46 protein-coding genes (2 of these 46 only partly in view) are annotated in these 57,671 nt (G+C 70.2%); 25 read left to right on the forward strand and 21 right to left on the reverse strand.

Translation table 11 applies throughout. The annotated features are described in order from the left end of the window. From JIG36_RS45920 to JIG36_RS45930, 3 genes are all read left to right on the forward strand, one after another. Window positions 1-171, forward strand: partial view of a hypothetical protein gene (locus JIG36_RS45920; RefSeq protein WP_203383219.1) — the 3' end only. The gene continues 1,095 nt to the left of window position 1, outside the view; 171 of the gene's 1,266 nt are visible here — the last part of the coding sequence; its start codon lies off the left edge, out of view; its stop codon occupies window positions 169-171. A 124-nt stretch (window positions 172-295) separates the two neighbouring features. Continuing rightward, on the forward strand, window positions 296-1,933 hold the full coding sequence (locus JIG36_RS45925; RefSeq protein ID WP_236049663.1) for a beta-1,3-glucanase family protein: 1,638 nt from the start codon (window positions 296-298) through the stop codon (window positions 1,931-1,933). Between the two features lie 44 nt (window positions 1,934-1,977). After that, window positions 1,978-2,706 carry a hypothetical protein gene (locus JIG36_RS45930; RefSeq protein ID WP_203383221.1) on the forward strand — a complete coding sequence of 243 codons (729 nt, stop codon included), beginning with the start codon at window positions 1,978-1,980 and terminating at the stop codon, window positions 2,704-2,706. Here the strand turns inward: JIG36_RS45930 and JIG36_RS45935 are convergent. The 3 genes from JIG36_RS45935 to JIG36_RS45945 form a co-directional block, all read right to left on the reverse strand. Further along, window positions 2,667-4,469, reverse strand: a complete 1,803-nt coding sequence (locus tag JIG36_RS45935; RefSeq protein ID WP_203383222.1) for a S9 family peptidase — start codon at window positions 4,467-4,469, stop codon at window positions 2,667-2,669. The genes JIG36_RS45930 and JIG36_RS45935 overlap by 40 nt on opposite strands. Before the next feature lie 19 nt (window positions 4,470-4,488). Then, window positions 4,489-6,261: an N-acetylglutaminylglutamine amidotransferase gene (locus JIG36_RS45940; protein ID WP_203383223.1), complete on the reverse strand. Its 1,773-nt coding sequence runs from the start codon at window positions 6,259-6,261 to the stop codon at window positions 4,489-4,491. A gap of 111 nt (window positions 6,262-6,372) precedes the next feature. After that, on the reverse strand, window positions 6,373-8,949 hold the full coding sequence (locus tag JIG36_RS45945) for a carboxylate--amine ligase/circularly permuted type 2 ATP-grasp protein (RefSeq protein ID WP_203383224.1): 2,577 nt from the start codon (window positions 8,947-8,949) through the stop codon (window positions 6,373-6,375). Between the two features lie 184 nt (window positions 8,950-9,133). Between JIG36_RS45945 and JIG36_RS45950 the strand changes: the two genes are divergently transcribed. Next, window positions 9,134-10,204, forward strand: a complete 1,071-nt coding sequence (locus tag JIG36_RS45950) for an NAD-dependent epimerase/dehydratase family protein (RefSeq protein ID WP_203383225.1) — start codon at window positions 9,134-9,136, stop codon at window positions 10,202-10,204. An 88-nt stretch (window positions 10,205-10,292) separates the two neighbouring features. On the opposite strand, the gene JIG36_RS52895 is transcribed toward JIG36_RS45950, so the two are convergent. Beyond that, on the reverse strand, window positions 10,293-11,849 hold the full coding sequence (locus JIG36_RS52895; RefSeq protein ID WP_236049664.1) for a pentapeptide repeat-containing protein: 1,557 nt from the start codon (window positions 11,847-11,849) through the stop codon (window positions 10,293-10,295). 197 nt (window positions 11,850-12,046) lie between these two features. Here JIG36_RS52895 and JIG36_RS45970 point away from each other — a divergent pair, with 197 nt between their 5' ends. Then, the gene (locus JIG36_RS45970) at window positions 12,047-14,170 is read left to right on the forward strand and encodes a SulP family inorganic anion transporter (RefSeq protein ID WP_203383226.1); all 2,124 of its coding nucleotides are present in this window, start codon (window positions 12,047-12,049) and stop codon (window positions 14,168-14,170) included. 61 nt (window positions 14,171-14,231) lie between these two features. Here the strand turns inward: JIG36_RS45970 and JIG36_RS45975 are convergent, their stop codons facing one another. After that, window positions 14,232-15,065, reverse strand: coding sequence for an SDR family oxidoreductase (locus JIG36_RS45975; protein WP_203383227.1), 834 nt, complete (start codon window positions 15,063-15,065; stop codon window positions 14,232-14,234). Between the two features lie 444 nt (window positions 15,066-15,509). Between JIG36_RS45975 and JIG36_RS45980 the strand changes: the two genes are divergently transcribed. Continuing rightward, window positions 15,510-16,166 carry an Rv1352/Rv1906c domain-containing protein gene (locus JIG36_RS45980; RefSeq protein ID WP_203383228.1) on the forward strand — a complete coding sequence of 219 codons (657 nt, stop codon included), beginning with the start codon at window positions 15,510-15,512 and terminating at the stop codon, window positions 16,164-16,166. A gap of 179 nt (window positions 16,167-16,345) precedes the next feature. On the opposite strand, the gene JIG36_RS45985 is transcribed toward JIG36_RS45980, so the two are convergent. The 3 genes from JIG36_RS45985 to JIG36_RS45995 form a co-directional block, all read right to left on the reverse strand. Continuing rightward, entirely contained in the window at window positions 16,346-16,990 is a 645-nt protein-coding gene (locus JIG36_RS45985) for a response regulator transcription factor (protein WP_203383229.1), read from the reverse strand. Window positions 16,991-16,996: 6 nt separating this feature from the next. Next, complete coding sequence (locus JIG36_RS45990) at window positions 16,997-18,247, reverse strand: sensor histidine kinase (protein ID WP_307873185.1); 1,251 nt, start codon at window positions 18,245-18,247, stop codon at window positions 16,997-16,999. Between the two features lie 142 nt (window positions 18,248-18,389). Further along, window positions 18,390-19,028 (reverse strand): DedA family protein, encoded by a 639-nt coding sequence (locus tag JIG36_RS45995; protein ID WP_203383230.1) that lies wholly within the window; start codon window positions 19,026-19,028, stop codon window positions 18,390-18,392. Window positions 19,029-19,238: 210 nt separating this feature from the next. On the opposite strand from JIG36_RS45995, the gene JIG36_RS54505 reads away from it, so the two are divergent. Next, complete coding sequence (locus JIG36_RS54505; RefSeq protein ID WP_203383231.1) at window positions 19,239-19,814, forward strand: QsdR family transcriptional regulator; 576 nt, start codon at window positions 19,239-19,241, stop codon at window positions 19,812-19,814. Here JIG36_RS54505 and JIG36_RS54510 read toward each other — a convergent pair. Both JIG36_RS54510 and JIG36_RS46010 read right to left on the reverse strand, forming a co-directional pair. After that, window positions 19,803-20,663, reverse strand: coding sequence for a tryptophan 2,3-dioxygenase (locus JIG36_RS54510; RefSeq protein WP_203383232.1), 861 nt, complete (start codon window positions 20,661-20,663; stop codon window positions 19,803-19,805). The two genes, JIG36_RS54505 and JIG36_RS54510, sit on opposite strands and share 12 nt — an antisense overlap. Before the next feature lie 42 nt (window positions 20,664-20,705). Then, window positions 20,706-21,113, reverse strand: a complete 408-nt coding sequence (locus JIG36_RS46010; RefSeq protein WP_203383233.1) for a YchJ family protein — start codon at window positions 21,111-21,113, stop codon at window positions 20,706-20,708. 293 nt (window positions 21,114-21,406) lie between these two features. Between JIG36_RS46010 and JIG36_RS46015 the strand changes: the two genes are divergently transcribed. The 8 genes from JIG36_RS46015 (at window position 21,407) to JIG36_RS46050 (ending at window position 34,508) form a co-directional block, all read left to right on the forward strand. Beyond that, window positions 21,407-22,405 (forward strand): LacI family DNA-binding transcriptional regulator, encoded by a 999-nt coding sequence (locus JIG36_RS46015; protein ID WP_203383234.1) that lies wholly within the window; start codon window positions 21,407-21,409, stop codon window positions 22,403-22,405. Between the two features lie 240 nt (window positions 22,406-22,645). Continuing rightward, window positions 22,646-24,028 carry an ABC transporter substrate-binding protein gene (locus JIG36_RS46020; RefSeq protein ID WP_203383235.1) on the forward strand — a complete coding sequence of 461 codons (1,383 nt, stop codon included), beginning with the start codon at window positions 22,646-22,648 and terminating at the stop codon, window positions 24,026-24,028. 55 nt (window positions 24,029-24,083) lie between these two features. Next, entirely contained in the window at window positions 24,084-25,028 is a 945-nt protein-coding gene (locus JIG36_RS46025) for a carbohydrate ABC transporter permease (RefSeq protein ID WP_307873186.1), read from the forward strand. Between the two features lie 67 nt (window positions 25,029-25,095). Beyond that, complete coding sequence (locus tag JIG36_RS46030; RefSeq protein ID WP_203383236.1) at window positions 25,096-25,980, forward strand: carbohydrate ABC transporter permease; 885 nt, start codon at window positions 25,096-25,098, stop codon at window positions 25,978-25,980. A 119-nt stretch (window positions 25,981-26,099) separates the two neighbouring features. Further along, the gene (locus JIG36_RS46035) at window positions 26,100-27,677 is read left to right on the forward strand and encodes a glycoside hydrolase family 13 protein (protein WP_203383237.1); all 1,578 of its coding nucleotides are present in this window, start codon (window positions 26,100-26,102) and stop codon (window positions 27,675-27,677) included. 36 nt (window positions 27,678-27,713) lie between these two features. Beyond that, entirely contained in the window at window positions 27,714-29,981 is a 2,268-nt protein-coding gene (locus JIG36_RS46040; protein WP_203383238.1) for a discoidin domain-containing protein, read from the forward strand. A gap of 41 nt (window positions 29,982-30,022) precedes the next feature. Continuing rightward, the gene (locus tag JIG36_RS46045; protein WP_203383239.1) at window positions 30,023-33,565 is read left to right on the forward strand and encodes a discoidin domain-containing protein; all 3,543 of its coding nucleotides are present in this window, start codon (window positions 30,023-30,025) and stop codon (window positions 33,563-33,565) included. A 70-nt stretch (window positions 33,566-33,635) separates the two neighbouring features. Further along, window positions 33,636-34,508, forward strand: coding sequence for an alpha/beta fold hydrolase (locus tag JIG36_RS46050; RefSeq protein ID WP_203383240.1), 873 nt, complete (start codon window positions 33,636-33,638; stop codon window positions 34,506-34,508). On the opposite strand, the gene JIG36_RS46055 is transcribed toward JIG36_RS46050, so the two are convergent. Next, entirely contained in the window at window positions 34,485-35,561 is a 1,077-nt protein-coding gene (locus JIG36_RS46055) for a Gfo/Idh/MocA family protein (RefSeq protein WP_203383241.1), read from the reverse strand. The genes JIG36_RS46050 and JIG36_RS46055 overlap by 24 nt on opposite strands. 108 nt (window positions 35,562-35,669) lie before the next feature. On the opposite strand from JIG36_RS46055, the gene JIG36_RS46060 reads away from it, so the two are divergent. Then, window positions 35,670-36,533 (forward strand): helix-turn-helix transcriptional regulator, encoded by an 864-nt coding sequence (locus JIG36_RS46060; RefSeq protein WP_203383242.1) that lies wholly within the window; start codon window positions 35,670-35,672, stop codon window positions 36,531-36,533. On the opposite strand, the gene JIG36_RS46065 is transcribed toward JIG36_RS46060, so the two are convergent. Then, window positions 36,492-37,925, reverse strand: a complete 1,434-nt coding sequence (locus JIG36_RS46065) for an MFS transporter (RefSeq protein ID WP_203383243.1) — start codon at window positions 37,923-37,925, stop codon at window positions 36,492-36,494. The genes JIG36_RS46060 and JIG36_RS46065 overlap by 42 nt on opposite strands. Window positions 37,926-37,977: 52 nt before the next feature. Here JIG36_RS46065 and JIG36_RS46070 point away from each other — a divergent pair, with 52 nt between their 5' ends. Beyond that, complete coding sequence (locus JIG36_RS46070; protein WP_203383244.1) at window positions 37,978-38,529, forward strand: TetR/AcrR family transcriptional regulator; 552 nt, start codon at window positions 37,978-37,980, stop codon at window positions 38,527-38,529. A 108-nt stretch (window positions 38,530-38,637) separates the two neighbouring features. On the opposite strand, the gene JIG36_RS46075 is transcribed toward JIG36_RS46070, so the two are convergent. Further along, window positions 38,638-39,660 carry a Gfo/Idh/MocA family protein gene (locus JIG36_RS46075; protein ID WP_203383245.1) on the reverse strand — a complete coding sequence of 341 codons (1,023 nt, stop codon included), beginning with the start codon at window positions 39,658-39,660 and terminating at the stop codon, window positions 38,638-38,640. Between the two features lie 239 nt (window positions 39,661-39,899). Between JIG36_RS46075 and JIG36_RS46080 the strand changes: the two genes are divergently transcribed. From JIG36_RS46080 to JIG36_RS46090, 3 genes are all read left to right on the forward strand, one after another. Then, complete coding sequence (locus JIG36_RS46080; protein WP_203383246.1) at window positions 39,900-40,433, forward strand: RNA polymerase sigma factor; 534 nt, start codon at window positions 39,900-39,902, stop codon at window positions 40,431-40,433. Further along, window positions 40,430-41,188, forward strand: coding sequence for a hypothetical protein (locus JIG36_RS46085; RefSeq protein WP_203383247.1), 759 nt, complete (start codon window positions 40,430-40,432; stop codon window positions 41,186-41,188). Before JIG36_RS46080 ends, JIG36_RS46085 begins: the two co-directional genes overlap by 4 nt. 158 nt (window positions 41,189-41,346) lie before the next feature. Beyond that, window positions 41,347-42,171 carry a methyltransferase domain-containing protein gene (locus JIG36_RS46090; RefSeq protein ID WP_203383248.1) on the forward strand — a complete coding sequence of 275 codons (825 nt, stop codon included), beginning with the start codon at window positions 41,347-41,349 and terminating at the stop codon, window positions 42,169-42,171. Here the strand turns inward: JIG36_RS46090 and JIG36_RS46095 are convergent. Further along, window positions 42,168-42,821: a YqeB family protein gene (locus JIG36_RS46095; RefSeq protein ID WP_203383249.1), complete on the reverse strand. Its 654-nt coding sequence runs from the start codon at window positions 42,819-42,821 to the stop codon at window positions 42,168-42,170. The two genes, JIG36_RS46090 and JIG36_RS46095, sit on opposite strands and share 4 nt — an antisense overlap. A gap of 109 nt (window positions 42,822-42,930) precedes the next feature. Here JIG36_RS46095 and JIG36_RS46100 point away from each other — a divergent pair, with 109 nt between their 5' ends. Continuing rightward, entirely contained in the window at window positions 42,931-44,037 is a 1,107-nt protein-coding gene (locus JIG36_RS46100; RefSeq protein ID WP_203383250.1) for a sensor histidine kinase, read from the forward strand. Continuing rightward, window positions 44,025-44,675: a response regulator transcription factor gene (locus tag JIG36_RS46105; RefSeq protein WP_203383251.1), complete on the forward strand. Its 651-nt coding sequence runs from the start codon at window positions 44,025-44,027 to the stop codon at window positions 44,673-44,675. Before JIG36_RS46100 ends, JIG36_RS46105 begins: the two co-directional genes overlap by 13 nt. Here JIG36_RS46105 and JIG36_RS46110 read toward each other — a convergent pair. The 4 genes from JIG36_RS46110 to JIG36_RS46125 form a co-directional block, all read right to left on the reverse strand. Then, entirely contained in the window at window positions 44,614-46,155 is a 1,542-nt protein-coding gene (locus JIG36_RS46110; RefSeq protein ID WP_203383252.1) for a glycoside hydrolase family 130 protein, read from the reverse strand. The genes JIG36_RS46105 and JIG36_RS46110 overlap by 62 nt on opposite strands. An 8-nt stretch (window positions 46,156-46,163) precedes the next feature. Continuing rightward, window positions 46,164-47,264, reverse strand: a complete 1,101-nt coding sequence (locus tag JIG36_RS46115) for a glycosyltransferase (RefSeq protein WP_203383253.1) — start codon at window positions 47,262-47,264, stop codon at window positions 46,164-46,166. Next, window positions 47,261-48,409 carry a glycosyltransferase gene (locus JIG36_RS46120; RefSeq protein ID WP_203383254.1) on the reverse strand — a complete coding sequence of 383 codons (1,149 nt, stop codon included), beginning with the start codon at window positions 48,407-48,409 and terminating at the stop codon, window positions 47,261-47,263. Before JIG36_RS46120 ends, JIG36_RS46115 begins: the two co-directional genes overlap by 4 nt. Before the next feature lie 158 nt (window positions 48,410-48,567). After that, window positions 48,568-49,569 carry a glycosyltransferase family 4 protein gene (locus tag JIG36_RS46125; protein WP_203383255.1) on the reverse strand — a complete coding sequence of 334 codons (1,002 nt, stop codon included), beginning with the start codon at window positions 49,567-49,569 and terminating at the stop codon, window positions 48,568-48,570. A gap of 82 nt (window positions 49,570-49,651) precedes the next feature. On the opposite strand from JIG36_RS46125, the gene JIG36_RS46130 reads away from it, so the two are divergent. Continuing rightward, window positions 49,652-51,343: a glycoside hydrolase family 13 protein gene (locus tag JIG36_RS46130; protein ID WP_203383256.1), complete on the forward strand. Its 1,692-nt coding sequence runs from the start codon at window positions 49,652-49,654 to the stop codon at window positions 51,341-51,343. On the opposite strand, the gene JIG36_RS46135 is transcribed toward JIG36_RS46130, so the two are convergent. Further along, window positions 51,333-52,889: a CocE/NonD family hydrolase gene (locus JIG36_RS46135; protein WP_203383257.1), complete on the reverse strand. Its 1,557-nt coding sequence runs from the start codon at window positions 52,887-52,889 to the stop codon at window positions 51,333-51,335. The two genes, JIG36_RS46130 and JIG36_RS46135, sit on opposite strands and share 11 nt — an antisense overlap. 54 nt (window positions 52,890-52,943) lie before the next feature. On the opposite strand from JIG36_RS46135, the gene JIG36_RS46140 reads away from it, so the two are divergent. Beyond that, window positions 52,944-53,576, forward strand: a complete 633-nt coding sequence (locus tag JIG36_RS46140; protein WP_203383258.1) for a TetR/AcrR family transcriptional regulator — start codon at window positions 52,944-52,946, stop codon at window positions 53,574-53,576. On the opposite strand, the gene JIG36_RS46145 is transcribed toward JIG36_RS46140, so the two are convergent. Both JIG36_RS46145 and JIG36_RS46150 read right to left on the reverse strand, forming a co-directional pair. Continuing rightward, on the reverse strand, window positions 53,565-53,930 hold the full coding sequence (locus tag JIG36_RS46145) for a VOC family protein (protein ID WP_203383259.1): 366 nt from the start codon (window positions 53,928-53,930) through the stop codon (window positions 53,565-53,567). The two genes, JIG36_RS46140 and JIG36_RS46145, sit on opposite strands and share 12 nt — an antisense overlap. A gap of 79 nt (window positions 53,931-54,009) precedes the next feature. Continuing rightward, window positions 54,010-56,193: an N-acetylmuramoyl-L-alanine amidase gene (locus JIG36_RS46150; RefSeq protein WP_307873187.1), complete on the reverse strand. Its 2,184-nt coding sequence runs from the start codon at window positions 56,191-56,193 to the stop codon at window positions 54,010-54,012. A gap of 175 nt (window positions 56,194-56,368) precedes the next feature. On the opposite strand from JIG36_RS46150, the gene JIG36_RS46155 reads away from it, so the two are divergent. Next, window positions 56,369-57,671 carry the 5' portion of a putative bifunctional diguanylate cyclase/phosphodiesterase gene (locus JIG36_RS46155; protein ID WP_307873188.1) on the forward strand. 986 nt of this gene lie beyond the right edge of the window, so only the first 1,303 of its 2,289 coding nucleotides appear in the window; it begins with the start codon at window positions 56,369-56,371; its stop codon lies beyond the right edge, outside the window.

Raw genomic sequence — 57,671 nt, forward strand, 5'->3', positions numbered from 1 at the left:
AGTCAGGGCCGAGAGAGCCGATCAGGGCCACCCAGCCAAGGCCGACAAGGCAGAGAAGGCCGTCTCGTCCCTTCGGCTGTTGCATTCATCGCCGGGACCGCGGTGACTGCTGTGGCCTGGACCGTCGGGCGTCGGCGGCAGGAACGGCGGGGCAGGGGACGTGGGCGTTAAAGGGCAGGGCGTCTCGAACTAAGGCCGAGCTTGTTGATCTTTAAGGTCGTTTTAAGGGCGAGCTTCCGAGGATGGGCGGGTCCGCTACTACGGAGGCTCTTGCACGATGCGCCACAAACGAACGATGCGTCACAAGCGAACGCTCGTCCTGTCCACCGTCGCCGCGGCGGTGGTGGGGGTCACCACCTGGATCGCGCTGCCGGCTTCGGCTGCGGCTCCGACCGCCACGCTGCGTACGGTCTCGGACTGGGGATCGGGATGGCAGAGCGAGGTGACGATCAAGAACACCGGCGCCGAGGACATGAAGTCGTGGAAGCTCGAGTTCGACCTGCCCGCGGGCGGTTCGATCGGCAGCTACTGGGACACCGACCTGGCCGTTGCGGGCAGCCACCTGACCTTCACCAACCGGTCGTGGAACGCGACCATCGCCGTCGGGTCCAGCCTCACCTTCGGCTTTGTGGGTGCGGGCGGCAAACCGGCCAACTGCAAGCTCAACGGCATGCCGTGCGCGGGCAACGGTGACGTGATCACCACGACGCCGCCGACCGTGGCTCCGACGACCAGGGTGCCGACCGCGGCCCCGACCACTCAGCCGCCGACCAGCGCGCCCACCGCCACGACGCCGCCGCCGGCGCCTAAACCGGACGAGTCGGTCAGCGTGCCGCCGAAGAGCGACATCCTGCCGGTCAAGGTCACCAACGACTCGGGGCGCGGCGAGAACGTCTTCCTCTACATGCTGGGCACCAACCTGAACACGGGCAAGCTCGGCTACGTCAACGCGGACGGTGTGTTCACCAACTGGACCGGTGGCGGCTCGGTGCCCGTACCGGCTCCGGACGTTGCGATCCCCGGCCCGGCCAACGGGTCGAGCGTCACCGTCAAGATGCCGAAGAACCTCTCCGGCCGCCTCTACATGTCGTTCGGGCAGAAGCTCGACTTCCGGCTCACCAACGACGGGCTCGTGCAGCCGGCGCCGTGGGCGGGGGCCGACCCCAACCGGGACATCCTGTTCGACTGGAGCGAGTTCACGCTCAACGACGGTGGCCTGTTCATCAACAGCTCGCAGGTCGACATGTTCGCGGTGCCGCACGCCATCACGGTGACCGGCGGCGACGGCAAGACGCTGAAGACCGGTGAGCTCAAGCCCAACGGGCGGCAGCGGGTCATCGACGCGATCAAGGCCTCGCCCGACTTCGCCAAGAGCGTGGTCACCCGGGGCGACGGCACGGTCCTGCGGGTGCTGGCGCCGGGCAAGGCGGCCGACGCGGGGCTGATGAACCCGACCTACCTGGACGGTTACATCACCAGCGCCTGGAACGCGTACGCGTCGAAGAACCTCACGGTGGTCCCGTTCAGCGACCAGCCGAACAACAAGTTCATCGGCCGTACGGCGGGCAACGTCATGAACTTCACCGACACCACCGGCAAGACGGTCGCGTCGTTCACCAAGCCCTCGACGGCCAACGTGTGGGGCTGCGACGGTGCCCTGGGCGCCCCGAACGACCTGGTCGTGGGTCCGATCGCCCGCACCCTGTGCGCGGCCCTGACCCGCGGCACGCTGGGCACGCTCGACACCCAGCCGAGCGGCACGGCGGCCGACTTCTACAAGGGCTCGGCGCCCAACGTGTACGGCAAGGTCGTCCACGAGAACATGGTCGACGGCCGGGCCTACGCGTTCGCCTTCGACGACGTGCAGGCGCAGGAGTCGCTGGTGCACTCGGGTGACCCGCGGATCGCCGGGATCACGCTGACGAGGTTCTAAAAGGAAAGACGTCCGTCACTGAAATCCATTGATACAGTGCGCGGATGCCTGGGACGGGAGCGCCGGCCGAGCCGCAGCGGGAGGGGACCGCGCGAAGGCCGGCGCTTCCTGCCGTCCTGGAGAAGATCGAGACCGTTCCCCGGTGGGCGCTCTTCGGCGGGCTGGCGGTGCTGCTGATCGCCTGCCTCGGCACGGCGGCGCTGCAGGTGACCGGGGGTGGTTCCGAGTCTCCGCTGGGCGCCTTCGCCACGGTCACGCCGAGTGCGCCGGCCAGACCCCAGAAGCCAAAGGCCAGTCCGGTTCCCGTACGGGCTTCGGACGACCTCGGCCGTGTGTGCGAGGGCTGGTACTACCCGGATTCACCCCGCTACGACGGTCGCGGCCCGCACCGGATCGCCATCGGCGTAGCCGGCACCGACCGCCTCTACCGCGTCAAGGCGGCGCTCGACGTACCCCACACGCTGAAACGATCCGTACGGGAAGCCTGGATGCCCTCCGACCCCGCCCAGTCGGAGCTGGTCGCGTGTGTCACGCTGGCCCGGACCGGGTCCCGGCTGACCACCTGCGAGAAGGTCGCCCTGAAGCGCGGCGTCCACGTGCTCGCGCTGTACGAGGTCGCCACCGGCCGCAAACTGCTGCAGCGCGAGGTCAACGGCGACGTGACCCGGTGCCCGAACGTCATTCCGCTGGGCACCGGAGACACGATCGCCACGACCGTCTCGGACGGCTATCTCTACTCGGTGCTCGACAGGTACGTCACCGGCCGCAGATAGGTCGTCAGCCAGTCGACCGTCTCCTGCATGTACTCGGCCCGCGACGAGCGGTGCAGCAGCTCGTGGCCCTCACCCGGGAACAGCAGATAGCGGTGCGGGACACCACGCTCGGCCAGCGCCTCGACCACCTGCGCGGCCTCGATCACCGGGACGTTGCTGTCGTTCTCGCCGTGCACGACCATCAGCGGCGTCCGCAGCCGGTCGATCCGGGTCATCGGGGAGAGGTCGGCCAGCAGGTCGCGGTCGGTCACCGGGTCGCCGTACTTGGAGACCGCGGCGGCCGCGATCCACGGCTCGGTGTGCTCGTAGAACGTCGCGAAGTCGGACATGCCGCAGACGTCGATACCGACCGCGAACATGTCGGGGAACGTGGTCAGGGCGGCCAGGGTGAGATAACCGCCGTACGACCGGCCCATGATCCCGATGCGGGACCCGTCCGCGATGCCGGACCGGGTGAGGAACTCGACGCAGGACCGGACGTCCTCGATCGCGGCGTAGCGCCGACCCAGGTTGTCGGCGTTCATGAAGCTGCGGCCGAACCCCGAGGACCCGCGCACGTTGGGGGCGAGGACGGCGATGCCCCGGTCGACCAGCGACTGGAAGAGCGGCCCGTGCCCGGGCCGTTCCTGAGCCTCGGGCCCGCCGTGGAACCACAGCACGGTGGGGAACGGGCCCTCGCCGGCCGGGCGGAACAGCCAGCCGGTCAGGGTCAGCCCGTCGTGGGCCGGGAACGACTCGAGGGTGGGGTGCACGGCGTTCGGTGCCGGCGGGTCGGCCGAGATCGGGGCGACCCCGTCCTCCGACCACACCCAGGTGCCGTGCGGGCAGCCCGGGCCCTCGGCCGTGAAGGCCAGCGTCGAGCCGTCGAAACACCAGGACAGGCCGCTGATCACGGCGCCCGGCAGCGGCTCCAGCGGGCGCCGGTCACCCGACTCGAGGTCGATCAGCGTCACCTGGGACTCGCCGCCGTGCACGTTCCACAGCACCGCGGCCGTACGCCCGTCGGCCGTGACGGTGAACGTCTCGACCTCGTCGCGGTCCGACCAGGCGAGCAGCTCCAAGTCGCCCTTGACCAGCCGGATCAGCTGGGGCAGCTCGTCGCTCTCGCTGCGGGCGTAGACGGTCGTGCCGTCCGGGCCGAACACCGCCTGCTCGCCACGGGTGACGAACTCTTCGGCGCCGGTGTGCAGGTCACGGACGACCACCCACCGGTCGCCGCGCGGCCCGAACCGCAGCAGGGCGCGGTCGCCGCCGGGCGCGACGTCGAGCAGCGAGACGAGCTCGCCCTCGGCCACCACCGTGCGATCGCCGGTGACCGGGTCGATCAGCAGGGCCGTGGTCAGGTTCTCGGTCAGCGCCAGCAGCGAGCGGCCGGGCAGCCAGCGCATGTTGTCGGCCGTGTCGGCGCCGAACCCGGCCACCTGGTGCAGCTCGGAGCCGTCCGGACGCACCAGCCACACCTCGTGGCGGGGAGCGCCGCCGGGGGCGACGTGGCAGGCCAGCCAGCCGCCGCCGGTCGACCACTGCACCTGGGCGACCGGGGCCTCGCCCGTGTCGACCAGGAACTTCAGCTCGCTGCCGACCGGCTGCACCCACACCTGGGGGCGGCCGCTGCGGTCGGAGACGTACGCGGCGTGCCGGCCGTCCGGCGAGAGCGACGGCGACCAGCTTCCGGAGACTTCGGAGGGGAAAGATCCCGTTTCTATGTTCGTCCAGCCCATCGGCAAAACGGTGACGTCGACACGGTTGAGCTGACCGGTCATACGGGTCCTCCCTCGATAACTAGATCCCTTTGTCCTGCAACCACATCTCCAGCAGGGCGAGCTGCCACAGCTGGTTGGCGCCGAGCGTGGTGCGCGGCGTGTTCGGGTCGGCCAGCAGGAAGTCGGTGTACTCCTGCCGGAAGAGCCCTCGCTCCCGGGCGGCCGGCGCGGTGAGCGCGTCGCGGACCTTGTCGAGCATCGCGCCTTCGAGGTGCCGGATCCCGGGAACCGGGAAGTAACCCTTGGTCCGGTCGATCACCTCGTCGGGCACGACCCCGCGGGCCGCGTCCTTGAGAACCCCCTTGCCACCGTGCGCCAGTTTCAGAGCCGGTGGGCAGGCCGCGGCCAACTCCACCAACTCATGATCGAGGAACGGTACGCGAGCCTCGAGGCCCCACGCCATAGTCATGTTGTCGACCCGTTTGACCGGATCGTCGACCAGCATCACCTGGGAGTCGAGCCGCAACGCCGCGTCCACCGCCGTCTCGGCGCCGGGCCGGCCGAAGCTCGCGGCGACGAACTCCCGACTGACATCCGCGTCGACCAGCCAATCGGCGTTGAGCTGCTGGGCGAGGCGGCTGTGCGGGCGGTCGAAGAACTCCTTCGCGTACGCATCCACGGCCTGGTCGTAAGGCACGTCGGCGAGGGGTGGGTACCAGCTGTAGCCCGCCAGGATCTCGTCCGCGCCCTGACCCGATTGTACGACCTTGACCGACTTCGACACATCCTCGCTGAGCAGGTTGAACGCGATGCAGTCGTGCGACACCATCGGCTCGCTCATCGCGGCCACCGTACGGTCAACAGCCGGCAGGAACCGGTCCTTCCCGATCCGGATCTGATGATGCGTGGTGTCGAACTGTTTGGCCACGATGTCCGAGTACGCGAACTCGTCGCCCTGCTCGCCGCCGCCCGCCTCGAACCCGATGCTGAACGTGGTCAGGCCGCGCTGCCCCTGCTCGGCCAGGAGCGCCACGATGTAGCTGGAGTCGATGCCACCCGAGAGCAGCACGCCGACCGGCACGTCGGCCACCATGCGCCGCTCGACCGCCAGCTTCAGCTTCTCGTGGATCAGCTCGGGCCACTCCGCGTCCGCCACCTCGGGCCGGCGCGTGAACGAGGCCTCCCAGTAGACCCGCTCGGTCGAGGTGCCATCGGTGCGGATGACGCGCACGGTCGCCGGGGGCAGCTTCCGTACGCCGTTGATGATCGTGCGCGGCGCGGGCACGACCGAGTGGAACGTCATGTAGTGCTGCAGCGCGACCTTGTCGATCGACTTGTCCACGTCGCCCGCCGCCAGCAGCGCGGGCAGCGTCGACGCGAACCGCACCCGGCCACGGGTCTCGGCCAGATAGAGCGGCTTGATGCCGAGGCGGTCGCGGGCCATCATGACCGTCCCGGTGTCGTGCTCGACGATCACAAACGCGAACATGCCGAGGAAGTGCTGCACACAGTCGGCGCCCCAGCAATGGTAGGCCTTGAGGATCACCTCGGTGTCCGACGTGGAGAAGAACTTGTAGCCGTGGCCCTGCAGTTCCTCACGCAGCTGCTTGTAGTTGTAGATGCAGCCGTTGAAGACCAGCGACAGCCCCAACTCGTCGTCGGTCATCGGCTGGTGGCCGGCCTCCGACAAGTCGATGATCTTGAGCCGGCGGTGGCCGAGCGCGACCGGGCCACGCGCCCAGAGGCCCTCACCGTCGGGACCGCGCGACTCCAGGCACGGCAGCATCCGGCGCACAGCTTCCTCGTCCGCCAGGTGACCGTCGTACCGCAGTTCGCCCGCGATTCCGCACATTTGATGAACCTCCCTGTTGTCGGTTTCGATCGGGTAAAGGCGCCGTAACGCACCTGTCACCGCAGCAACCAGGTGTCCTTTTCCCGGCCCGTCACCCCGGCCGCCGGCCTCTCAGCCCAGCAGCCACGTGTCCTTCGAACCACCGCCGCGCGACGAGTTGACGATCATCGAGCCGGCCGGGGCCACCCGGGTGAGGGCGGCCGGGGCGACGACCGACTCGGCGCCGGTGAAGATGAAGGCGCGCAGGTCGACGTGGCGGGCCGCCAGCTGGTGACCGTCGAAGACCGGGTGCGTCGAGAGCTGGACGACCTCCTGCGCCACCCATCGGTGCGGGGCGGTGCGGATCTGACGCCGTACGGCGGAAAGCTCCTCCTCGGTCGCATGCGGACCGATCACGATGCGGTCGCCGCCGTAACCGTCGACCGGCTTGCAGACCAGCTGGTCGAGGCGGTCCAGCACCTCGGCCCGTTGCTCCGGGATGCCGCAGAGATAGGTGGTCACGTCGTTCAGCAGCGGCTTCTCACCCAGGTAGTACTCGATCAGCTTGGGCACGTAGGCGTACACGGCCTTGTCGTCGCCGATCCCGTTGCCGAGCGCGTTGGCCAGCACCACCGTGTCGGCGTGCAGCGCGGTGATCAGGCTCGGACCCAGCGGCATGCCGTCGGCGCCGGGGGAGTGGACCAGGCTGTCCTCGCCCATCCGCAGATAGATCACGTCGACCGGGTAGCGCTTGCCGTCCCGCAGCCGGAACACGCGGTCGCCGTCGACGAACAGCTCGGTGCTGCGGACGACCGGCACGCCCATCTCGTCGGCCAGCATCCGGTGCTCGAACCACGCCGAGTCGTCCGGGCCCTGGCTGAGCACCACCACCCGCGGCGTGTCACCGGCGGCCGGGCGCGCCGACTCGACCAGCGTGCGCAGCAGCATCTGAGGCGTCCGCTCGACCGAGATCAGGTTCTCCGGCTCCGGCAGTTCGGGCAGCACGGCCTCGGTCAGGCGGCGGTTCTGCATGGCGTAGGCGATGCCCGACGGGACCCGCAGGTTGTCCTCGAGCACACACCACTGGCCGTCGGCGTCGCGCACCAGGTCGACGCCGGCCACTTGGGCCCGCACCCCCGCATGGGCGACCAGGGCGCCGCTGGGACGCAGTTCGGGCGAGCCGTCGATCACCCACTCGGGCATGATGCCGTCGCCGACCACGTTGCGGTCGCCGTAGACGTCCTGGATGAACAGGTCGAGCGCGCGCACCCGCTGCACCAGCCCGACCCGCAGCCCCGCCCAGTCCGAGGCCGGCACCACCCGGGGCACCAGGTCGAACGGGAAGAGCCGGGTGGCGGCCTCGCCGGCCACGCTGAACGTGATGCCCCGCTGGCGCTGCTCGTCGTCCCGCGCGTCCTCGCGCCGACGCAGACCGGCCGAGCCGAGCGCGGTCAGGACATTCAGGATTCCCGCGTACGCCTCCGTGACGTCACCACCGGGGAAAGCCTCATCACCCGTACGGGCGTACGGGAAAAGCCCGCCCGGAACCGACTGGCCCTCGGGGCCGATGCCGGTCGCGCCGCCCCGCGTGTCGGCCACCACGAGGTCGACCACGTCGGAGATGCGGCCGCGGCGCGACATGGCCCGGCGCTGCCGCGCGGCCGAGCTGCCCCGGCTGAGCGCGCGTACCGACAGGTCGAACACCTGCTCCCAGTCGCCCAGCTCCTCCAGCTGCGGACGCAGATCGCCGACCAGCCGCTCGACGGCGACCGCGGCGGGCACCGGCTGCGGGGAGTGGGGCAGGTCGAGCAGGTCACCCTCGAGGCCCGAGCGGGCGGCCCGCCACATCGCGGCGCGGTGCAGCGGCGGCCGGGTCGGGGTGAACGGGCGCTCGGCGCGGTATTCCTGCTGGGCGCGCAGCACCAGGCCGCGGAACAGCCCGGCGAGCAGCACGACGGTGTCGACGTCCGGGCTGGAGTCGGTGACACGCAACTCGACGGTCGGCAGGTGCGCGGACGGGCGTACGTCGAAATAGACCATCTTGGGATCGGTGATGGTGCCCGAGGCGAGCAGGTCCTCGACCAGCTCGTCGTAGTCGGCGGCGCTGTTCAGCCGGCCCGGGTCGCCGGCGGTCGGCCAGCGCAGCCAGACCAGCGACCGCACGCTGGCATAGCCCGAGTCCTCACCCATCCAGTACGGGCTCGACGTGCTCAGCGCGAGCAGGGTGGGCAGCGCCGACGCGACGCGCTGGGAGACGGCGACCGCCTCGTCCCGGTCGGGGACGCCGACGTGCACCTGGGCGCCGCAGATCAACTGTTCGCGGGCGAGCAGCTGGTAGTCGTCGAGCATGCGCCGGTACCGCGACGTGGGCGTCACGGGGAGTGATTCCAGGTCGACCAGCGGGACCGTTCCGGCCGCCACCAGACCCAGTCCCAGCGACTCGGCGACCTGGATCGCCGTGCGGCGGCGTCCGACGATCGCGTCGCGCAGGCCGTCCAGCGTGGCCGCCACCGGGGTGTTGGTCTCGACCACCGAGCGGTGCAGCTCGGCCGAGAAGTGCTCCGGGTTGAGCTGGTCCAGGATGTCCTGCGCGCGGGGCACGAGTTCCCTGGTCACCAGGTCGACGACGTGGAGTTCCTCCTCGGCCCCGAGATCGAGTCCGTTGCTCTTTGTCCCGTCGTCCGGCGTGACGCTGAGAGACTCCGTCATAGGACCGCCCTTCGTATGGCCCGAACTTCTGCCTCGTCGGAGCCTCGCCATCACATGTAGCAATCCTGTTCCGTGCCCGTTTCAGATGCGAGCCATGCATCACTGTGACGACATGGCAGGTCGTCACCCAGTGGGATGCGTACACCCTGTAACCTCGGGCCGAACTCTCACCGGAGGTTGTTTGATGAGCAATGTCGTCGTGGTGACCGGATCCGCCGGTTTGATCGGCTCCGAGTCGGTGAGGCACTTCGCCGGGCTCGGCATGGACGTCGTCGGCATCGACAACGACATGCGCAGCTACTTCTTCGGCAAGGACGGCTCCACCCGGTGGAACCTGGACCGCCTGACCTCCGAGGTCGGCGACCGGTACACCCACCACGAGATCGACATCCGCGACCGGGACGGCCTGGCCGCCCTGTTCGCCAAGCTCGGCAGCAATATCGGCCTGGTCATCCACGCCGCGGCCCAGCCCTCGCACGACTGGGCGGCCAAGGAGCCGTTCACCGACTTCGACGTGAACGCGGTCGGCACGCTCAACATGCTGGAGGCCGCGCGGGCCCACTCGCCGAACGCGCCCTTCATCTTCACCTCGACCAACAAGGTCTATGGCGACACCCCCAACCGGCTGCCGCTGATCGAGCACGAGACGCGCTACGAGCTGCCCGAGGACCACCAGTGGTACGGCGGCATCGACGAGCAGATGTCGATCGACCAGACGCTGCACTCGGTGTTCGGCGCGTCCAAGGTCGCGGCCGACGTGCTGGTGCAGGAGTACGGGCGCTACTTCGACATGCCCACGGCGGTGTTTCGCGGCGGCACGCTGACCGGTCCGGGCCACTCGGCGGCCGAGCTGCACGGCTTCCTGGCGTACGTGATGCGGTGCGTCATGGAGCAGCGGATGTACCACATCTACGGGTACAAGGGGAAAATGGTGCGCGACGCCATCCACTCCCACGACCTGGTGTCGGCGTTCGAGGCCTTCCACAAGGCGCCGCGGGTGGCCGAGGTCTACAACATGGGCGGCGGCCGGTTCTCCAACTGCAGCCACATCGAGGCGTTCCAGATCGCGTCGGAGATCACCGGGCTCGAGGCCCGCACCGACTACGTCGACCAGGCCCGCACCGGCGACCACCAGTGGTGGATCAGCAGCACGACCCGGTTCGAGGAGCACTACCCCGACTGGAAGCTGACCTACGACGTCCCGGCCATCCTGCGCGAGATGTACGAGGCCAACCAGGACGTCTGGAAGGCCTGACCGCCCGCCGGCGGCTCTTTCGCTCCCGCCCGGCTTCGCCCCTCGTCGCGCTGGTCCGCCCGCCCGGCGTGTGGCCGGCCGGGCGGGCTCATCGGCGGAGACGGCGCAGCAGGCCGTCGAGCCGCGGTGACAGCGGGAGATCCGCGTAGCCGCCGGCGGCGAGCCCGGCCCAGCGCTCGAAGATGTTGCGGGCGCTGGCGCTGCCGGTCGTCAGGTAGGAGAACAGGGCCGCGAGCCAGTAGAGCGGCCAGAACAGGGGCCCGAGCAGTGCGTACTGCGTGCTGTGAATCAGTTCGTGCCGGAGCAGCGACTCGCGGCCCTCGCCCAGGAGCCAGGCCGCCGGGCGGCGCGCGATGATCACTCCGCCCACGGTGAAGGTGGTCTGGGCGGGCCAGCGGCGGCCGTAGTTGCCGGCGATCAGCACGCCGGTCGCCGCCGGGTTGAGGGTGCCGCCGCGGACCAGCTTCGTGCGACCCGAGACCGCGATGAGCACGCCGGCCACCGAGGCCAGGTTGATCCAGTTGAGGGCACTGCGGGCGTAGCGGCCGAACCTGGTCCGGAGGCCGGGGCGGGCCGGCGCCCGGTGCCGGACGGCCCCGCCGAGCGCGGTCTCGGCCACCGTGGCGCCGATCAGGTTGGTCAGCTGCGCCGTCGCCCCGGTCAGGTGGGCCGCGCTGAGATCGGCCCCCGCGAGCTGGGCCGCGTCGAGCGACGCCTCCGACAGGTCGGCTCCGGCCAGCTTCGCCGCGTACAGCGTGGCGTCCCGCAGCGTCGCGCCCCGCAGGTCCGCCCGTACGAGGGTGGCTCGGGTCAGTTTCGCTTCGGTCAGGACGGCCCCGGCCAGGTGGGCGTCCTGAAGGTCGGCTTCGACGAGGACGGCCCCGGCCAGATCGGCCGCGGAGAGATCGGCGCCGGGCAGGGACGCGCCCGACAGGTCGGCGCCCCGCATGGCCGTCCCCGACAGGTTGGAGCCGGCGAGGTCGGCGTTGACCAGGTAGGCGTTCGACAGGTCGGCCCCGCGCAGGTCGAGATCCCGCAGCCGGATCCGGACGCGTTCGCTGTACGGGCGTCGGGGGCGGTTGGCGATCGAGGTCAACGCGGCCTGCACGTCGGCGGCCGGTGCCGGGGCGGGTGGTTCCGGGGCGACGAGTCCGATGGGCGGGTGCACCCATCGCTCGTGGACCGGCTGGGTGCGAGCCGGGCGGTGGGCGGGGGCGCGGTTCCGCACGTACGCGAGAAGCAGCTCTACGACATCGGAGTGGTGTTCCACCGAGTCGCGCATGACGTGGTCGAGGGCGTGGATGGCGCCGATCCGGATGTAGGGCTCGGGTGAACCCAGGCGTTCCAGGGCCTTGGCGAATCGTTCGGTCATCTGGCCGCGGCGGGCCAGCCGATAGGTGCGCGCCGTGTAGAGCAGGGCGACGACCGCGCCGAGGGCGATGCCGAGCTGGATGACGGCCGACCGGAACTGGCCGACGGCGGCCGGGTCGTCCGAGCCACCGGGGATCAGCGACGCCGGCGGTTTCCAGAGCAGGCGCAGTTCGACCAGGAGGAAGGCGAGGCCGGCGGCCGCGGCCAGGAGTGTGCTCAGCGTGAGCCGGACGGGGCGGGCCCGCCCGGTGCGGAGCTTCACCGGCCAGCGCATGGCGTCTCCGTCCGGGCGGCATCCGGTCTCCGCACGTTCTATCGCTGCGGCGGGGAACGGTCAGTCGGGTCGCGGACACTCCCGGGGTCTGTTCCGTGCGGGTGGTGGGCTGAGAGGCAACCGGCAATTCGCTGTGGCTTACCTGGAGGGGGCGGCGTCGTAACGGGTGGTTAACCAGCAATCGTTACATTGCCGGAATGTCCGTCTTGAAGGCATTCCGGCATGACGTCCCGGCGTCGATCGTGGTCTTCCTGATCGCCATTCCGCTCTCGCTCGGCATCGCGGCCGCCTCCGGCGCGCCCCTGATGTCCGGTCTGATCGCCGCCGTTGTCGGTGGTGTGGTCGTGGGTCTGCTCGGCGGCGCGCCGCTGCAGGTCAGCGGTCCGGCCGCGGGGCTGACGGTGATCGTCGCAGGGACCATCGTGAGTTATGGATTCGCCGCCACCGCCGCCATCGTGGCGCTCGCGGGTGGCGTTCAGATCATTCTCGGCCTGGCCCGCCTGGGCCGCGCCGCGCTCGCCCTCTCACCGGCCGTGGTGCACGGCATGCTCGCCGGCATCGGGCTGGTGATCGCCCTGAGCCAGATCCACGTGCTGCTCGGCGGCGACGCCCAGGGCGAAGCGTGGAAGAACCTCCGTGACCTGCCCGCGCAGATCGCCGGCAACCACGGCCATTCCACCCTGATCGGTCTGCTCACCATCGCCGTGCTGCTGCTGTGGCCACGCCTGGTGAAGACCTCGCTGCTGCCGGCCGCGCTGGCCGCGGTCGTGATCGCGACCGTGGTGACCGCCGCGTTCGCCACCGACATCAAACTGGTCGAACTGCCCGACAACCCGCTCGACGAAATGATCTTCCCGCGCTGGCCCGACGCCGGCCCGGGCGAGATCACCGTCGCCGTGCTGACGATCGCCCTGGTCGCCAGCGTCGAATCCCTGCTCTCGGCGGTGGCCGTCGACCGCATGCACGACGGTCCGCGCGCCGACCTCAACCGCGAACTGGTCGCCCAGGGCGCCGGCAACGCGACTTCGGGCCTGCTCGGCGGCCTGCCCATCACCGGCGTCATCGTGCGCAGCTCCACGAACGTGGCGGCCGGAGCCCGTACGCGGGCCTCGGCGATTCTGCATGGTCTCTGGATCGCGGTCTTCGTGCTGGTGTGCGCGCCGCTGCTCGAGACGATCCCGATGGCGGCGCTGGCCGCGGTGCTGGTCGTGGTCGGGTTGCGGCTGATCAGCCTGGCCCAGATCCGCACCTACGTGCGGCATCGCGAACTTCCGACGTACGTGATCACCGCAGTCGGGGTGGTGGCGACGGATCTGCTGACCGGGGTCGCGCTCGGGCTCGGCTCGGCGGTGCTGATCATGCTGTGGCGGCTGGTGCGCTGCGAGACGCGGGTCGTGGCGGCCGGGCCGGGGGAGTGGACGGTCACGATCAGCGGCACGCTCGCGTTCATCGGGTCGGGGCGGGTGGCTCGTGCGCTGGCCCAGATCCCGGAGGGCGAGAAGGTCGCGGTCGAGCTGCACCTCGACTATCTGGACCACGGCGCGTTCCAGGTGATCGACGACTGGCGGGAGGCGTACGGGAAAACCGGCGGAACCGTCACGGTGCGCGAGACCCACGACGGGTGGTTCTCGCGGGCCCAGACCGGGCGGCTGGGCGACGGCAAGACCGCGCCGCCGCGCCGCTTCGGCTCGTGGACGCAGTGGCAGGACCGTGACCGGCAGCGGCGGGACGCCATGGAGGCCGGCATCCGCGAGTTCGAGCGCAGCGTGGCCCCCCTGGTGCGGCCGCATCTGGCCGGCCTCGCGCGCGACGGTCAGCAGCCGGAACAGCTGTTCATCACGTGCGCCGACTCCCGCCTCGTGCCCAACCTGATCACGACGAGCGGTCCGGGTGACCTCTTCTGCGTCCGGAATGTCGGCAACATCGTTCCCCCGTACGGCAAGGGGGACACTTCCGTGGGTGCCGCGATCGAGTTCGCCGTCGAGGCGCTGGGCGTAGGCACGATCACGGTCTGCGGCCACTCGGGTTGCGGCGCCGTACGGGCGTTGATGAGCGGCGGTTTCCAGGAGGACGCGGCGCTGGGCCAGTGGCTGCGACAGTCCGGCGTCGACTTCACCGACTGCGCCGACGAGGAGGGTTGCATCACCGCCAACGTGGCGCAGCAGCTGGTCAACCTCCGCACCTACCCGGTGGTCCGTGAGGCCGAGGCCGCGGGCCGCTTGACCTTGACCGGCCTCTACTTCGACCTGGCCGAGGCACGGATGTACGCCGTGGACGCGGCCCGCCGGGTGCGGGAGCCGCTCCCGGTGGATGCCACCTGACGTGGCATTTTGTTCGGCTCCCGGGCCGCGTTGCGCAGTCAGCGTGGCCCGGGAGCCGTTGTCAGGCTGGTTCGCGTTCCAGCAGCTCCGCCAGTGACGTGGCCGGGTGGCCGGTCAGCTCCTCGACCGCCGTGGAGACCGTCGCCAGTTCGCCGGCCGCGATCGCGGTGTAGGTGCTGACCCACGCGTCGACCTGCCAGTCCGGGGCGCCGAAGGGCGAGCGGGATGCGTACGCCTCGGGAATGCTCTCGTTGTGGAAGCGCACGTCCCGGCCGGTGGACGCGCCGACGATCGCCGCGACCTCGGCCAGGCTGACCGCGGCGGGGCCGGTGAGGTCGTACGTCCGGCCCGCGTGCGCTCCCGGCTCACGAAGCACCGTCGTGATGACGTCCGCGATGTCGTCCTGAGCCACCACCGCAGCGCGCCCGTCACCGGCCGGGCCGCGGATCACGCCGTCCTCGCCGACCAGGAACCGCATGAAGTCGGCGTACAGGTTGTCCCGCAGAAACGTGAACGCCAGCCCGCTGTCGCGAATGTGCTGCTCGGTGGCCCAGTGGTCACGGGCCAGCGTGAACGTGGCGTCCGGCGAGGCGCCGACGAACGACGTGTAGACCAGATGCCCCACGCCCGCCATCACCGCCGCGTCGACGAAGCTGCGGTGCTCGTCCACCCGGTCGGGCGTCTCGGCCGCCGACACCATGAGCACGGTTTCCGCTCCGGTCAACGCCTTTGTCACGGCGGCGCCGTCCCGATATTCGGCCACCGCGACTTCGGCTCCCGCCTTCTCCGGCGCCCGTCCCGCATTCCGGACCAGCATCCGGAGGGGCCCGCTCATCCGCTCGACAACCCGCCGTCCTAGGCGCCCGCCGGCTCCCGACACCACGATCAAACCCATTCCCCTTTTGTACGCCTCTCCGCCGCACCACAAACCCAGCCCGCCGCAACAAGCCGCCTCGCCCCGTCACAAACCCGGCCCGCGCCGCAACAAGCCGCCCCGCCGCGCGCCGCAACAAGCCGCCCCGCCGCGCGCCGCAACAAGCCGCCCCGCCGCGCGCCGCAACAAGCCGCCCCGCCGCGCGCCGCGAACCCGGCCCGCCGCAACGAGCCGCCTGCCCGCCGCGACAAGCCTCGCCTCCCCGCCGTGCTCGGCGTGCCCCCGCGGTGTCGTCCGATCGGGCAGACGTTCTCCGCGAGCGGACGAGGAAAGCGCGTTGCCCGGTCGTCGTGCGTGTGGGGCGGACATACTCCCTTTCGTCGACTTCGCGCGAAATGCGGAGTTTCGGCGTCTCTACTTAGCAGCACCGCGGGCGGCTCGTTCCGCGAACTTCGAAGGAGTGAGATGAACGCTGTTCTCCGGCGCGGCCATCGTTCGCTCGGCTGGGCGGTCGCGGCCCTGTCCTTCGCGGCTCCGCTCTCGACCGGCGCGGTGCCGGTGGCCGCGGCCGGCTCGTCGGGGCACGTGCCCGCAGCCGGCTCGGCGGTGCAGGTGACCGCGACCGCGAAGAACACGATCCCTGGGGCGGGCACCTATCTGGTCGGCAAGGACTTCAACGCCGGTGTCTACCGTTCGGTCGGAAACACCTCCTGCTATTGGGAACGCGCCACCAACGCCGGCGGCTCGACCAGCAGCATCATCGCCAACGACATCGGCAGCGGGCAGCGGCTGGTCTACGTGAAGCCCACCGACAAGGTCTTCAAGTCCAGCGGCTGCGGCACCTGGACCCGCGTCACCGCGGCCGCCATGAGCGTCAAGTCGAAGAAGACCACGATCCCCGGCAACGGCGTCTACTTCGTCGGTTCCGACTTCCTGCCCGGCACGTACCGCTCCACCGGCAACACCGACTACTGCTACTGGGAACGTTCCCGCTCCGCCGACGGCGCCTCGGCCAGCACGATCACCAACGAGTTCGCCAAGGGCCAGCTGCTCGTGACCATCACCCCCGGCGGCATCTTCCAGACCAGCGGCTGCAAAACCTGGACCCGCACCGCCGGCTGACCGCGGCTGGGCGGCGGCAATCCCGGTCCCGCGTCGGCTGATCGGGGCTGGGCGGCGGCAATCCTGGTCTCGCGTCGGCTGATCGGGGCTGGGCGGCGGCAATCCTGGTCTCGCGTCGGCTGATCGGGGCTGAGCGGCGGCAAGGCTGGGGCCGGAACCGGCTAGCGGGGGAGGGCTCGTCAGCTGCCCAGGTAGCGGAGGATTGCCAGCACCCGGCGGCTGTAACCGGTCGCGGCGGCCAGCTCGAGCTTGTCAAAGATGGCGTTGACGTGTTTCTCGACCGCGCTCTGTGACACGTGCAGCCGCTCGGCGACGGCCGCGTTGGTGTAGCCCTGAGCCATGTGCCGCAGCACCTCCTGCTCGCGGGGAGTCAACCGGCTCAGCGGATCGGTGTGGCTGGTGCCGGACATCAACTGCCGCACCACTTCCGGATCGAGCGCGGTCGACCCGGCACCCACCCGGTCGAGGGCGTCGAGAAAGTCTTCGACCTGGGCCACCCGGTCCTTCAACAGGTAGCCGACGCCGTCCGACCGGTCGGAGAGCAACTGGGTGGCGTAGCGCTTCTCCACATACTGCGAGAGCACCAGCACCGCGACGCCAGGCCAGCGCCGCCGGATCTCCAGCGCCGCCCGAAGCCCGTCATCGGTGTTGGTGGGCGGCATCCGCACATCCGTGACCACCGAGTCGGGCCGATGCTCGGCAACGGCCGCCACCAGCTCATCAGCATCCGCAGCGGCCGCGACGACCTCATGCCCTTCGTCGGCCAGCAGCCGCACGAGCCCTTCCCGCAGCAGTGTCGAGTCTTCAGCCAGCACAATCCGCACGCGCGATCAGCCCCGTCCCGCAAGACCAGCGCCGCCCGGCCCCGCGGCGTCGGTGGTGGTGGCCAAGCTCTGCGGTGGGGTCGGGGTGGCGGAGGGCATGACTCGCGGTGCGGTGGTTCCATGCGGTGGCGCCGGGGTGGTGGGGAGGGTTACGCGCAGGGTGGTTCCGCCCTTCGGTGGGCTCTGCAGGGTGAAGCTGCCGTCCAGGGCGGCCACACGGCGGGCCAAGCCCTGCAATCCGCTGCCGGACGGGTCGGCGCCGCCGTGGCCGTCGTCGCGTATCAGCATTTCCACCTCGGAGCTGGAGCCGAAGCCGGAGCCGGCGACGTCGATGTGGATGTCGATCACGGTCGCTCCGGAATGTTTGGCCGCGTTGGTGATGGCCTCGCTGGCCACGAAGTAGAGAACCGTCTCGACCTGCGGCGGCGGTCGCTCGGCGAGGCGGTAGGAGATCCGGACCGGCACCGCCGACCGCTGCGCGACCATGCTCAGGGCGTCGTCCACAGTGCCGTTGTCGAGGGCCGACGGGTAGACGCGCCAGGCGACCTCGCGCAGTTCGTCCAGCGCGTGCCGGGCGTCGTCGTGGGCCTGGGCCAGCAGCCGCGCCGCCTGGTCGGGGTCGCGGCTGCGACGGGCGCGACCCAGCAGCATGCCCAGCGAGACGAGCCGCTGCTGCAGTCCGTCGTGCAGGTCGCGCTCGATCCGCCGCCGCTCGGCGTCGACCGCGGCCATCACACCGGCCCGGGTCGCGGTGAGCTCGGTGATGCGCTGTTCCAACTCTTCGCGCGAACCCGGTTCGAGCAGTGTGCGCGCCAGCCACCGGTCGAGCCGCAGCACGCTGCCGATCGCCTGGACGTTGAGCCCCAGCAACGTCGTCCCGATGAGGACCTGCGCGACCACGTCGAGCACGCTCATCGCGCCGGAGACGAACGCCCGAACCACGATGACCGCCAGCACCACCCCGACCACGAGCAGCCCGGCGGTCACCGCACCGAGGAACGCCGGAACGAGCCGCGCGCCGAGGAAGCTCAGAACGCGCGCCTCGTCGGGGGTGTGCACCTCGGGCATCAACAGCCGGCGCCGCTCCCACCCGGCGATGGCCCGCGCGCGTTCGAGCACGGCCCGCCGCCCCCGGAACGGCCACAGCAGCGCGGCCAGAACAAGGAAGATCGCCTCCCCGGCGCCGCTCAGGGCTCCCAGCGCCACCGCCGCCAGCGGCTCCCCACCCCGTCGCACCAACCGAAGCGCTCTCTTCACGGCCGACCGTCCAGAGACGCGCGGCGGTCGCAAGAGGCGCTGCGACCGTGAGCCGCCAGCCCACTGAGGCGTTCGGGGACTGGCCACGCCGTACCGGAGCCGAGGGCGTCGCCGTGGGGTGAGGGCGCGGGAGGCATTGCGGTCACCGTACGCGATGGCGGCGGGTCAGGCGGACCGCGACGAAGGCGACCACAGCCACGGCGCAGACGACGATGACCAGCTTCTGGAAGGTGGACGCGTAGGACTCGACCGACTGCCAGTTGGCGCCCAGCGAATAGCCCGCCATCACGAAGACGGTGTTCCAGATCAGGCTGCCGATCGTGGTGCAGAGCAGGAACGTGGGCAGGGGCATGCGTTCCACACCGGCCGGGATGGAGATCAGGCTGCGGAAGATGGGGATCATGCGGCCCAGCAGCACCGTCTTCGGGCCGTGGCGGACGAACCAGGCCTCCGTGCGGTCGATGTCGCTCAGCTTGATCAGCGGGAGGCGGACGGCGATGGTGCGCAGGCGGTCGCGGCCGAGCAGGACGCCGGCGTAATAGAGAGCCACGGCGCCGACCACCGAACCCAGGGTGGTCCAGGCGATCGCGCCGACCAGGCTCATGCGGCCCTGACCGGCGGTGAAGCCCGCGAGGGGCAGGATCACCTCGCTCGGGATGGGCGGGAACAGGTTTTCGAGGGCCACGGCCAGGCCGGCGCCGGGACCGCCCAGGCGTTCGACCAGGCCGGTGACGAAGCCGACCAGGCCACCGTCGTCGGCGGATGCGTACGTCGAGGTCATGGCAACGACGCTAGGGATCGGCAAGCGCCCGAACCATGAGGTGCACCGCCGACCTCACTGAGGAAAACCACACCCCCGTCCGTGGGGCAAAGCCGATCCGCACAACCACCGAGATCGAATTGATCCTGGGGGCCGCCGGAGCCGTATTTCCCGCCGTACGGAAAACGCGCGACGAAACGCCGCGAAGGTGGAGAAGCGGAAGGACAGGCGGTGATCGAAGTGCAAGCGGCAAGCCGCCGGGTGGTCGACCGATCACAAGTCGTACGGGCCGGGGTCGAGCATTTTCTCCGGCGATCCACATTGGATATGGAAGCGCTCGCGATCGAAATGGCGATCAGCCGCGCGACCCTCTACCGCGTGGCCGGCAACCGCGACGCCCTGCTCGGTGACGTGCTGGGCGCCCTGACGGCGGCCATGTTCACCCAGGCCCGGGCCGCGCGCACCGCCACCGGATTCGACGGGGTGGTCGAGGTTTCCCGGCATTTCGGCGACCTGATGCGCTCACCGGTCCTGGCCGCTTTCCTGCAGAACGATTCCGAGGCGGCATCGCGAACAATTTTCACACCCGCCGGCGGTGTGCATGAGCGCGCCGTCGACATTCAGGTCGAGGTTTTCCACGAGACCGGGCTGATCGGCGAACTTCCGCCGGGCACCGACGTACGGCATCTCGCCTATCTCTACGTACGCATGGTCGGCGCTTTTCTCTACGCCGAGTTCTTCACCGGCCGGCACGCCGATTTCGACGAACTCGTCCCGGCTCTGCGCTCGCTCCTGCTACCCGCCTGATCGGGCGCCCATCTCGGTCCGTACGGCATAAAGCTCGGGAAAGAACGTCAGGTCGAGCGCCGCCTTGAGGAAGTCCACCCCGCTCGACCCGCCGGTGCCGCGCTTGAACCCGATCGTCCGCTCCACGGTCTTCAGGTGCCGGAATCGCCAGAGCTGGAAGTTCTCCTCGATGTCGACCAGTTCCTCGCAGGCCTCGTACGCCTCCCAGTGCGCCTCGGTATCGCTGTAGATACGCACGAAGACCGGCACCAGATCCTCGTTGTAGCGGTACGGCAGACGTACGTCACGCTGCAGCAGTTCGACCGGTACGTCGTGGCCGTGGCGGTGCAGGTAGCGCAGGAATTCGTCGTACACGCTGGGCGCGTCGAGGGCCTCGGTCAACATGTCGCGGGCCGCTTCGTCGTCGTCGAACAGCGACAGCATCCGCTCGTTCTTGTTGCCGAGAATGAACTCGACCGCGCGGTACTGATAGGACTGGAACCCGGACGACGTGCCCAGGAAGCTGCGGAACTCCGCGTATTCGCTGGGTGTGAGGGTGGCCAGCACCGACCACTGCTCGGTGAGCGTGCGCTGGATGTGTTTGACCCGGGCCAGCCCCTTGAGCGCCGGCCGGAGGTCGTCCTTGGCCAGGCGGCGCGTCACCTCGCGCAGCTCGTGCAGCACCAGCTTGAGCCAGAGCTCGGACGTCTGGTGCTGCAGGATGAACAGCAGCTCGTCGTGGTGCTCGGGCGTGCTGACCGGGTGCTGCGCGTTCAGCAGCTCATCGAGGTGCAGATAACGGCCGTACGAGAGGTTGACCTTGAAATCGCGCACGACGGAGTCTTCGATCGGCCGGTGGTCGGAGCTCACGGGAACCTCCTCAGATCTTCACCTGAAGAGAATCACACCTGCTCAGACGTTGGCGAGTGATCCATCGGCGAGGATCGGGCCCCAGTACGCCCACTGACCCTCATGCCGGACGAAACGGCTCCGCTCGACCATGTCGCCGTTCTTGCCGTGATCTCGGTAGTGCGCCTTGAACTCGACGACACCCTCGTTGTCGAACATGCCCCCACCGGTCGACTCAATGATCTCGAGCCCCACCCAGCGCAGACGCGAGTCGGGTTCGATGCGCTCGGGCCGGGTCTTCGGGTGCCAGCTGCTGAGCACGTACGCGTCGTCGTCGAGCGCGAACGCCGAATAGCGCGACCGCATCAGCGCCTCGGCGGTGGCCGGCGCCTGCCCCTGATGGGCCGGGCCGCAGCACTCGTCGTAGGGCAGGCCGCGCCCGCATGGGCAGTGCTTGGTCTTGTGCGCCATGAGACCCATGTTGTCAGCCCGCTCCCCGCTCGATCACGATCCTCTCCCACCTTCGCACGTCGTCGCCCCCGCGTCGGGCGAGTTGCAAGCCGTTGCGGGTGGCATTCTCAGCGCTGCGTGGTGGCTTACTCGGTTCACCGGGGGAGCGGGGTCTACGCGGCGCAACATTCCGGAAACCCGAGATCCGGGGGATGACGGGCGGATTGACAGCGGCTGCAAGGGTGGACGTGGCCGAACGACCCTGCTGCAAGTGGCAGTTCGAAAATTGCAGCGATCTGTCATAGGATTCCGACGTGACCAAACGTCTGGCCGAGGTGGCCAAGAAGGCGGGCGTCAGCGAGGCGACCGTCAGCCGGGTGCTCAACGGGCGCAGCGGCGTCAGTGAGGCGACCCGCGCGTCGGTGCTGACCGCGCTCGATGTGCTGGGCTACGAGCGACCCACCAAGTTGCGCGGCGAGCGCGGCCGCCTGGTCGGTCTGGTGCTGCCCGAGCTGCAGAACCCGATCTTCCCGGCGCTGGCCGAGGTGGTGACCGCCTCGCTCGCGCAGCGCGGCTTCACCCCGCTGCTGGCCGCCCGCACGATCGGTGGTGTGCCGGAGCGTGACTACATCGAGATGCTGCTCGACCACCAGGTCTCGGGCGTGGTGTTCGCCGGTGGCTCCTACGCGCTGGCCGAGGCCGAGCACGGGCACTACCGGGCGCTGACCGACCGCCGCATGCCGGTTGTCATGGTCAACGCGGGCGTCGCCGACCTGGGGTTTCCGCACATCTCCACCGATGACGCGGTGGCGGTCGAGCAGGCGTACGGACATCTGCGGTCGCTCGGCCACGAGCGCATCGGCATGGTCATGGGGCCCGAGGACCACGTGCCCTCGCGGCGCAAGCTGGCCGCTCTCGAGGGCAAGGACTTCGCCGTCGAGCGCACCAACTTCTCGATGGAGAGCGCCCGGCTGGCCGCGGCCAAGCTGATCGAGCGGGGCGTGACCGGCATGATCTGCGCGTCCGACGTGCTCGCGCTCGGCTCGATCCGGGCCGCCCGCCGGCTCGGGCTCGACGTGCCGTCCGACATCTCGGTGGTCGGCTTTGACGACTCGGCGCTGATGACCTGCACCGACCCGCCGCTGACGACCGTGCGGCAGCCCATCGAGATGATGGGCCAGGCGGCCGTCGATCTGCTCGTCAACCAGATCGAGGGCAGCGGCGTGGAACCGGACGAACTTCTTTTCGAGCCGGAGCTCGTGGTGCGCGGGTCCACCGCCCCGGCGCCGCAAAAAGCCTCGCAGCGAGGCTGACCAGCAACTTTCCTAACCAAAGGGCGGGCCGATCGGCCCGCCCTTTGTCGTGCACGCTGTCTGCGACCAGAGTCGAGTTTTTTCTTCCTTCAGTCGGCTTCTTGCGGCGACCCGTTGGACTTTGTATCGTCACCTCCACGAAACATGACGAGAGACCTGGGTCACAAGGCCTCGTCCGCACCGTGACGACAACGCAACTCATCGATGGCCAGATACACCCGTTCCCGAAGGGATGGACAGATGTCCGTACCGCAGTACCGGAAGGCGGCGGCGCTCGCGCTCGCGGCCGGCCTGGGGATCAGCCTGGCGGCGTGCTCGACCAAGAGCAGCGACGATTCCGGGACTGACGCCAGTGGCAAGGTCACCATCACCGTCGACTGCCAGCCTGTGGGCGCGCAGAAGGAGCTGCTGGCGAACTGGAACGCCGATGTCGCGGAGTTCGAGAAGGCGAACCCCGACATCTCGATCAAGAGCGTCAGCGTCGGCGAGCAGTGCAACAACCCGCCGGACTTCACCGCCCGCCTGGCCGGCGGCACCATGACCGACGTCTTCTACGGCTACATGACCGACCTGCAGCAGGTGCTCGACTCCGGCCAGGCCATGGACATCACCTCGGCCGTCAGCAAGGACACGATCCCGACCTGGGACAGCGTCGACCCGGCGCTCAAGGAGGTCTTCACCGAGGAGGGCAAGCTCTACGCGATCCCGGTGAAGAACTACTCGATGGGCCTGGTCTACAACAAGGCGCTGTTCAAGAAGGCCGGTCTGGACGCGGAGAACCCGCCCAAGACGTGGGCCGAGGTCCGCGCGGCGGCCAAGAAGATCGCCGGCTTGGGCGGCGGCGTCGCCGGTTTCTCGGAGTACAGCGCCGGCAACACCGGCGGCTGGCACTTCACCGCCGAGATCTACTCGCAGGGCGGCAAGGTGCTCAGCGAGGACGGCAAGAAGGCCGCCTTCAACGACGCCGCCGGCAAGCAGGTCCTGCAGAACCTCAAGGACATGCGCTACGGCGACAACAGCATGGGCACCCGCCAGCTGCTGCAGTGGGGCGACCTGCTGACCAACGCCGGCGCCGGCAAGGTCGGCATGTTCATCGGCGCGCCCGACGCCACCCAGGCCATCGTCAGCCAGTTCCAGGGCAAGTACGAGGACTGGGCGATGGGCCCGATGCCCGGCCAGGACGGCGCGGCCAAGGGCACGCTCGGCGGTGGTGAGGGCTACTTCTTCAAGAAGGGCCTGTCCGACGCCCAGGTCAAGGCCGGTCTGAAGTGGATCGCCTACCAGAAGCTGACGCCGGGCAAGGGCCAGCTCGACTACGTGCGGGCCAAGCCGCAGAACTACCCGGTCGGCCTGCCCCAGCCGCTGCTGTTCACCAACGGCAGCGAGGCCCAGAAGCAGGAGCTCGACCTGCGCAAGGCCAACGCCAACGTGGACACCGCCAACTTCAAGATCTTCGAGGACAACCCGGTCGCGATCGTCGGCGAGCCGCGGAACGCCCAGGCGATCTACGCGGTGCTCGACTCGGCGATGTCGGGGGTGCTGACCAACCCCAACGCCAACATCGACTCGCTGCTCAAGACGGCCGAAGAGAAGGTCAACCAGCTCCAGGCCGCCGGTAGCTGATCAACGGGGGTGCGGGAGCCGGTCACGGCTCCCGCACCCGAAAAGGGAGTTTGATGTGGCGACCATGACCGCCCCGGCCACCAGAAGGCCCGAGCCGCCCCGGGAAGTAAAGACCCGGCGGAGCAAGACCGGCCGCAAAGTGAGGGACAACCTCACCGGGCACGCGTTCCTGATCGGGGCGGTCCTCTGCTTCGCCCTGTTCATGTGGTTCCCGATGGTCCGCGGCATCGTGATGAGCTTCCAGCGCACCCGCCGCGGCGAGACCACCTGGGTCGGCTGGGACAACTACACCCGCATCGTCGCCGACCCCAGCTTCTGGATCGCCTGGAAGAACACGTTCATCTTCACGATCCTGGCCCTGGTGCTCGGCTATCTGCTGCCGTTCTTCGTGGCGATCCTGCTCAACGAGTTCCGGCACGCCAAGGGCTACCTGCGCATCCTGGTCTACCTGCCGGTGATGCTGCCCCCGGCCTCGGCGCTGTTCCTCTTCAAGTACTACGCGTACGACCCCAGCGAGGCCGGCCTGTTCAACGCGATCCTCAAGGCGTTGCACCTGCCCACCTCGGAGTGGATGCAGTCACCGACCATGACCATCCCGGCCATGGTGATCGCGTCGACCTGGATGAACATGGGCAGCGCGGTGCTGATCTATCTGGCCTCGCTGCAGAACATCCCGGGCGAGCTGTACGAGGCGGCCGAGCTGGACGGCGCGGGCGTGTGGCGCCGGATCTGGAACGTGACGATCCCGCAGACCCGGCTGATTCTCACGCTGCTGGCGATGCTGCAGATCGTCGCGACCATGCAGCTGTTCATCGAACCGCTGATCCTGGCCAACGGCGCCGGTACGCAGGACTCGGCGACCTCGGTGGCCTACCTCATCTATCAGCACGGCTTCTTCCAGAACGACCTGAACGGCGCCGCCGCCCTCAGCGTGATCATGCTGATCGTGCTGGCCGCCTTCTCCGCCGTGTACGTGCGACTGACGACGAAGCAGGACTGAAAACCGTGCGACTGACCACGAAGCAGGACTGAAACCGTGCGACTGACGACGAAGCAGGACTGACACCATGGCTGACTCCGGCACCCGGACCCTCATCTCGCAGGCCCAGCTCCAGCGCGGACGCGGCAAGTACATCTACTGGACCCTGCTGACCGTCGTGGTTCTGGGCTTCACGCTGGTCTTCCTGGGGCCGCTCTACTGGATGGTCACCGGCGCGCTCAAGAGCGGCCAGGAGATCGCGCAGACCCCGCCCACGCTGTGGCCGCACGACCCGCAGCTGCAGAACTACGCCGACGCCTGGAACAACCTGGACCTGGCCAAGCTGATGTTCAACACGTTCTACTACGCGGCCGGCGCGGTCTTCTTCCAGCTCGTCTTCGACACCGCCGCCGCGTACGCCCTCTCGAAACTGCGGCCCGTGCTGGGCAACGTGATCCTCGGCCTGATGCTGGCCACGCTGATGATCCCGGCCATGGTGCTGATCGTCCCGCAGTACGTGACGGCCATCGATCTGCCGTTCATGCACGTGAACCTGCTCGACTCGCCGTGGGCCATCTGGCTGCCGCTGGTCGCCAACGCGTTCAACATCTTCCTGCTCAAACGGTTCTTCGACTCGATCCCGGAGGACCTGATCGCGGCCGCCCAGGTCGACGGCGCGTCGCCGCTGCGCACGCTGTGGTCGATCATCCTGCCGATGTCCCGCCCGATCCTCGGCGTGGTGTCGATCTTCGCGGTGACCGCGGTCTGGAAGGACTTCCTCTGGCCCAAGCTGGTCATGCCGTCGCCCGAGACCCGCACGCTGAGCGTGGGCATCTACGCCTTCAGCGGCGGCACACCCCAGAACGTGGTCATCGCGGCCAGCGTCATCGCGGCCGTTCCCACGGTGATCATCTTCCTGCTCTTCCAGCGAAACATCATGTCGGGCCTCACGACCGGCAGCCTCAAGGGTTAAACACCCCCCTTCCAACCACCCCACCGCCACCCTGAACCGGACTGAAGGCGAACCGAGCGAAATGGGCGGCCGCCCCCCAGACGGCCGTCGGACCCAGCGTGCACAGAAAGCGGGTAACAGTGTCTCTCCAAGACTCCCAATGGTGGCGTGACGCGGTGATCTACCAGGTCTATCCGCGCAGCTACGCCGACGCGAACGGCGACGGCGTGGGTGACATCGCCGGCATCCGGGCGCAGCTGGGACACCTGCGCGACCTCGGCGTCGACGCGATCTGGATGAGCCCGTGGTACCCGTCGCCGATGGCCGACGCCGGGTACGACGTGGCCGACTTCCGTGACATCGACCCCGCCTTCGGCACGCTGACCGAGGCCGAGGCCCTGATCGAGGAGGCGCACGCGGCCGGGATCCGGATGATCGTCGACATCGTCCCGAACCACATCAGCAGCGAGCACCCGTGGTTCAAGGCGGCGCTCGCCGATGAAAAAGCCAAGGAGCGGGACTACTTCTGGTTCCGGCCGGGCCGGGGCGAGAACGGCGACGAGATGCCGACGGACTGGCGAGGGGAGTTCGGCGGCACGACCTGGACCCGTACGGGGGACGGCTCCTGGTATTTGCATCTCTTCACGCCCGAGCAGCCCGACCTGAACTGGGACCACCCCGACGTGCGGGCCGAGTTCGAGAGCATTCTGCGGTTCTGGTTCGACCGGGGTGTCGACGGCATCCGGATCGACTCGGCCGCGCTGCTGCTCAAGGATCCGCAACTGCCCGAGGTGCTCGAGGACAACCCCCACCCCTTCCACGACCTCGACGGTGTGCACGAGGTCTACCGGGCCTGGCGGCGAGTTGCCGATTCGTACGGGGGAAACCGCGCGCTGATCGGCGAGGTGTGGATGCCCGAGGTCGAGCGGTTCGCGAACTACCTGCGGCCCGACGAGCTGCACGCGGCGTTCAACTTCGACTTTCTGGGCTGTGCCTGGGATCCGCGGCTGATGCGCGAATGCGTCGACCGGACCCTGGATGCCCACAAGGCGGTCGGCGCCCCGGCGACCTGGGTGCTGTCCAATCACGACGTCACGCGGCACGTCACCCGCTACGGCCGCGAGGACACCACGTTCAGCTTCGACAACAACCTCGACGGCACCCCGGTCGACCTGGAACTGGGCACCCGCCGGGCCCGCGCCGCCGCGCTGCTCTCGCTGTCGCTGCCCGGCGCCACCTATATCTATCAGGGTGAGGAGCTCGGGCTCTGGGAGAACGAGAACATCCCGCCCGAGCAGTTCCAGGACCCGATGTGGGGCCGCCGCGGGCACAGCCGCGACGGTTGCCGGGTGCCGCTGCCGTGGACCGGCGACGAGGCGCCGTTCGGCTTCACCACCGCCACCCCCTGGCTTCCCCAACCGGCCGAGTGGAAGGACCGCACGGTCCAGGCCCAGACCGGCGACCCCAACTCGATGCTCGAGCTCTACCGCTCGGCGATCGCGTTGCGCCGTACGGAATCCTTCGCCGATTTCTCCTGGCTCGAGCTGGGCCGGGACGTGCTCGCGTTCTGCCGCGGCCAGGACTTCGCCTGCGTCGTCAACATGTCGGGCGCCCCCATCGCCCTGCCCGCCAACCAGTCCGTTCTGCTCGCCAGTGGCCCTCTCGACGGTGACCGCCTCCCCCCGGACACCGCCGTGTGGCTGCGCATGACCTCGTAACACCCCGGGGGCTGGCCACCTGAGAAAGGGATCCCCATGGCCAACCGCACACCGGCGTGGTGCGCGCTCGCTGCCCTCACAGCGGGCGCCGCCGTCGCCGTCGTCCTGACCGCTCCGGCCGCGCACGCAGCCGGCCTCTCACCCTTCGACGTCGCCGGGCGCGGCGCGACCGTGCCCTTCGTCGAGATCGAGGCGGAGAAGGCCGCGCACAACGGCACCTCGACCGGCGCCGACCGCACGTACGGGAAGCTCTCGTCGGAGGCGTCGGGGCGCGAGGCCGTGACGCTCGACGCGGCCGGCGAGTACGTCGAGTTCACGCTGACCAAACCGGCCAACGCCGTGACGTTCCGCTACAGCATCCCGGACAGCGCCAACGGTTCCGGGCGGGACGCCACCCTCGACCTCCGTACGGGCTCCACACTCATCAAGACGGTGCCGGTCACGTCGAAGTACAGCTGGTACTACGGCTACTACCCGTTCACCAACAACCCGGGCGACCCGTTGCCGCACCACTTCTACGACGAGGCGCGGGCACTGTTCGGCACGACCTATCAGGCCGGTACGAAGATCCGGCTGCAGGTCTCGTCGACCGCGCAGTCACCGACGTTCACCATCGACCTGGCCGACTTCGAGCTCGTCGCCGACCCGATCGCGAAGCCCTCGGGCGCCATCGACGTGGTGGCCGACTACGGCGCCGACCCGACCGGCGCCACCGACTCGACGGCCAAGTTCCAGGCGGCCGTCAACGCGGGCGCCTCGTCGGGCCGGGTCGTCTATGTCCCGCGGGGCAATTTCACGCTCTACAGCCACGTCATCGTCGACCGGGTCACGCTGGCCGGGGCCGGACCCTGGTACACCGTGCTCGGCGGGCGGCACCCGACCCAGCGCAACCTGGCCGCCGGCATCTACGGCAAGTACACCAACGAGGGCGGCCCGAGCCAGAACGTGGTGGTGCGCGACCTCGCGGTGATCGGCGACATCCGCGAACGGGTGGACGAGCACCAGGTCAACGCGTTCGGCGGGGCCATGTCGAACTCCACCATCGACAACGTGTGGATGCAGCACACCAAGGTCGGCGCGTGGATGGACGGGCCGATGGACCGGTTCACGATCAGGAACAGCCGGATCCTGGACCAGACCGCGGACGGCGTGAACTTCCACATCGGCGTCACCAACTCGACGGTCACCAACACGTTTGTCCGCAACACCGGTGACGACGGGCTGGCGATGTGGGCCGAGAACGTGCCCAACGTCGGCAACTCGTTCACCCGCAACACCGTCGTCGCCCCGATCCTGGCCAACCACCTGGTTTCGTACGGGGGCCGGGACATCGTCATGACCGACAACGTGGTCAGCGAATCGGTCAGCAACGGCGGCGGCATCCACGTCGGCAACCGGTACCCGGGGGTCACCGGACCGACCGCGGTCGCGGGCACGTGGACGCTGGCCCGCAACACGCTGATCCGGGCCGGGAACTCCGACTACAACTGGAACTTCGGCATCGGCGCACTGTGGTTCTGGGGCGACCAGGGGCCGATCACCGGGGCGACGATCAACGTCACCGACACCGACATCCTGGACAGCTCATACGCGGCGATCCAGTGGATCGGGAACCAGACCAGCGGTCTGAACCTGACCAATGTGACCATCGCCGGGGCGGGCACCTTCGCATTGCAGGCCCAGGCGCCGGCGTCGGCCCGGTTCACCAACGTGCGGGCGTCGGGGATCGCACAGTCGCAGACCGTCTACAACTGCGCGGGCTCGGGGCTGCAGATCGCCGACGGCGGTGGCAACTCGGGCTGGTCGCTGGCCAACTCCTACTGCGGGCCGTGGCCGGCGCCGCAATGGAACACCACCCCCACCACGCCCCCCACCACGCCCCCGGTGGGAAACCTGGCCGCCGGGCGTCCCGCGACGGCGACCTCCCAGGTCGACGTCTACGCGCCCGCCAATGCGACTGACGGTAACGCCAATACGTACTGGGAAAGCCGTAACAACGCGTTCCCCCAGTCGATCACCGTTGATCTCGGGCAGAACCGCACTGTGGCCCGGCTCGTCCTCAAGCTCCCGCCGGCCACGGCGTGGGCCACCCGCACCCAGACGCTGTCCGTTCTCGGCAGCACCGACGGCTCGTCCTTCGCCTCCTTGAAGGCGAGTGCCGGATACGTCTTCAACCCGGCGAGCGCCAACACCGCCACCGTCACCTTCCCCGCGTCGACCGCGCGCTACGTGCGGCTGACCCTCACCGGTAACACCGGCTGGCCCGCCGGCCAGCTCTCCGAGTTCGAGGCCTACTCCTCCTGAGCCCGTCCCCGCTCTGCCCTCGAAGAAAGGTGCGCTCCCTCATGTCCCGAACAAGGCTTTTAGCCGCGGCGGTTGCCGCGACCGTGGTCGCCGCTCTGATACACGCCCCGGCGGCGATGGCTGCCGGCCCCAACCTGGCCGCCGGCAAGACCTTCAGCGCCAGCAGCTTCACCGACGTCTACCCGGCCGGTAACGCCGGCGACGGCAACGCCAACACCTACTGGGAAAGCAACAACAACGCGTTTCCGCAGTGGATCCAGGTTGACCTCGGCACCGCCCAGCAGGTCAACCAGGTCGTCCTCAAGCTGCCGCCGGCCACCGCCTGGGCCACCCGCACCCAGACCCTCAGCATCCAGGGGAGCACCGACGGCGGCTCGTTCTCGACGCTCAAGGCGAGCGCCGGGTACGTCTTCAACCCGGCCAGTGCCAACACGGTGACCATCGACTTCACCGCCGCCAGCGCGCGGTTCGTGCGGGTCAATGTCACCGGCAACACCGGCTGGCCGGCCGGTCAGCTCTCCGAGGTCGAGGTCTACGGCCCGGTCTCGGGCGGCGACACCCAGGCGCCGAGCGTGCCCGGCAACCTCGCCTTCACCCAGCCGGCCGCTGACCAGATCCGGCTCACCTGGTCGGCCTCGACCGACAACGTGGGTGTGACCGGGTACGACGTGTTCGCCAACGGCGTGCTGCGCACCAGCGTCGCCGGCAACGTGCTGACGTACACCGACACCCAGCCCGCCACGGCCACCGTCACCTACCAGGTGCGGGCCAAGGACGCCGCCGGCAACACCTCGGCGCTGGGCAACGCGGTCACCCGCAACGGCACCACCCAGCCCGGCAGCAACCTGGCCCAGGGCAAGCCGATCGAGGCGTCGTCCGTGATCCACACGTTCGTGGCCACCAACGCGAACGACGGCAACACGGCGACGTACTGGGAAGGCAGTGCCTACCCGGCGACCCTGACCGTGAAGCTGGGCGCCAACGCGTCGGTCTCCTCGGTCGTGGTCAAGCTCAACCCGGACAGCTCGTGGGGCGCCCGGCAGCAGACGTTCTCGATCCTCGGACGCGACCAGGGCGCGACCGCCTACACGACGATCGCGGGCTCGAACACGTACAGCTTCAACCCGGCCTCGGGCAACACCGTGACCGTCCCGGTCAGCACGACCACCGCCGACGTCCGCCTGTCGTTCACCGCGAACACCGGCGCGCCGAGCGGACAGGTGGCCGAGCTGCAGGTGATCGGCACCGCGGCGCCCAACCCGGACCTGACCATCACCGGCACCTCGTCCTCGCCCGCCTCCCCGGTCGAGACCGACGCGATCACGCTGTCCGCGACCGTGCGCAACGCCGGCGGCCTCGGCAGCGGCGCCACCAACGTCAACTTCTACCTGGGTACGACGAAGGTCGGCACGGCTTCACTTAATTCATTGGCGGCTGGTGCCTCCGCGACCGTCTCGGCGACCATCGGGGCTCGCGACGCGGGCACCTACGCTCTGACGGCCAAGGTCGACGAGTCGAACACGGTCATCGAGTCGAACGAGGCGAACAACTCCGCCACCGGAAGCCTGACTGTCACCCCGGTCAGCAGCTCCGACCTGGTCGCGTCGGCGGTCACCTGGTCGCCGGGCACGCCGGCGGCCGGCAACACGGTCACGTTCTCGGTCACGCTCAAGAACCAGGGCTCGACGGCCTCGGCCGGTGGCGCTCACGGCATCACGCTCACGGTTCTCAACGGCTCGACCGTCGTACGGACGCTGACCAGCTCGTGGACCGGGACGCTGGCCGCGGGCGCGTCCTCGCCGGCGATCAACCTGGGCACCTGGACGGCCGTCAACGGGCGTTACACCGTACGGACCGTGGTGGCCGTTGACGGGAACGAGCTGCCGGTGAAGCAGGCCAACAACACCAGCGAGAAGTCCTTCTTCGTGGGTCGTGGCGCCAACATGCCGTACGACATGTACGAGGCTGAGGACGGCACGACCGGTGGCGGTGCGGCGGTCGTCGGGCCCAACCGGACCGTCGGCGACCTCGCCGGTGAGGCCTCGGGGCGGCGTGCGGTGACGCTCAACCAGACCGGGGCGTACGTGCAGTGGACCACCCGGGCGGCGACCAACACCGTCGTGGCGCGGTTCTCCATCCCGGACGGCACCACCAGCTCGATCAACGTCTATGTCAACGGCACCCTCAACAAGACGTTGCCGCTCACCAGCAAGTACGCCTGGCTCTACGGCAACGAGACCGCGCCGCAGAACTCGGGCACCGGGCCGCGGCACATCTACGACGAGGCCAACATCCTGTTGACCGGCTCGTTCCAGGCCGGCAGCGTCATCAAGCTGCAGAAGGACTCCGGCAACAGCGGCTCGATTGCGATCGACTTCATCAACACCGAGCAGGTCGCCCCGAAGGCCAACCCCGATTCGGCCCGGTACGTCGTGCCGAACGGAACGGACCAGCAGGCCGTGCAGGCCGCGCTGGACGCCGCCCGCCAGGACACCACGAAGCTCGGCGTCTACCTGCCGGCCGGTGACTACCAGACCTCGTCCAAGTTCCAGGTGTACGGCAAGTCGGTGCGCGTGGTCGGGGCCGGTCCCTGGTACACCCGGTTCTTCACGCCGTCGTCGCAGACCGAGACCGACGCCGGGTTCCGGGCCGACAGCACCGCCAACGGGTCGACGTTCGCCGACTTCGCGTTCTTCGGCAACTACACGATCCGCATCGACGGCCCCGGCAAGGTCTTCGACTTCGCCAACACGGCCAACATCACCATCGACAACATCTGGGCCGAGCACGTGGTGTGCCTCTACTGGGGCGCCAACACCGACAACATGGTGATCAAGAACAGCCGGATCCGGAACACGTTCGCCGACGGTGTGAACATGACCAACGGCAGCACCGGCAACCTGGTCGACAACAACGACGCTCGGGCCACCGGCGACGACAGCTTCGCGCTGTTCTCGGCGATCGACGCCGGCGGGGCGGACGAGATCAACAACGTCTACTCCAACCTGTCCAGCACGCTGACCTGGCGGGCGGCCGGCATCGCGGTCTACGGCGGGTACGCCAACACCTTCAAGAACATCTACATCGCGGACACCCTGGTCTACTCGGGCATCACGATCAGCTCGCTCGACTTCGGCTACCCGATGAACGGCTTCGGCGCCGACCCGCCGACCGTGTTCGACAACATCTCGATCGTGCGGGCCGGCGGCCACTTCTGGGGCGCGCAGGTCTTCCCGGCGATCTGGGTGTTCAGCGCCTCGAAGGTCTTCCAGGGCATCCGGGTCAGCAACGTCGACATCGTCGACCCGACCTACTCCGGAATCATGTTCCAGACCAACTACGTGGGCGGCCAGCCGCAGAACATCGTGAAGGACACCATCTTCACCAACATCACGATCAGCGGCGCCCAGCGCAGCGGGGACGCCTACGACGCCAAGAGCGGTTACGGCATCTGGGCCAACCCGATGCCGGAGGCCGGGCAGGGCCCCGCGGTGGGCTCCGCGACCTTCACCAACCTCCAGTTCAGCAACAACTACCGCGACATCGAGAACCCGACGTCCACGTTCACCATCGTCCGTAACTGACAGGTATCTGATGGGGCCCGCGTCGCGTACGCGGGCCCCATCGCTGCGTCGTTCGCGTAGATTCGTCCCTGTGGAACGCATTGTCCTGCCCGACGGCCGCATCCTCGAATACCTGGTGGAGGGGCCGCCCGGCGGTCTCCCGCTGGTGCTGCACCACGGCACCCCCTCCGGCGCGATCCGCTACGCGCCGATCTTCGAGTCCGCCCTGCGCCACGGCCTGCGCATCGTGGTGGCCAGCCGGCCCGGCTACGGCGGCTCCACGCCGCACCCCGGTCGCCGGGTGTCCGACGTCGCCGCCGACACAGCGGCGCTGCTCGACGGGCTCGGGGCGGCCCACTTCGTGACGGTCGGCTGGTCGGGCGGCGGCCCGCACGCGCTGGCCTGCGCCGCCCAGCTGCCCGGCCGGTGCGCCGGAGCCTCGGTGATCGCCGGCGTGGCCCCCTACGCCGCGGCCGGGCTCGACTGGCTCGACGGCATGGGTGAGGAGAACGTCGCCGAGTTCGAGGCGGCGGCCAAGGGCGTGCAGGCGCTCGACGCCTTCCTCACCCAGATGGCCGACGGCCTGGCCCGGGTGACCGCCGACGACGTGGTCGAGGCCTTCGGCGACCTGCTGTCCGAGGTGGACAAGCGGGCGCTGACCGGAGGCTTCGCCGACTACCTGGCCGAGTCGACCCGCTATTCGGTGTCGGCCGGGATCGCCGGCTGGCGCGAGGACGACCTGGCGTTCCTGGCCGACTGGGGGTTCGCGCTGCCCGACATCCGGGTGCCGGTCGCGATCTGGCAGGGCGACCAGGACCGGATGGTCCCGCCCGCCCACGGGCACTGGCTGGCCGGTCACGTGCCCGGGGCCGAGGTCCACCTGCTGCCCGCCGAGGGCCACCTGTCGCTGATCGCGGGCATCGACGAGGTGGTCGACAACCTACTGGCTCACGTGACGGTCTGATGCGGCGGCGGCTTCGGCGAGCGCCTCGATGAGACGGGCGTTGTGCAGCCCGAGGGTGAAGTCCGGGGCGGTGTGCGAACCCGACTCGATGTCGTCGATCAGGCGGGCGTAGACCTCGGCCACGTTCAGGGCCGGACCGGTCACGCCGGCGCCGAGCACGGGCGCGGCCGGGGGTTCGAAGGCGGCGCTGGACGTGAGCGTGAGGTCGCCGCCCTGCACGCCGTACAGGGTGCCGCCGGTCAGGCTCAGCCAGCCGTCGGTGCCCCGTACGTCGAACCGGAATTCGGCGTCCTCGGGCGCGACACCACCGAGGACGGCCGCGTTGAACGTCGCTCCGGAGGTGGTCCGGCCGAGAATGTCGGCGTGGTCGGCGCCCTCGCGGACGGCGGTCGTCCCGGTGTCGGCCACCGTGACCGAGGGGAACATCGTCGTGGTGCGGGCGTCGACCGAGACGACGTCGCCGAGCACCGCCTCCACGATGTCGAGCGTGTGGCCGGCGGTGATGGTGAGCAGGCCGGCCCCCGACGACGCCTGCTCGAAGTAGAGGTACGGAGAGATCGTGACCGGGCCCCAGGCGCTGGTCGTGGACACGATCCGCGCGGTCAGCGGCCGTCCGATCGCGCCCTCGGCGATGAGCTCGGCCGCCCGCCGTACGGAAGGGTTGTGCCGTCCCTGCAGCCCGATGGCCGTGGGCCGGCCCTTCCCGGCGACGGCCAGCCTCTCCGCCTCGGCCACGTCGACGCCCAAGGGCGCCTCGCAGTAGACGGCCTTGCCCGCTGCCAGGGCCGCTTCGACCAGAGGGCGGTGGGCGGGAACCCGTACGGCGATGGTCACGATGTCGATGTCCGGGTCGCTGATCATCTCGTACGGGTCGGCGAACCAGCGACCGGCGCCGAACTTCTCCGCCGCCTCCCGCGCGCTCGTCTCCTGACGCGTCGCGACCGCGCTCAGCTCCGCGGTGGCCAGGCCCTGCAACGCCGGCACGTGCGACACATGCGCCCAGCTGGCCCGGGCGTCGGCGCCGACGATGCCGACGCGGTGGATCTTCTGCATTTGCGTTCCCTCTTTCTCTGGACCGCCAGTACAACCGGGCCGCTCCCCGGACAACCAGGTCATGACTTGACCAGGCTGGGGGCCGCCGCTCCGGCTACCTTCGACGACGTGGACAGCTCCCTCGGCGCCTTCCTGCGCTCGCGCCGCGACCGGCTCACGCCCGCGCAGGCCGGCATCGCCACGTTTCCCGGCGTACGGCGTGTGCCGGGTCTCCGGAAGGAGGAGGTGGCCCACCTGGCCGGCCTGAGCACCGACCACTACAGCCGGATCGAGCAGGGGCGGCAGCCGGCGCTCAGCGACGACATCTGCGACGCGCTGGCCCGGGCGCTGCACCTCGACCCGACCGAAAGTGCTCACCTACGGGCGTTGGCCGCGCCCGGCCGCCGCCGGGAGGTCCGCCCCGGCCCGCAACTGGCCGACCCGGGCCTGTTGCGGGTGATGGCGAACCTCGACCACGTCCCGACCCTGTTGCTGGGGCGCTATGCGCAGGTGCTGGCGCGGGGCGGGCCGTTGGACGCGGTGCTCGGCGTGTGTTTCGAGCCGGGCACGTCCTTCGCCCGGTGGTACCTGTTCGACCCGGCGGCCCGGAAGCGGATCGTGAACTGGGACCACTTCGCGCGGGCCATGGTGGGCACGCTGCGTTACGAGACGGCGCGGCACCCGTCCGACCGGCATCTGGCCGCGCTGGTCGGTGATCTGCGATCCGACCCCGACGCCCGGCTCGCGCAGTGGTGGGACGACCGTACGGTCTCGGACCACTGGTCGTGGCGCAAACAGGTCGCGCATCCGGTGGCGGGCCCGCTCGACTTCGGCATCGAGGCCGTGACCAGCCCGCACGACGCCGATCAGCGCCTGGTCATCTATACGGTCGAGCCCGACTCGCGGACGGCCCGGATGCTGCCGCTCCTGCGTGCCTGGGGCGTCGATGCGTCAGACCTCGACCGGGGACAGCTCGGGCACGGCCTCCACTGAGGGCTCGGGTGCGGACCGGCGGGCGACCGGCACGAGCAGGGCGACCAGGAAAGCTGCGGCCGCGACGACGGTCAGCACCAGGAACGAGGTGGTGTAGCCGGACTCGGCGGGCAGTCCCGCGGGGCCGGGGTGGCTCACCACGATCGAGCTGACGACCGCGGTGCCGAGCGAGGCTCCGATCGTACGGATGTTGGTGTTCATGCCGCTGGCCACGCCGGTCTGGTGACGCGGCACGCTCTGGACGATCAGGTTGACCAGCGACGAGTAGACCAGGCCGAGCCCGATGCCGAAGACGCCGCCGGCGACGGCCACCTCCCACCGCTCGCCGTGGCGCAGGGCCAGCGACAGGGTGGCCAGGGTGCTCAGGCCGGCACCCCACAGCAGCTGGGCCTTGGGGCCGGCCCAGCGGGTCAGGGGGCCGGTCAGCGAACCGAAGACGGCCATCGTGACCAGCATCGGCAGCATCAGCAGGCCGGCGCCGGTGACCGTGGCCCCGAAGCCGTAGCCGGAGCTGGCCGGGATCTGCATGAGCTGGGGGAGGAAGGCGAACACCCCGAACATGGCGGCACCGAACAGCAGCGCGACCAGGTTGGCGGTCCAGACGGCGGGCAGCCGCATCATGCGCATGTCGATGAGCGGTTCCGGCGAACGGAACTCCGCGACCAGCCAGGCGGCGAGCAGAACCACGGCGGCGGCGAGCAGGCCGAGCGTACGGGGGGAATCCCAGCCCCAGACGGCGGCCTTGCTCAGCGGCAGCAGCAACGCGACCAGCCAGCCCGAGAGCAGCGCCGCCGAGAGCCAGTTGACACGGCCCGGAGTCCGTACCGGGGATCGGGGCACCAGACGCCAGGCGAGCAGCCCGACCACGATGACCACGGCCATGGGCAGCCAGAACAGCCAGCGCCAGCTGAGCGCGCCGACGATCGGTCCGGCCAGCACGATGCCGAGGCCGCCGCCGGTGGCGATGACCGCGGCCAGCACGCCGATCGCGGAGGTGACCCGCGCGGGCGGGAACTCGTCGCGGACGATGCCGAACGAGACGGGGAAGATCGCGCCGCCGAGGCCCTGGATGACGCGGGCGACGATCAGCACGGTGACGTTGGGGGCGATCGCGGCCAGCAAGCAGCCGACGGCGATGGCGGCCAGCGCGACCAGCAGCGCGCGGTCCTTGCCGGTCATGTCGGCGATGCGGCCCATCAGGGGAGTGGCGACCGAGGCGGCCAGCAGCCAGGCGGTGAGCACCCAGGTGACCGTGCCGGTGGAGGTGTGCAGATCCTGCTGGATCGTCGGGAGGACCGGCGTGACCAGCGACTGCATGAGCGAGAAGGCCGCCGCGGCGGCGGCCAGAACCGCGAAGGTCGTCCGCGGGCTGCTCTGATAAAGTCGAGGCATGCCTCCACATTAGCGGAGGGGTGCCTCCGGTTCGCAAGGTGAGGTGGGTCTCATGGCGGTTGCCGTACGCCGTCCGCAGCGCGCCGACGCGCGGCGGAACTTCGACGCGCTGCTCGCGGCGGCTCGCGACGCCTTCGCCGAGAACGGCACCGAGGCGTCGCTCGAAGACATCGCCCGGCGCGCGGGCGTCGGGATCGGGACGCTCTATCGCAACTTCCCCGCCCGGCAGGACCTCTTCGAGGCCGTCTACGTCGAGGAGATCGACCAGCTCGGCCAGGTCGCGGCCGCAGTCGCCGAGCTGCCGCCGTGGGAGGCGCTCACCACGTGGATCGGTCAGTTCGTCTCGTACGCGGCCACGAAGCGCGCGGTCATCGAGGCGCTCAACCGCGAGTCGGAGATGTTCCGGTCGTGCCGGGCGGCCATGTACGAGGCGGGGGAGCCGCTCTTCCTGCGCGCCCAGGCGGCCGGCGAGGTGCGGGCCGACGCCAGCTTCGACGACACGCTACGCATGATCTCGGGGCTGACCTCGGGCGCGTTCGTCGACACCGAGCAGCGCGACCGGGTGATCGGGTTCGCGCTGAACGGCCTGCGACCGGTCGCTTAGAGCCGGCCGCCGCGGGCAGCGTCGAGCGCCGTCGCCGCGCCGCCTGCACCCGTCGCCGCGCCGACTGCTTTTCTCACCGCGGGGCCGGCCGCGCCCCGTTGGCTCCAGCTAGAGCCGGACGGCCTGGCCGCTGCGTGCACTCTCGCGGGCGGCGTCGAGCACCGTCATGTTGCGGACGACGTCGTTCGGGTCGACCGGCAGCGGGCCCTCGCCGCGCACCGCGGCCGCGAACGCCGGGTAGTAGAGGTCCCAGCGGCCGCGCTCACTGCGTACGGGAGTGCCGTTGTCGCCCCGGTAGATGCGGCCCCACGCCTCTTCGGGCTCGACACCCCACTCGTCGCCCAGCTCGGCGGGGGACCGGCCCGCCTTGAGCGCGGCCTCCTGCCCGTCGATGCTCTCGATGACGAACGTGCCGGTGGTGCCCGCGACCCGGTAGCGCGGGCCCGGGGCGCCCTGACGCCAGCTGCCCCACAGGTGTGACTCGACGCCGTTGACGTGGTGCAGCGCCAGGAAGAAGTCGTCGTCGAGCTCGCCGCTGCCGCGGACCTCGGCGTAGGCCCGCACAGCGGGGCCGTTGAGCACCAGGGCCTGGTCGACCAGGTGCGACCCGAAGTCGAGCAGGGTTCCGCCGCCGGCCGCGCCCGGCTTGCGCTCGGGGGCCCACCGCTCGAAACGGGACTCGAAACGGCGTACGGTGCCGAACTGGCCGTCGTCGATGAGGCGCCGCAGCGTACGGAAATCGGAGTCGTAACGCCGGTTCTGATAGACGCTGAGCAGCACACCCTTGGCTTTGGCGGCCGCCACGACCTCTCGGGTGCGTTTCGCGTCGAGCGTGAACGGCTTGTCGACGACGACGTGCAGCCCCTGCTCGATCGCCTCGAGGGCGAGGTCGGCGTGGGTGGCGACCGGCGTCGAGATCGAGACCGCCTCGGCCCCCGCCTGCCTGAGGTCAGCGATCGAGTCGAAGGCGACCTGGGCGGGCAGCTTGGCGGCGAGCTCCTTGCGGCGCTCCTCGTTGGTGGTGACCACGCCGAGGAACTCGATGTTCGCCGCCGAGGCGATCAGCGGCGCGTGGAAGATGCGCCCACCCGAGCCGTAACCGACCAGCCCGAACTTCACCGAGTCACTCATGAGACGAAAGCCTGCCACATGTCCGCCGACCGGACGGCATCGACCGCCGACCTGTGGACAACCGCGTAACCGGATCGACACTCCTGTGGATGACGGGCCTTGACAAGGCCGGGGCGTCCTTTAGTGTTCGGTCGCTCCTTGAGGGCGGCCAGGCCCCCTTGGTGGGTGGGTAGGGCCAGTTGGCAAAAGATCTTGGGCGCGGGGTGTGACACCCGAACGGCTCGCGACAGGTGGAGGGTGTGGACCACGACGACACCGCCGAGCAACGCTTCCGCGCGCTGCACGCGGCCACCTACATCGACCTGCTCCGGTTCGTGAAGAGGCGGATACCCGACGACGACGCGGACGACGTCGTCTCGGCCGCCTACCTGGTCGCGTGGCAGCGTCTCGGCTCGGGGCCGCCGCCCCGCGACGCCCGGCCCTGGCTGTTCGGCATCGCCCGCAACATCCTGGCCAACCAGTCCCGCCGGCGGCTGCGCCGCGGTGTTGTCGACGTCCGCATGGTGGCCGACGCCGCCGAGGCCGACCGCGCGCCCGGTGTCGACGCCCGCATCGACCTGGTGCGGGCGTGGTGGGCGCTGAGCGCCGCCGACCGGGAGGTGCTGGCGCTGGTCGCCTTTGACGGGCTCACCGACGTGCAGGCGGCGGACGTGCTGGGCTGCCGCCGCGCCACCTTCCGGATGCGGCTCAACCGCGCCCGGCGCCGCTTGCGTCTCGCGCTGGAGCCGGCCACCGACCTTCCACCCGCTGTCGAATCCTGGAGCCGAGCATGAACGACCTGGAACAGCTGTCGACCCTCGACCCGATGCGCGACTTCGAACCCGGCGCCGAGCGGAGGGGCCGGGCCACGGCCGCGCTCGAGCGGACGTTCCGTGAGCCGGGCCCGACCCGCCAGAACATCGCCCGCCGGAACATCGGCTGGCGGCTGGCGCTCGGCGGCGTGATGGCCGTCGCGCTCGGCACCATCGGAGCGGTCACTCTGACCGGTGACGAGCCGGACCGGGCGTACGCGTCCTGGACCGCCACGCCGAACGCCGTGTCCGCGGCCGACGCGCTGCCGCAGGCCCGGCAGTGCGCGGAGGGCTGGACCGACGGGGGGCCCCCGCCGACCGCCGCCGACATCCTGCTCGCGGAGCGCCGCGGCGACGCCACCCTGGTGCTGGTGAGAAAAGACGGCACCGGCCTGACCAGCTGCTTCGTTCTCGATCCGGAGCAGGGGGCGGCCGGCGCCGACCTGCTCGACACCACCGCCCCGGCGCCCGCACCGGGCCGGGTGCGCAACGAGTCGTCGGGCGCCACCGAGGGCGGCGAGGGCTGGTACTCCAGCATGATCGGCCGGGCTGGAGCCGGCGTCGAGAAGGTCGAGATCGAGCTTCCGGACGGCACCGAGGTGCGCGCGAGCCTGCGCGACGGCTGGTGGGCGGCCTGGTGGCCCGGTCACGAGGGCGGCGTGGCCGACGGCGTACGCATCGTCGTGCACACCGCCGGCGGATCCGACAGCTTCCTGCCCTCAGAGGTGATGGGCTGAGCCGCCGGATCGGAGCGACCCTATCGTCGCGAGCCTCCGACCTGCGGCGGGACCGTCTTCCGGGCAGCGTACGACCTGAGTGCGCGCTGTGATCCTGAGCTGTCGGATGGGTGACCACGGCCGCCGTTCGCGGCATCTGATGCGTCAACATTTGCCGCATGAAGCCCGCACAGATCGAACGCACCCCGTTCGCCGACCTCGATCGGCAGCCCCGCGAGATGACCACGATGCTGCTCGCGGCGCTGGAGGAGATGGGCCGCCATCCCGAGATCCGGCGGGTGCGGAACACGGCGATGCAGGCGCTGCGACCGGCCGCCGGCTGGCGGGTGCTCGACGCGGGCTCCGGCGCGGGCGACGTGGCCCGGTGGATCGCCACCGAGGTCGGCCCGGCCGGTGAGGTGATCGCGCTGGACTACTCGGCCGCCACGATCGCCGCCGCGGTGGAACGGCACGACGGCAGCAACGTGCGCTACACGACCGGCGACGTGTCGGCGATCGATCTGCCGTCCGACAATGTCGACGGCGTGTGGTGCGAGCGGGTGCTGCAGCACATCGACGACGCCGACCTGGCCATCGCCGAGCTCATCCGGGTGACCCGGCCGGGCGGGCGGGTCTGCCTGATCGACACCGACTGGAGCTCGCTGGCCTTCGACGGGGTGCCGCCGCGCCTGGCTCGCACGGTGGTGTCCGGCATGCACGGCCGTCTCACGCCGAGGCAGGTCGACATGGGCCGCACGCTGCGCCGCCGGCTGGTCGGCAAGGGCCTGTCCGACGTCAGCGCGACACCGGTGACTTGCGTCTTCGGCGACCCGGCGTCGGCCGCGGTGGTGCTGCCGATGGTCAACCCGATGGTGCCGGAGCAGGCGTGGATGACGGCCCCCGGCGTACGGGAGAAGTGGTTCTCGCACGTCGACGAGGCGGGCGCCCGCGGTGACTTCCTGGCCGTGCTGACCATCTGGGCCGTCGCGGGCACGGTGGCCTAGCCGACGCTGCGGAAGTACTGCCGCTTCTTCTCGTCCCGCACGACGAAGCCGAGACGCCCCAGCTCCTCCCTGAGCTCCCGGATGTCCTCGTCGTCGCCGGAGTCGAGCGCCTTCTGACGGGCGGTGAAGACGGCGTCGGGCAGATCGGGCAGACCCGGGACCCACCTCCGGTACGTATCCAGGTAGGGATCCTCGTCGGCCCAGGCCATGCCCCGCGACGCGAACGCCTGGCGCAGCCGCTGTTTTGACAGGTGCGACGGCTCCCGCGCCAGCTCCTGACCGTTGCGCCCGAGCAGCACCAACTGGTCGCGGTCGGGGAACCCCACGGCGATCTCGCCCCGGGGCACGGCCCGACGGTGACCGGGCCGGGTGAGCACCACCTCGGCCGTGCCGATCCGCACGGTCAGCGACTCGGCGTCGACCAGGGCCGCGAAGATCAGCCCGATCACCGCCCCCAGCCCGAGCGCGACCACCAGGTCCCACGGCTCGGGCAGCCGGCGCACGAAGTTGAGCGGCCCGCCGAACGGCAGCCAGTCGATCAGCAGCAGGACGCCCCACAGCAGGGCGGCGCCCACGACCGGCAGGCAGAGCCACACGAGCACCCGCGACCACATCGGGGTGGGTACGGTCGTCGTTTCCTGTTCCAGCACGCCACCGAGTCTCGCGGGGACGGGCGGGCGGGCGATACCGACTCGGGTCGACGTGGCGTAGACCAAAGTCGACTGCCCGTCGTCGCACGCCACCGGTAGCGTCGCCGGTATGCGGAGATGGCTGCTGGAGCTCGGGCTGGGCCTGGTGGCCGCCGCGCTCGGCGTCTTCTTCCTGATGAACCCGGCCCCCGACGACAGCGACAACGCCCCGCTGGCGCTCGAACTGTTCGTCGGCGCGCTCGCGGTGGCCGGGCTGGTGCTGTTCCGGCGCCGCCGCCCGGTCACGCTCACGCTGCTGGTGATGCCGGCCGGCATCCTGCTGGCCATGCCGATGGGCGTCACCCCGATCGCGCTGTTCGCGGTCGGCCTGCACCGCCGGGCCCGGGTCGTCATCGGCCTGGTCACTCTGCACACCGCGGTCGTCGTCCCGCTCTATTACCTGGCGTTCGGGGCGACCCGCTGGTTCTACGAGAGCGTCGTCTTCATCGTGCTGCTGCACGTCAGCGTGGTCGCGATCGCGATGCTGGTGCGCTCGCAGCGGCAGCTGGTGGCGTCGTGGGCCGAGCGGGCCCGGCAGGCCGAGGAGGGGCAGCGGCTGCGGGTCGAGCAGGCCAAGCTGGCCGAGCGTGAGCAGCTGGCCCGCGAGATGCACGACGTTCTGGCTCACCGCATCTCGCTGCTCGCCGTGCATGCGGGGGCCTTGGAAGTACGCCGTGAGTCCTCCCCCGAGGAGCAGCGTGCGGCCGGTGTGATCCGCGAATGCGCGCACGATGCCTTGGAAGACCTGCGTACGGTCATCGGGGTGCTGCGGGCCCCGGCCGAGGACCAGCCCCAGCCCACCCTGGGTGACGTGCCGGCGCTGGTCGAGCAGTCCCGAGTGGCCGGGGCCGATGTCGGGCTCGCGCTCGACAGCGACGGCGACGTGCCCGACACCGTGGGCCGGCACGCCTACCGCATCGTCCAGGAGGCCCTGACCAACGCCCGCAAACACGCGCCGGGCGCCCCGGTGAAGGTGGCGATCAGCGGCGGGGCCGAGCACGGGCTCGACGTCGCGGTCCGCAACACCCTCACCGGGCGGGGGCCGACCATGCCCGGCGCCGGGGCCGGACTGACCGGGTTGCGCGAGCGGGTGGCACTGGCCGGCGGTCACATCGAGCACGGCCCGACGCCGTCCGGCGAGTTCTATCTGAAAGCCTGGTTGCCGTGGCCACGGTGAGAGTGCTTCTGGTCGACGACGACGCCCTCGTACGGGCCGGGCTGACCATGATGCTCGGGGCGTTCGACGATCTCGAGGTGGTGGGTGCGATCGCCGACGGCACCGAGGTGGCGGCCGCCGTCAACACGCATCAGCCCGACGTCGTGCTGATGGACATCCGCATGCCGGGTCTCGACGGGCTGAGCGCCACCGAGTCGCTGCGGCGGCGCAAGGAAGCGCCCGAGGTGATCGTGCTGACGACGTTCGACACCGACGAGCACGTGCTGCGGGCGCTGCGGGCCGGCGCCGGCGGGTTCCTGCTCAAGCACACCCCGCCCCGCGAGATCGCCGACGCCGTACGCCGGGTGGCCGGTGGTGAGCCGATGATGTCGCCCGAGGTGCTACGCAAGATGATCGGCCTGGTCTCCGGCGTGGGCGTCGACCCGAGCCGGGACCGGGCGCGCGCGGCCCTCGACAAGCTCAGCCCGAGCGAGCAGGATGTCGCCCGGCTGGTCGCCGAGGGCCGCACGAACCAGGAGATCGCGGCGGAACTGCTGATGAGCACGGCCACCGTCAAGGCGTACGTGTCGCGGATCTTTACGAAGCTGTCGCTGACGAACCGGGTGCAGATCGCCCTGCTTGTCCACGACGCCCGCTGACCTTGCGGCCGACCGGCACCATCTGGGCCAGCAGCGCGTCCAGCGGCATGCTGGCGAAGCCGATCCGCACGTCACTGGCCCCGTACGGCATCCAGAAGCGCCCGTCGTGCACGAGCCCGCCGCACGAGTAGAGCACGTTGGGCACGTACCCCTCACGCTCGATCTCGTCCGGGAAGATCAGGCCCTCGGGCAGATCGGCCAGCACCTTGGCCGGGTCGTCGAGGTCGAGCAGCATCGCGCCGATCGCGTAGCGCCGCATCGGGCCGACGCCGTGGGTGAGCACCAGCCAGCCGGCCTCGGTCTCGATCGGCGAGCCGCAGTTGCCGACCTGGATCAGGTCCCAGCCCCGGTGCGGCATCAGCAGCGGCGCCGACAGCTGCCAGCGGTGCTGCTCGTCGCGGACGGCCAGGCCCAGCGTCTCGCCGTCGTTGCGGCAGAGCGCCATCTTCTTGCCGTTGATGTAGCGCGGGAACAGCGCCACGCCCTTGTTGCGCGCGGCCGGCCCGCTCATCCGGGTCACCTCGAAGTGCCGCAGGTCGCGTGTGAAGATCACCCGCCCGGAGATCTGCCGCCCGTCGTACGCGGTGTAGGTCGCCTGATAGACGTGGCGGCCGTCCGGGTCGAGCACGCGGACGAACCGGGCGTCCTCCATGCCGTTGCTCTCGGCCGGGGTCGCGGGCCACATGACCCGCTGGTGCAGCGGCACCGCGCACGGGAACTGCAGCGCGTAGTCCTCGGAGACGATGTGCCGGATCCGGTCGATCGTCTCCTGCGAGTGCGGCCGGGCCAGCAGCTCACCCGGCACGTGCGAGATGACATCCTCGAACTCGACATCGGTGAACCGCTCGGGCAGCACCGAGACCACGTACGAGGACGCCTCGTTGTCGATCTCGGCGTCGATCAGCGCCGCGGCCAGCTGGTTCTTCCAGTGCGTGGCGTCGACCCGCTGGCCCACCATGAGCGGGCCGTCGCGGTCCTCCATGCGCAGCTGGTCGCCCGGCCCGAGCACGGCCGAGCAGAACCCGATGGACGAGATGTGCCCCTCGCCGATCTGGCGCAGACTGATCGCCACCCGCAGCTCGCCCGGCTCGAGACCGGCCTGGTCGGGGTGCTCGACCATCGAGGGGTTGCACAGCGCGGCCGCCTCGATGGCGAACTCGTGGCTGAAGTACGCGCCGATCAGCGTGCGGGCGGTCGGCGACAGCTCGATCTCGGGCGGCACCCGGTGCTGCACCAGGTCGTAGTGGTGCTGGAACGTGCCCAGCAGGTCGTGGTGGCGGCCCCCGAAGCGGGTCAGCACGTCGTCGAGCATGCGGCTGATCTCGTCCTCGTCGAGCTGCATGATGCGCTCGATCAGGCGGCCGGCCCGGTTCTTGACGGTGTGCGAGTCCTCGCCGGGGACGAACAGCTTGATCACGACGCGCCGGCCGTCCGGCTGCATGACGACGTCGTGCCTGGTGATCATGTCGGATTTGTTCATGGTTGCGGTCACGCTAGGCCGCCTGACGGTCGGGTCGCGCTCCGGGTCGCCAGCGTGCGGGCGTGCTGCAGCGTGGAGACGAGCGCGAGGGTGGATTCGGCTCCTTGATTCACATTAGGGCCATTTACCGTCAACCCGTCATAACATCCGCCGGTTAGGGGGTCGTACATCGGTTTCCGCCCGTCGTTGTCGCCCAGGAACCACGCGACCGCCCGGAACAGCTGCTCGTCCCAGCGCTCGTCGCCGGTGACCGCGGCCGCGGTGGCGCAGGCGTCGGCGGTCGCGGCGGCCTCGATCGGCTGCTGGTCGAAGCGGTGCTTGGGCACCCCGGGCCGCCACCCGCCGACCGGCACGACCGACAGGTGCCCCTCGTTGTCCTGCTCGCGGCAGAGCCAGGCCAGCATCCGCAGGCCGGCCCGCAGCAGCGGCTCGTCGCCGAGCAGGTCGCCGGCGTCGATCAGCACCTCGGCCAGCGCCGGGTTGGCGTAGGTGAGCTCGGGCTCGGGCCAGACCCAGTCCGGCGAGGCGCCCGAGGGCAGCCCGATCACCGTGGCCGCGTCGGCCAGCAGGTCGGCGGCCTCGGTGGCCCGCGGGTCGGCCCGCAGCACCTCGGCCGCGCCCAGACCGGCGAACGCCATCGCCCGTGACCACGGCGAGCGGGTGCGGCAGCCGATCCGGAACGCGTTGAGCGCCTCCCGCCGGATCCACGGCACGGTCGAGCGGCCGGCCGCGGTGCCCAGCCCCCAGAGCGCGCGGCCCCACCAGTCGCCGGTCGACGGTTCGTCCTCCCAGCGCCGCTCGTACGAGAACCGGTTGCGGAAGCCGCCGTCCGGGCCCGACGCGTGGGTCAGGAACGCCAGGTAGCGCTCGGCCAGCCCGACCAGCTGGATCGTCGGCCGCGGTTCCCGGCAGATCTGCAGCAGGCCCCGCGAGACGTCGTCGACGCAGTAGCCGTGCTCGCGCCGCACGATCGCGTTGCGGGCGTGCTCGAGCAGCCCGGTGTCGTCGGAGAGCCGGACGACGTGCGACCAGTCCGGCGGCGGCGCGTCGGCGAGCTGGATGGGTGGCGGAACGAGTCGGAGCCCACCGGGGGCCTTGGTCGCCGTCACGCCGGAACCGACGCGGCCAGCGGCGAACGGGCGGCGATCAGGCGTGCGGCCAGGGCCTGGTAGCGGGCGGCCACCGCGGGCCAGCGCAGCGTCGGCCCGCCGGCCAGGCCGGTCAGGCCCACCGACAGGGCGGGCTCGGCCAGCGCGTGCCGGATCGCCGAGGCCATCGCCTCCGGGTCCTGGTGCGGAACCAGCAGTCCGGGACCGTCGGCCAGCAGCTCGACGGCGTGCGGGAATTCGGTGGCGACGACCGGGATACCGGCGCCGACCGCCTCGATCAGCACGCCCGAGGTGACCTGCTCGGTGGAGTCGTACGGCAGCACCACCACGTCGGCCGAGCGGATCAGCCGGGTCAGGTCGTCCTCCTCCAGATACGCGTCCTCCCAGCGCACCGCGCCGGTCACGCCGAGCGAGGCGGCCAGTTCCTTCAGGGAGTCGCGATAGACGTCGCCGAACTGCTCGAGCACCTTCGGGTGGGTGCGACCGGCGACCGTGTAGACCGGCGCCGGGTCGAGGTCGCCGAGCAGTGCCAGCGCGCGCAGGGCCCATTCGATGCCCTTGCCCGGGCCGAGCAACCCCCAGCTCAGCAGGTGCGGGCGGTCGTGGTCCTCGCTCGGGCCGGTGCCGCGGCTGCCGGCGCCGTGCGGGATGACCGAGATCTTGCGCGGGTCGACGTCGTATCCGGCGGTCAGCCGCTGGCGGGCGGTGTCGGTCATGGTGACGACCGCGTCGGCCGTCGCGGCGATCCGTTCGAGCACCTGACGCTGCAACGGGTCGGGCGTGCTGAGCACGGTGTGCAGCACGACGATGGAGGGCACCTTCAGCGCGCGCAGCAGGGGGAGCACCTCGTTGCCGGCGTCGCCGGGATAGATCCCGTACTCGTGCTGGACGATCGCCACGTCGTAGCGGTTGAGCGCGTTGGCCGCCGCCGGCCAGCCACCGGGGGTGTCGGTGTGCCACGTGTGCACGGTTCGCGGCGCGGCCTTGTCCAGTTCGATGCCGCCGCTGACACTGTCCCCGGCCAGCAGCCGGACGACCCCGGACGGCCCGCCATTGGTCAGATGCGTGGCGAGTGCCGCATTGAAGGTCGCCAAACCGCATTGGGTCGGCGGGTAGGTGCTCAGAAAACCGTACGTGGCGGGCATGACAAGGCCTTTCTCCTTCGGCGGCTGCCTCCCCGCAGCACGGCTCAGCGCACGCGAACGGGCCGGTGGGGGCCGCGCGAAAACGCCATGACGAAACTCCGGGAAATTGCTCCGTTTAACGTGCAATTCACAAAACGACGTTAACAAGAAAGACCTATTCAACTGATGATTTTTCGGTAAATCTCCAGGTAGTTCTCAACCATGCGGTCCCGGGAGAACCGCTCCCGGGCCCGTCGCGCGCAGGCCGTCCGGTCGATTTTGTGCACCCGGTCGACGGCGACGACCGCCTCGTCCACGTTCTCGACCAGATGCCCGGTCACGCCCTCGTCGACGACTTCGGGCATCGAGCCTTTCCGGAAGGCGATCACGGGCGTCCCGCAGGCCATCGACTCCACCACCGAGAGCCCGAACGGCTCGGCGAACCGGATCGGGTGCAGCAGCGCCAGCCCGGAAGAGAGGATGGCGCCGCGCTCGTCCGGCCCGACCGAGCCCAGATAGACGACCCGGTCCCCGTCGATCCGGGGCTCGATCCGCTCGGAGAAGAACGCGCGGTCCTGCACGATCCCGCACATGACCAGCCGCCGGCCGGCCCGCCGGGCGATCTCGATGGCCCGGTCGGTGCCCTTGTCGGGGTGGATGCGCCCGAACAGGATCAGGTCGTCCCCGGCCTCCGCGCGCACCGGCAGCTCGTCCAGGTCGATGCCGTGGTGCACGGTGCCGAGGTATTCGAGGTCGGGGGAGCGGTCGCTGTCCGAGATCGAGACGTACGCGGACCGGCCGCGACGGTAGGCGGGCAGGATGTTCGACCCCGAGAAGCCGTGGATCGTCGTCACCATCGGGGCCCGGCACAGCTCCGAGAAAGCCAGCGGCAGCCAGTCGAGGTGGTTGTGCACGATGTCGAACTCGCCCGAGCGGGCCAGCGCGTGCCCGACGTGCAGCGCCTCCCAGACCCGGCCGTCGAGGTCGTCGCACTCCTCGTACCCGCCCCGGGCGACGCCGTCGAGGGTGGCCTTGGTGATCGAGTCGAGGGTGGCGAACAGCGTCACGTCGATGCCGCGTTCCACCAGTCCCTCGGTGATCAGGCTCGTCACGAGTTCCCAGGGGCCGTAATGGCGGGGCGGGGTACGCCAGGCGATCGGCCCCAGCATCGCTACTCTCATGACAAAAGCCGCATTTCCGTAGTTAACACTTGGTTAGTATGCCCAGCCTTTGGACCCGGCGTAATCGTGTTAGAGAAGACCCATGACGGATCTGTGGTGGAAGAGCGCGGTTGTTTACCAGATCTACCCGCGGAGCTTCGCGGACGCCGACGGCGACGGCATGGGTGATCTGCGGGGAATCATCGACCACCTGGACCACCTGTCCGACCTCGGAGTCGACGTCATCTGGTTGTCGCCGATCTATCCCTCGCCGCAGGACGACAACGGTTACGACATCAGCGACTACCAGAACATCGAGCCGGTCTTCGGCACCCTCGAGATCTTCGACGAGCTGCTGGCCGGGGTGCACGCCCGCGGCATGAAGCTGATCATGGACCTGGTCGTGAACCACTCCTCGGACGAGCACCCGTGGTTCGTCGAGAGCCGGTCGAGCAAGGACAGCCCCAAGCGGGACTGGTACTGGTGGCAGCCGGCCCGCGAGGGGATCGAGCCGGGCACGCCCGGGGCCGAGCCCACCAACTGGGGATCGGTGTTCGGGGGCTCGGCCTGGGAGCTCGACGAGAAGACCGGCGAGTACTACCTGCACCTGTTCTCGAAGAAGCAGCCCGACCTCAACTGGGAGAACCCGGAGGTCCGGGAGGCCGTCTACGCGATGATGAACTGGTGGCTCGACCGGGGCATCGACGGCTTCCGGATGGACGTCATCAACATGATCTCCAAGGTGGTGCCGCTGCCCGACGGGCGGATGGTCGCCGGTTCCTCGTACGGGGACGGCTCGGCCGGCTTCATCAACGGCCCCCGGCTGCACGAGTATCTGCAGGAGATGCACGCCAAGGTGTTCGCCGGGCGCGACGCGATGCTGACCGTCGGCGAGATGCCGGGCGTGACCGTGGACGAGGCGATCCTGTTCACCGACCCCGAGCGGCACGAGGTCGACATGGTCTTCCAGTTCGACCACGTCTGGGCCGACCGGGGCGCCGACCCCTGGCTGCTGGTCCCGTTGCAGCTCACCAATCTCAAGGCGATCTTCAACCGGTGGCAGGTGGGCCTGGCCGACGTGGGCTGGAACAGCCTCTACTGGAACAACCACGACCAGCCCCGGGCCGTGTCGCGCTACGGCGACGACAAGCAGTTCCGCACGGAGTCGGCCAAGATGCTCGGCACCGTGCTGCACATGCACCGCGGAACGCCCTACGTCTATCAGGGCGAAGAGCTGGGCATGACCAACTTCCCCTTCCGGACGATCGGCGACTTCCGTGACATCGAAGCCCTCGGCCAGTACGCACAGGCGATCGACCAGGAAGGACGTACGCCCGACGAGGTGTTGACCGTGCTGCGCGCCCGGGGCCGGGACAACGCCCGTACGCCCATGCAGTGGGACCCCTCGGCGCACGCCGGGTTCACCACCGGAACCCCGTGGCTCGCGGTCAACCCGAACTATCCCGAGATCAACGCCGAGGCCGAGCGGGCCGACCCCGACTCGGTCTTCCACTACTACCGCAAGCTGATCGAGCTGCGGCACACCGAGCCGGTGGTCGTCGACGGCGACTTCACGCTGGTGCTGCCCAACCACGAGCAGCTGTACGCCTTCACCCGCCGTCTGGGCGGCACCGAGCTGCTGGTGATCGGCAACTTCTCGGGCGAGACGGTGAAGGCCGACCTCGACGACGACTGGTCGGGCGCCGAGCTGCTGCTGACCAACCTGGCCACGGCACCTTCCGATCTCACCTTGGCGCCGTGGCAGGCGGTCGTCTACAAGCGCGTCACGAGCTGACGGTCAGCGCCAGGGCCGAGCCGGAGCCGATCGTCGTCTCGGTCGGCTCCAGCCGGGTGGCCCAGCCGGGTTCCTCGCCGGTGCCGTAGTTGCGCAGGAAGCGCGGGTGGGCGCCGCCGCTGACCTGCACCCGCAGCCGGTGGCCGGGCCGGAAGACGTGGGCGATGTGGCCCAGGTCGACCGTCACCCGGCCGTCGTCGGCGAACCGGGTCAGCCCGTCGCAGAGGTTGCGGGACACGCCGGCCGGGTCGACGTCGCAGAGCCGCACGAACAGGTCGCCGCTGACCGCGGTGGTCGAGGCGTCGAGTTCGGCGCGCACCGGGCCCATCAGGGTCAGCGGCGACTCGACCGGCTCCCCGGTGAACAGCAGCACGTCGGCCCGGCGTTCCAGTTCGGCGTTGTCGACCTGGCCCTGCGACGCCGACTGCAGCGCGCCACCGATCGACGGGGTCGGGTCGGCCGGGTCGTAGCGGAACGACCACCCGCGCTCGGCCCGCATCCCGTCCAGAGCGAGAGGCATTTCCCGTACGCCCGGAGGTGGCCAGTCGGGCAGGTCACGCCACTCGTCCACGCCGCCGACGTGCACGCGCACCCGGTAGGCCGGGGGCTCGCCGCGCAGCCGCCGCATCGCCTGCGCGATCGTCTCGGCCCAGCCGCGCTCGAGGAAGTTGGTGTGGGTCCACGGGCCGATCAGCAGGTCGACGTCGCGACCGGCGGCCCGCATCCGGGTGTACTGCTCGAGCACCTGGCCCGGGCTCAGGTCCCACCAGCCGGTCAGCAGGCTGGTCGGCACCTCCATGGCGCCGGCCACCTTGACCAGCTCGGTCTCGCGCCAGTGGTCCCGCTCGGGATGGGCCAGCCACTCCTCGAACGCCGGTCGCCGGCCCCCGTAAGCCGACGGATAGGCGTCGAGGAGCGGCCGCCCGAGCGTGATCTGCCGCATCCGGAACCGCATGCGCAGGGGCCCGGTCATGAATTCCCGGGTGGTGAGCCCGCCCTGCTTGAGGGCGAGACCGCCGACCAGCGCGCGCTCGAGCCCGAAGGCGCCGCCGGCCCAGAAGAAGTTCTGCGGGTCGGTGTGACCCACCTGCATGACCGCGCCGCGCCACTCGGGCGGTGGGTCGACGGCCAGAGCCGCCTGCGTGTACGCCATGTAGCTGGCGCCCACCGTGAACAGGTCGCCGGTGAACCAGTCCTGTTTGCGCAGCCACTCGACGGTGGCCCGGGCGTCGGCCGTCTCGTGGTGCCAGGCGTGGAACGTGCCGCCCGAGCCGCCGGTCCCGCGCGTGCTCTGCAGCAACACGTGGAAGCCCTGCTCGGCGAAGCGCACCCCGTAGAAGAGGTTCCAGGGAAAACCGCTTCGCACGTACGGGGCCCGGATGAGCACGGTCGGGCACGGCTCGCCGGTGACCGGGGCGTAGTGGTCGGTGAGCAACGGGCTTCCGTCGGCGGCCGGCACCCGCTGGGCCGTCTCGCGGTGCACCTCGAAGGGGGCTTTCGGGCCCCGGCGGGCGAGGAGTCGGAGGGACAGTGGCAGTCTTCGCATGGCTACCCCCGCATTTATCGTACGTCGTACCGGAAATACTAGCAGGAGGTATCGATGCCCCGCGGACGCCCGCCGTCGCACACCCGGGAGCAGGTCGTGGACGCCGCGATCCGGATCGCCGACGCCGAGGGACTGGCCGCGCTCACCATGCGCCGGATCGCCCAGGACATCGGGGCCGGGGCGATGTCGCTCTACACCTACGTGCCGGACAAGGACCGGCTGCTCGACCTGATGGTCGACCGGGTCGGCGGCGAGCTCGTGCTGCCGGCGGCCACCGGCGACTGGCGTACCGACCTGATCGCCGTGGCCGGCGCCCAGCGCAAACTGATGCTGGCGCATCCGTGGCTGCCCGCGGCCATCCCCAACCGGCGGCTGACCGGCCGCAACATGCTCGCCTATCTGGAGAAGGGGCTGGCCGCGCTGGCGCCGACCGGCCTCGACGGGCCGACCAAGATGGAGATCGTGGCGCTCATGACCGGGTTCGTGGCGTCTTTCGTGACGGCCGAGACGACCCCGGCCACCCCTCAGGAGGATCAGGTCGCCCTGATCGGCGAGGCGGTCGCGAGCGGGGAGTTCCCCGAGCTGGCGGCGGTCCTGGCCGAGGGTGGCCAGGGCCGCGAACCGGGCTTCGACCGTATCGCCGACTGGACGCTGACCGGCCTGGTGACGCAGGCCCTAGCTTTTTAGGCAGATGTCGAACGGCTGGCCGGACGGGTCGAGCAGCACCCGCCAGCGGTCGGGCTGGGGCTGCTCGGCCGGCTTGGTCGCGCCCAGGGCCAGGGCCTGCTCCTCGCCCTTGTCCAGGTCGTCGACATAGAAGTCGAGGTGGTAGCGCTTGGGTGCGCTCTCGGCGGGCCAGCCCGGGCCCTGATAACCCGGGACCTGGCCGAACCCGATGCTGGTCGAACCGTCGCCGATCATGGCGTATTCGTCCTGGGCGTGCAGGACCTCCCAGCCGAGCACGCCGGCGTAGAAACGGGCCAGCCCCGCCGGGTCGGACGCGTCCAGATTGATCATCGCTAACGTGGCGAATCCACTCATGACCGCGATCCTTCCCGGCAAGGCTGACACCTTCTGTCAGTTACTTCCGACTTCTACTTGAGGTAGACCAGCCCGTCTTCTACTTGAGGTAGACCAGCCCGTCGAGCGCCACGCCCGGACGTCCCGCGGTGCCCTCGACCACGACCCGAACGGTGTGCTCGCCGCTGCCCGCCCACGACCGCGACCAGACCACCTGACGCGGCGCCGACGACGCCGAGCGCAGGTCGACCATGCCCTGCGGCCGCCCGTCGAGGAACACCCCGACCCGTCCCGCCCGCGGGCCCTTGCTGAGGACCAGCGCGGCCGAGGTGCCGCTGAACGTCCAGCTCGCGCTGGCTCCCCGGGTGCTGCCACCGACGGCGGTTCCACCCAGATAGCCCCCGTTGCGCAGGGCGGCCCAGCTTCCGGTGCGGCGGGCCGAGGCCTCCGAGACCACCCACGGCGTACGGGTGATGGTCGCGCTCGCGGCATTGCCGGCCCGGTCGATCGCCCGCACGGTGAACGGGGTGGCCCGGTTGGGCGGCGCCGCCACATCCCGGCTGCGGGAAGTCGTGCCCAGGTTGACCGCCAGCGGCCGGGTCAGGCCGACCGAGCCCAGCGCGACGCCGTCGCCCACGGTCCAGCGCAGCCGCAGCGGCACGGCCCCGGAGCTGATCGTGCCCGGCCGCAGCGCCAGGGCCGGCTTGGCCGCGAACACCGGCGAGTCCGCGTCGACGATGACCCGGCTGCTCACCGTGGTCGAGCGGCCGGACAGGTGCATGGCCCGCACGGTGAGCGTGTGGCTGCCCGGGGTCAGGCGCAGGCGGGTGGTGCGGTGGCCGCCGGGCGCCGCCACCCGGAGCACGCCGTCGACCCACACCTCGAACCGGTTGATCAGCGCGGACGGGGTGCCGGTGGTCCAGACCGGCTGGATCAGGCCCTTGGTGAAATAGCGCCGGGCCGAGAGTGCGGTGCCGCCGATGCGCAGCACGTGCAGGCCGGCCGGGGCGCCACCGGCGATCGCCCGGATCGACGGGAGCTGGGCATAGAGGGCGTTGCCGGGGCAGGCGGTGAGGCCGGCGTCGCGGTGGCCGGCGATGCGCCACAGCGCGGCCCGTTGACCCTTGGGGAAGCGGTTGCCGCCGCCCGAGGTGAGCACGACGCGGCCGTTCGGGGCATTCCCGTACGCACCCAGCTTGTACGCGGCCACGGCGGCGATCACGGTCTTGACCCTCGGTGTGACCCCGTGCCCGGCGTAGTTGCCGATCACGGCGATCGAGCTGGCGTCGGCGTTGAAGCCCATGGTGTGCGCGCCCAGCACGGTCCGCCCGACCCCGCCGCGGCGGCCCTCGAAGACGGTGCCGCACTTGTCGATCAGGAAGTTGTAGCCGACGTCGTCCCAGCCGCGGCTGCGCACCTGGTAGGCCTGGATGCCGCGGACGATGCCGGCCGACTGGGCGCAGCTGTAGCCGTTGCCGGTCGCGGTGTGGTGCACGAAGAAGACCTGGGTGGGGCCGGTGTACTCGGCCACGCCCTTGACGATCGACTCGTTGGCCCGCCAGCCGGCCCGCGTCACCATGCGGGGAACCGGCCGCGCGGGCAGTGGCACCGCCGACTTGGGCGCCGCCCGCCGGCCCAGAACCCCGGCCCCGATCGCCCGCGCCGACTCCTCGCGCGCGCCTTCTCCCTGCGCGCCCGTGCTTTCCGGCCGCGCGTTCTTCTCCCGCGCGCCGCCATCGAGCGTGCCCGTGCCTTCCGCTCGCGCGCTCTCCCGTGCGCCGCCTCCGAGCCTGCCCTCGCGCGTGCTTTCCGCCCGCGCGTCAGCTTTTTCCTTCGCTTGCGGGGGGCCTTCCTCCGCGTCCGGGTTGATCAGGTCGACCCGCAGGCCGCGCGGGAGCGGGTGGCGGGCGCCGAGCACGCGGGCCTCGATCCCGTCCGAGGGGCCCACCCACAGCGGATCGGACGAGCCCCGTAAGTCATGGGGAGCGCGACCGTCGGTCTCCAGCGTCTGCCAGGGGGTCCACCGGGCCGAGCCGACGGCCCGCGTGCGCACCTGGACGACGCCGTCGAGGCTCGCCCGCGGGTCGGCCCACGTCACGCCGACCAGGCTGAACGGGCTGATCGTGGACCGGCCGGCCACCTCGCCGAGATCAACCGTCTGCAGGGCCGGCGCGGCGGTCCGGACCGGCTGCGGTCCGGCCGCTCCCGCGGGCACGCTGCCGGTTCCGGCGAGCATCGCCAGCAGTCCCGAGGCAGCCAGAAGTTTCGTCCGATTCCGGTGCACGTGTCCCCCCGTGGTCCTGGTTGATCGGCCAAGTGACACCTTCGCCGCCGCAGGGACCGGACGTCCGGCGAATCCAGAACTAGGACGGACAATCCGTCGAAAATCGTGAGATCCCGTCCGAACGTCCGGCGTGTCGGACTTTTAAGAAGCCGTGTCGCGCCGCCGATGGAAGGGCGTGACCAGTTCCGACGCCGGCGCCGCGGCGCTTTCCCGTACGGGTCGGCGCGGCTTTGTTCTGCATATAGCGCTGGCGCTGCCGCTGCTCGTGGTTCAGGCGGCCGGCCCGGTATGGGCGCAGCAGGTGGCGATCGTCCTGATCGTCGTGCTCGGTCTCGTCGGGCTGCGGGTCGGCCCGCGCCGCTTCCTGCCGCCCGAGGATCGCGCGCCGTGGCGCTGCATCGAGATCGGCGCCTATCTCTTCGTCGTCACCATGGCCATCCGCGTCATCTGGCCCAGCACGAACACGTCGCCGCCGACGATGCTGGTCCTCATCCCCGACGCGCTCGTCCTGCCCGCGTACCTCCTGATCGGGGCCGCCTTCGCCGGGATGCTGAAACGCCGGCGTGCGGGCGAGGACGATCCGGCCCGGGTCGACGCCGTGCTGGTCGGCCTGGCCGCGGCCTTGCTGGTCTGGACCTTCGTGCTGGAACCGGCGCTGGCCGGCTCGGGGATGAGCCCGCTCCGGGTGGTCGACGCGCTGTTCTCGATCTTCGACGTGGTGCTGCTCGTGCTGGTCGCCCAGCTGCTGCTGGCCGGTGGCGCCCGCCAGCCCGCCATGTGGCTGTTGATCATCGCGTCCAGCGGCATGTTCCTCGGCGACACCTACTACACGCTGCGCAACGCCGAGCTGATCGACATGTCGACCCACGTCCTCGACATGATCTCCATGGTGATGTTCGTGGCCGTTCCGGCGGCGGCGATGCACCCGTCGATGCGGACGCTCACCGAGCCGCAGCACATCGTCGTCCGCGACCTGAGCCGTCGCCGGCTGGCACTGATCGCCCTCGTGGTCTCGGTGCCGACCGCGGTGACCTCGATGATGCCGGCCGGTGGCCTGGCCAACGACCTGATCCGTACGGCGTTGAGCGTGCTGCTGATGCTGGCCGTGCTGGCCCGGGTGGTGCGCTCCAACAACTCCCGGGCGCGGGCCGAACGGGCCAGCCGCCGCCGCGCCACCCACGACGCGCTGACCGACCTGCCCAACCGCGAGCTGCTCTCCGAGACGGTCAGCGAGTGGGGCGATCGGGTGACCGGGGAGAACCTCGAGATCAGCCTGCTCTTCATCGACCTCGACCGGTTCAAGCACGTCAACGACCGGTGGGGTCACGAGGTCGGCGACGAGCTGCTGTGCGCGGTCGCCGACCGGCTCTCGGCCCAGGTGCGCGACGAGGACCTGGTCTGCCGGATCGGCGGCGACGAGTTCGTGATCGCGCTGGCCAGCCCGTCGCATCTGCGCCTGGCCGAGTCGCTGGCCGACC

This window comes from Paractinoplanes ovalisporus, from assembly GCF_016834655.1.
GTDB classification, from domain to species: Bacteria; Actinomycetota; Actinomycetes; order Mycobacteriales; family Micromonosporaceae; genus Actinoplanes; species Actinoplanes ovalisporus.

Coding starts and splice junctions, on each gene's coding strand:
- JIG36_RS45970 (WP_203383226.1), top strand. CDS start 12,047: ATGTCCGTCTTGAAGGCATTCCGGCATGACGTCCCGGCGTCGATCGTG.
- JIG36_RS46110 (WP_203383252.1), bottom strand. CDS start 46,155: ATGAACAAATCCGACATGATCACCAGGCACGACGTCGTCATGCAGCCG.
- JIG36_RS46030 (WP_203383236.1), top strand. CDS start 25,096: ATGGCTGACTCCGGCACCCGGACCCTCATCTCGCAGGCCCAGCTCCAG.
- JIG36_RS45945 (WP_203383224.1), bottom strand. CDS start 8,949: ATGACGGAGTCTCTCAGCGTCACGCCGGACGACGGGACAAAGAGCAAC.
- JIG36_RS46090 (WP_203383248.1), top strand. CDS start 41,347: ATGAAGCCCGCACAGATCGAACGCACCCCGTTCGCCGACCTCGATCGG.
- JIG36_RS52895 (WP_236049664.1), bottom strand. CDS start 11,849: ATGCGCTGGCCGGTGAAGCTCCGCACCGGGCGGGCCCGCCCCGTCCGG.
- JIG36_RS45980 (WP_203383228.1), top strand. CDS start 15,510: ATGAACGCTGTTCTCCGGCGCGGCCATCGTTCGCTCGGCTGGGCGGTC.
- JIG36_RS46065 (WP_203383243.1), bottom strand. CDS start 37,925: ATGCCTCGACTTTATCAGAGCAGCCCGCGGACGACCTTCGCGGTTCTG.
- JIG36_RS45995 (WP_203383230.1), bottom strand. CDS start 19,028: ATGACCTCGACGTACGCATCCGCCGACGACGGTGGCCTGGTCGGCTTC.
- JIG36_RS46020 (WP_203383235.1), top strand. CDS start 22,646: ATGTCCGTACCGCAGTACCGGAAGGCGGCGGCGCTCGCGCTCGCGGCC.
- JIG36_RS46145 (WP_203383259.1), bottom strand. CDS start 53,930: ATGAGTGGATTCGCCACGTTAGCGATGATCAATCTGGACGCGTCCGAC.
- JIG36_RS45930 (WP_203383221.1), top strand. CDS start 1,978: ATGCCTGGGACGGGAGCGCCGGCCGAGCCGCAGCGGGAGGGGACCGCG.
- JIG36_RS46040 (WP_203383238.1), top strand. CDS start 27,714: ATGGCCAACCGCACACCGGCGTGGTGCGCGCTCGCTGCCCTCACAGCG.
- JIG36_RS46125 (WP_203383255.1), bottom strand. CDS start 49,569: ATGAGAGTAGCGATGCTGGGGCCGATCGCCTGGCGTACCCCGCCCCGC.
- JIG36_RS45975 (WP_203383227.1), bottom strand. CDS start 15,065: ATGGGTTTGATCGTGGTGTCGGGAGCCGGCGGGCGCCTAGGACGGCGG.
- JIG36_RS46045 (WP_203383239.1), top strand. CDS start 30,023: ATGTCCCGAACAAGGCTTTTAGCCGCGGCGGTTGCCGCGACCGTGGTC.
- JIG36_RS46055 (WP_203383241.1), bottom strand. CDS start 35,561: ATGCAGAAGATCCACCGCGTCGGCATCGTCGGCGCCGACGCCCGGGCC.
- JIG36_RS46010 (WP_203383233.1), bottom strand. CDS start 21,113: ATGGCGCACAAGACCAAGCACTGCCCATGCGGGCGCGGCCTGCCCTAC.
- JIG36_RS46120 (WP_203383254.1), bottom strand. CDS start 48,409: ATGCCCGCCACGTACGGTTTTCTGAGCACCTACCCGCCGACCCAATGC.
- JIG36_RS46075 (WP_203383245.1), bottom strand. CDS start 39,660: ATGAGTGACTCGGTGAAGTTCGGGCTGGTCGGTTACGGCTCGGGTGGG.
- JIG36_RS46085 (WP_203383247.1), top strand. CDS start 40,430: ATGAACGACCTGGAACAGCTGTCGACCCTCGACCCGATGCGCGACTTC.
- JIG36_RS45935 (WP_203383222.1), bottom strand. CDS start 4,469: ATGACCGGTCAGCTCAACCGTGTCGACGTCACCGTTTTGCCGATGGGC.
- JIG36_RS45950 (WP_203383225.1), top strand. CDS start 9,134: ATGAGCAATGTCGTCGTGGTGACCGGATCCGCCGGTTTGATCGGCTCC.
- JIG36_RS46100 (WP_203383250.1), top strand. CDS start 42,931: ATGCGGAGATGGCTGCTGGAGCTCGGGCTGGGCCTGGTGGCCGCCGCG.
- JIG36_RS45925 (WP_236049663.1), top strand. CDS start 296: ATGCGTCACAAGCGAACGCTCGTCCTGTCCACCGTCGCCGCGGCGGTG.
- JIG36_RS46130 (WP_203383256.1), top strand. CDS start 49,652: ATGACGGATCTGTGGTGGAAGAGCGCGGTTGTTTACCAGATCTACCCG.
- JIG36_RS45940 (WP_203383223.1), bottom strand. CDS start 6,261: ATGTGCGGAATCGCGGGCGAACTGCGGTACGACGGTCACCTGGCGGAC.
- JIG36_RS46140 (WP_203383258.1), top strand. CDS start 52,944: ATGCCCCGCGGACGCCCGCCGTCGCACACCCGGGAGCAGGTCGTGGAC.
- JIG36_RS46135 (WP_203383257.1), bottom strand. CDS start 52,889: ATGCGAAGACTGCCACTGTCCCTCCGACTCCTCGCCCGCCGGGGCCCG.
- JIG36_RS46070 (WP_203383244.1), top strand. CDS start 37,978: ATGGCGGTTGCCGTACGCCGTCCGCAGCGCGCCGACGCGCGGCGGAAC.